The 57,671-nt window shown below is 40.5% G+C and carries 62 protein-coding genes and 1 riboswitch (2 of these 63 cut by a window edge); of the genes, 25 read left to right on the top strand and 37 right to left on the bottom strand.

Annotated features, from left to right (window positions below; genetic code table 11):
* Positions 1-625 carry the 5' portion of an arginase gene (gene rocF, locus OQX64_RS05400; RefSeq protein ID WP_265817948.1) on the bottom strand. The gene continues 332 nt to the left of window position 1, outside the view, so 625 of the gene's 957 nt are visible here — the first part of the coding sequence; its start codon is at positions 623-625; the stop codon falls past the left edge of the window.
* A 2-nt stretch (positions 626-627) separates the two neighbouring features.
* On the bottom strand, positions 628-1,896 hold the full coding sequence (rocD, locus tag OQX64_RS05395) for an ornithine--oxo-acid transaminase (RefSeq protein ID WP_322974925.1): 1,269 nt from the start codon (positions 1,894-1,896) through the stop codon (positions 628-630).
* Between the two features lie 97 nt (positions 1,897-1,993).
* Between rocD and OQX64_RS05390 the strand changes: the two genes are divergently transcribed.
* Positions 1,994-2,446 (top strand): Lrp/AsnC family transcriptional regulator, encoded by a 453-nt coding sequence (locus OQX64_RS05390; protein ID WP_088302980.1) that lies wholly within the window; start codon positions 1,994-1,996, stop codon positions 2,444-2,446.
* Positions 2,447-2,544: 98 nt separating this feature from the next.
* Here OQX64_RS05390 and tssD read toward each other — a convergent pair whose 3' ends face one another.
* Together tssD and OQX64_RS05380 are read right to left on the bottom strand one after the other, a co-directional pair.
* Positions 2,545-2,940 (bottom strand): type VI secretion system tube protein TssD, encoded by a 396-nt coding sequence (tssD, locus tag OQX64_RS05385; RefSeq protein WP_029281978.1) that lies wholly within the window; start codon positions 2,938-2,940, stop codon positions 2,545-2,547.
* Positions 2,941-3,281: 341 nt separating this feature from the next.
* The gene (locus OQX64_RS05380) at positions 3,282-3,551 is read right to left on the bottom strand and encodes a helix-turn-helix domain-containing protein (protein WP_265817947.1); all 270 of its coding nucleotides are present in this window, start codon (positions 3,549-3,551) and stop codon (positions 3,282-3,284) included.
* Between the two features lie 447 nt (positions 3,552-3,998).
* On the opposite strand from OQX64_RS05380, the gene OQX64_RS05375 reads away from it, so the two are divergent.
* Genes OQX64_RS05375 through OQX64_RS05365 form a run of 3 tightly spaced genes read left to right on the top strand, consistent with a single transcriptional unit; the run spans position 3,999 to position 5,519 of the window.
* Positions 3,999-4,640, top strand: a complete 642-nt coding sequence (locus OQX64_RS05375) for a DUF6266 family protein (RefSeq protein ID WP_265817946.1) — start codon at positions 3,999-4,001, stop codon at positions 4,638-4,640.
* 52 nt (positions 4,641-4,692) lie between these two features.
* Positions 4,693-5,067: a hypothetical protein gene (locus tag OQX64_RS05370; protein WP_265817945.1), complete on the top strand. Its 375-nt coding sequence runs from the start codon at positions 4,693-4,695 to the stop codon at positions 5,065-5,067.
* Entirely contained in the window at positions 4,986-5,519 is a 534-nt protein-coding gene (locus tag OQX64_RS05365) for a CHAP domain-containing protein (protein WP_265817944.1), read from the top strand. Before OQX64_RS05370 ends, OQX64_RS05365 begins: the two co-directional genes overlap by 82 nt.
* A 68-nt stretch (positions 5,520-5,587) precedes the next feature.
* Here OQX64_RS05365 and OQX64_RS05360 read toward each other — a convergent pair whose 3' ends face one another.
* Entirely contained in the window at positions 5,588-6,487 is a 900-nt protein-coding gene (locus OQX64_RS05360) for an SDR family oxidoreductase (RefSeq protein ID WP_265817943.1), read from the bottom strand.
* A 243-nt stretch (positions 6,488-6,730) separates the two neighbouring features.
* On the opposite strand from OQX64_RS05360, the gene OQX64_RS05355 reads away from it, so the two are divergent.
* The 4 genes from OQX64_RS05355 to OQX64_RS05340 all read left to right on the top strand — a co-directional run bounded on the left by OQX64_RS05355 (position 6,731) and on the right by OQX64_RS05340 (position 8,359).
* Entirely contained in the window at positions 6,731-6,922 is a 192-nt protein-coding gene (locus tag OQX64_RS05355; RefSeq protein ID WP_088301758.1) for a hypothetical protein, read from the top strand.
* Between the two features lie 174 nt (positions 6,923-7,096).
* The gene (locus tag OQX64_RS05350; RefSeq protein ID WP_265817942.1) at positions 7,097-7,549 is read left to right on the top strand and encodes a ferritin-like domain-containing protein; all 453 of its coding nucleotides are present in this window, start codon (positions 7,097-7,099) and stop codon (positions 7,547-7,549) included.
* Positions 7,550-7,598: 49 nt separating this feature from the next.
* Positions 7,599-7,865 carry a hypothetical protein gene (locus OQX64_RS05345; protein WP_265817941.1) on the top strand — a complete coding sequence of 89 codons (267 nt, stop codon included), beginning with the start codon at positions 7,599-7,601 and terminating at the stop codon, positions 7,863-7,865.
* The gene (locus OQX64_RS05340; RefSeq protein WP_265817940.1) at positions 7,865-8,359 is read left to right on the top strand and encodes a 2'-5' RNA ligase family protein; all 495 of its coding nucleotides are present in this window, start codon (positions 7,865-7,867) and stop codon (positions 8,357-8,359) included. The genes OQX64_RS05345 and OQX64_RS05340 overlap by 1 nt, the downstream gene beginning before the upstream one ends.
* A 90-nt stretch (positions 8,360-8,449) precedes the next feature.
* Here OQX64_RS05340 and OQX64_RS05335 read toward each other — a convergent pair whose 3' ends face one another.
* Genes OQX64_RS05335 through OQX64_RS05320 form a run of 4 tightly spaced genes read right to left on the bottom strand, consistent with a single transcriptional unit; the run spans position 8,450 to position 11,367 of the window.
* Positions 8,450-9,088 (bottom strand): nitroreductase family protein, encoded by a 639-nt coding sequence (locus OQX64_RS05335; protein ID WP_265817939.1) that lies wholly within the window; start codon positions 9,086-9,088, stop codon positions 8,450-8,452.
* A 32-nt stretch (positions 9,089-9,120) separates the two neighbouring features.
* Entirely contained in the window at positions 9,121-9,543 is a 423-nt protein-coding gene (locus OQX64_RS05330; protein ID WP_088301763.1) for an organic hydroperoxide resistance protein, read from the bottom strand.
* 24 nt (positions 9,544-9,567) lie between these two features.
* Entirely contained in the window at positions 9,568-10,890 is a 1,323-nt protein-coding gene (locus OQX64_RS05325) for an aldehyde dehydrogenase family protein (protein WP_265817938.1), read from the bottom strand.
* 57 nt (positions 10,891-10,947) lie between these two features.
* Positions 10,948-11,367: a MarR family winged helix-turn-helix transcriptional regulator gene (locus OQX64_RS05320; protein WP_265817937.1), complete on the bottom strand. Its 420-nt coding sequence runs from the start codon at positions 11,365-11,367 to the stop codon at positions 10,948-10,950.
* A 557-nt stretch (positions 11,368-11,924) separates the two neighbouring features.
* Between OQX64_RS05320 and OQX64_RS05315 the strand changes: the two genes are divergently transcribed.
* A complete protein-coding gene (locus tag OQX64_RS05315; protein ID WP_265817936.1) occupies positions 11,925-12,365 on the top strand; it encodes an Hsp20/alpha crystallin family protein in 441 nt (146 codons plus the stop codon).
* Positions 12,366-12,420: 55 nt separating this feature from the next.
* On the opposite strand, the gene OQX64_RS05310 is transcribed toward OQX64_RS05315, so the two are convergent.
* Genes OQX64_RS05310 through spt form a run of 10 tightly spaced genes read right to left on the bottom strand, consistent with a single transcriptional unit; the run spans position 12,421 to position 23,311 of the window.
* Positions 12,421-13,359 carry a phosphatase PAP2 family protein gene (locus OQX64_RS05310; protein ID WP_265817935.1) on the bottom strand — a complete coding sequence of 313 codons (939 nt, stop codon included), beginning with the start codon at positions 13,357-13,359 and terminating at the stop codon, positions 12,421-12,423.
* Between the two features lies 1 nt (position 13,360).
* Complete coding sequence (locus OQX64_RS05305; protein WP_322974924.1) at positions 13,361-13,984, bottom strand: sterol desaturase family protein; 624 nt, start codon at positions 13,982-13,984, stop codon at positions 13,361-13,363.
* A 1-nt stretch (position 13,985) separates the two neighbouring features.
* Positions 13,986-15,269: a DUF4833 domain-containing protein gene (locus OQX64_RS05300; RefSeq protein ID WP_265817934.1), complete on the bottom strand. Its 1,284-nt coding sequence runs from the start codon at positions 15,267-15,269 to the stop codon at positions 13,986-13,988.
* Between the two features lie 9 nt (positions 15,270-15,278).
* Entirely contained in the window at positions 15,279-17,834 is a 2,556-nt protein-coding gene (locus tag OQX64_RS05295; RefSeq protein WP_265817933.1) for a DUF5686 and carboxypeptidase-like regulatory domain-containing protein, read from the bottom strand.
* Positions 17,831-18,208 carry a GtrA family protein gene (locus OQX64_RS05290; protein WP_265817932.1) on the bottom strand — a complete coding sequence of 126 codons (378 nt, stop codon included), beginning with the start codon at positions 18,206-18,208 and terminating at the stop codon, positions 17,831-17,833. The genes OQX64_RS05295 and OQX64_RS05290 overlap by 4 nt, the downstream gene beginning before the upstream one ends.
* 3 nt (positions 18,209-18,211) lie before the next feature.
* On the bottom strand, positions 18,212-18,652 hold the full coding sequence (locus OQX64_RS05285; protein WP_265817931.1) for a phosphatidylglycerophosphatase A: 441 nt from the start codon (positions 18,650-18,652) through the stop codon (positions 18,212-18,214).
* A 14-nt stretch (positions 18,653-18,666) separates the two neighbouring features.
* Positions 18,667-19,992: an inositol-3-phosphate synthase gene (locus tag OQX64_RS05280; protein WP_088301772.1), complete on the bottom strand. Its 1,326-nt coding sequence runs from the start codon at positions 19,990-19,992 to the stop codon at positions 18,667-18,669.
* Between the two features lie 24 nt (positions 19,993-20,016).
* Complete coding sequence (locus OQX64_RS05275; protein ID WP_265817930.1) at positions 20,017-20,991, bottom strand: NAD-dependent epimerase/dehydratase family protein; 975 nt, start codon at positions 20,989-20,991, stop codon at positions 20,017-20,019.
* On the bottom strand, positions 20,988-22,109 hold the full coding sequence (locus OQX64_RS05270; RefSeq protein ID WP_265817929.1) for a hypothetical protein: 1,122 nt from the start codon (positions 22,107-22,109) through the stop codon (positions 20,988-20,990). The genes OQX64_RS05275 and OQX64_RS05270 overlap by 4 nt, the downstream gene beginning before the upstream one ends.
* Positions 22,106-23,311 (bottom strand): serine palmitoyltransferase, encoded by a 1,206-nt coding sequence (spt, locus tag OQX64_RS05265; RefSeq protein WP_088301775.1) that lies wholly within the window; start codon positions 23,309-23,311, stop codon positions 22,106-22,108. The genes OQX64_RS05270 and spt overlap by 4 nt, the downstream gene beginning before the upstream one ends.
* A 537-nt stretch (positions 23,312-23,848) precedes the next feature.
* On the opposite strand from spt, the gene OQX64_RS05260 reads away from it, so the two are divergent.
* Together OQX64_RS05260 and OQX64_RS05255 are read left to right on the top strand one after the other, a co-directional pair.
* Positions 23,849-24,757, top strand: coding sequence for an AraC family transcriptional regulator (locus OQX64_RS05260; protein WP_265817928.1), 909 nt, complete (start codon positions 23,849-23,851; stop codon positions 24,755-24,757).
* A 96-nt stretch (positions 24,758-24,853) separates the two neighbouring features.
* A complete protein-coding gene (locus tag OQX64_RS05255) occupies positions 24,854-25,606 on the top strand; it encodes a hypothetical protein (RefSeq protein ID WP_265817927.1) in 753 nt (250 codons plus the stop codon).
* A 236-nt stretch (positions 25,607-25,842) separates the two neighbouring features.
* Here OQX64_RS05255 and OQX64_RS05250 read toward each other — a convergent pair whose 3' ends face one another.
* The 7 genes from OQX64_RS05250 to OQX64_RS05220 form a co-directional block, all read right to left on the bottom strand.
* Positions 25,843-26,514 (bottom strand): DUF3823 domain-containing protein, encoded by a 672-nt coding sequence (locus tag OQX64_RS05250; RefSeq protein WP_265817926.1) that lies wholly within the window; start codon positions 26,512-26,514, stop codon positions 25,843-25,845.
* 9 nt (positions 26,515-26,523) lie between these two features.
* Complete coding sequence (locus tag OQX64_RS05245) at positions 26,524-28,377, bottom strand: RagB/SusD family nutrient uptake outer membrane protein (protein WP_265817925.1); 1,854 nt, start codon at positions 28,375-28,377, stop codon at positions 26,524-26,526.
* Between the two features lie 9 nt (positions 28,378-28,386).
* Complete coding sequence (locus tag OQX64_RS05240) at positions 28,387-31,464, bottom strand: SusC/RagA family TonB-linked outer membrane protein (protein WP_265817924.1); 3,078 nt, start codon at positions 31,462-31,464, stop codon at positions 28,387-28,389.
* Positions 31,465-32,053: 589 nt separating this feature from the next.
* On the bottom strand, positions 32,054-32,947 hold the full coding sequence (locus tag OQX64_RS05235; RefSeq protein WP_088301781.1) for a bestrophin family protein: 894 nt from the start codon (positions 32,945-32,947) through the stop codon (positions 32,054-32,056).
* A gap of 101 nt (positions 32,948-33,048) precedes the next feature.
* On the bottom strand, positions 33,049-34,497 hold the full coding sequence (locus tag OQX64_RS05230) for a PAS domain-containing sensor histidine kinase (protein WP_265817923.1): 1,449 nt from the start codon (positions 34,495-34,497) through the stop codon (positions 33,049-33,051).
* Between the two features lie 56 nt (positions 34,498-34,553).
* On the bottom strand, positions 34,554-34,919 hold the full coding sequence (locus OQX64_RS05225; protein ID WP_088301836.1) for a response regulator: 366 nt from the start codon (positions 34,917-34,919) through the stop codon (positions 34,554-34,556).
* Entirely contained in the window at positions 34,912-36,471 is a 1,560-nt protein-coding gene (locus tag OQX64_RS05220) for an ATP-binding protein (protein WP_088301783.1), read from the bottom strand. The genes OQX64_RS05225 and OQX64_RS05220 overlap by 8 nt, the downstream gene beginning before the upstream one ends.
* 279 nt (positions 36,472-36,750) lie before the next feature.
* Between OQX64_RS05220 and OQX64_RS05215 the strand changes: the two genes are divergently transcribed.
* On the top strand, positions 36,751-36,936 hold the full coding sequence (locus tag OQX64_RS05215) for a CsbD family protein (RefSeq protein ID WP_029286197.1): 186 nt from the start codon (positions 36,751-36,753) through the stop codon (positions 36,934-36,936).
* Positions 36,937-37,137: 201 nt separating this feature from the next.
* Here the strand turns inward: OQX64_RS05215 and OQX64_RS22420 are convergent, their stop codons facing one another.
* The 4 genes from OQX64_RS22420 to OQX64_RS05195 form a co-directional block, all read right to left on the bottom strand.
* Entirely contained in the window at positions 37,138-37,287 is a 150-nt protein-coding gene (locus OQX64_RS22420) for a DUF2256 domain-containing protein (protein ID WP_265818292.1), read from the bottom strand.
* A gap of 562 nt (positions 37,288-37,849) precedes the next feature.
* A complete protein-coding gene (locus tag OQX64_RS05205; RefSeq protein WP_265817922.1) occupies positions 37,850-38,344 on the bottom strand; it encodes a hypothetical protein in 495 nt (164 codons plus the stop codon).
* 34 nt (positions 38,345-38,378) lie between these two features.
* Positions 38,379-38,975, bottom strand: coding sequence for a hypothetical protein (locus OQX64_RS05200; protein ID WP_265817921.1), 597 nt, complete (start codon positions 38,973-38,975; stop codon positions 38,379-38,381).
* 68 nt (positions 38,976-39,043) lie between these two features.
* Positions 39,044-39,553 (bottom strand): GNAT family N-acetyltransferase, encoded by a 510-nt coding sequence (locus tag OQX64_RS05195; protein WP_265817920.1) that lies wholly within the window; start codon positions 39,551-39,553, stop codon positions 39,044-39,046.
* A 168-nt stretch (positions 39,554-39,721) separates the two neighbouring features.
* On the opposite strand from OQX64_RS05195, the gene OQX64_RS05190 reads away from it, so the two are divergent.
* A complete protein-coding gene (locus OQX64_RS05190) occupies positions 39,722-39,907 on the top strand; it encodes a hypothetical protein (protein WP_265817919.1) in 186 nt (61 codons plus the stop codon).
* 75 nt (positions 39,908-39,982) lie between these two features.
* Here OQX64_RS05190 and OQX64_RS05185 read toward each other — a convergent pair whose 3' ends face one another.
* Together OQX64_RS05185 and OQX64_RS05180 are read right to left on the bottom strand one after the other, a co-directional pair.
* On the bottom strand, positions 39,983-40,699 hold the full coding sequence (locus tag OQX64_RS05185) for a DUF3891 family protein (RefSeq protein WP_265817918.1): 717 nt from the start codon (positions 40,697-40,699) through the stop codon (positions 39,983-39,985).
* 9 nt (positions 40,700-40,708) lie between these two features.
* On the bottom strand, positions 40,709-42,244 hold the full coding sequence (locus OQX64_RS05180; RefSeq protein WP_265817917.1) for a DEAD/DEAH box helicase: 1,536 nt from the start codon (positions 42,242-42,244) through the stop codon (positions 40,709-40,711).
* Between the two features lie 164 nt (positions 42,245-42,408).
* On the opposite strand from OQX64_RS05180, the gene OQX64_RS05175 reads away from it, so the two are divergent.
* The 3 genes from OQX64_RS05175 (at position 42,409) to OQX64_RS05165 (ending at position 44,175) form a co-directional block, all read left to right on the top strand.
* On the top strand, positions 42,409-42,753 hold the full coding sequence (locus tag OQX64_RS05175; RefSeq protein ID WP_265817916.1) for a hypothetical protein: 345 nt from the start codon (positions 42,409-42,411) through the stop codon (positions 42,751-42,753).
* Positions 42,754-42,888: 135 nt separating this feature from the next.
* Positions 42,889-43,308, top strand: a complete 420-nt coding sequence (locus OQX64_RS05170; protein ID WP_088301793.1) for a DUF1810 domain-containing protein — start codon at positions 42,889-42,891, stop codon at positions 43,306-43,308.
* Positions 43,309-43,566: 258 nt separating this feature from the next.
* Complete coding sequence (locus OQX64_RS05165) at positions 43,567-44,175, top strand: Crp/Fnr family transcriptional regulator (protein WP_088301794.1); 609 nt, start codon at positions 43,567-43,569, stop codon at positions 44,173-44,175.
* A gap of 120 nt (positions 44,176-44,295) precedes the next feature.
* Here OQX64_RS05165 and OQX64_RS05160 read toward each other — a convergent pair whose 3' ends face one another.
* The 4 genes from OQX64_RS05160 to OQX64_RS05145 are packed head-to-tail and all read right to left on the bottom strand — an operon-like array spanning position 44,296 to position 49,006.
* On the bottom strand, positions 44,296-45,309 hold the full coding sequence (locus OQX64_RS05160) for a hypothetical protein (RefSeq protein WP_265817915.1): 1,014 nt from the start codon (positions 45,307-45,309) through the stop codon (positions 44,296-44,298).
* Positions 45,309-47,123 (bottom strand): GMC family oxidoreductase, encoded by a 1,815-nt coding sequence (locus tag OQX64_RS05155; protein ID WP_265817914.1) that lies wholly within the window; start codon positions 47,121-47,123, stop codon positions 45,309-45,311. Before OQX64_RS05155 ends, OQX64_RS05160 begins: the two co-directional genes overlap by 1 nt.
* Before the next feature lie 31 nt (positions 47,124-47,154).
* Positions 47,155-47,628, bottom strand: coding sequence for a hypothetical protein (locus OQX64_RS05150; protein WP_265817913.1), 474 nt, complete (start codon positions 47,626-47,628; stop codon positions 47,155-47,157).
* A 19-nt stretch (positions 47,629-47,647) separates the two neighbouring features.
* Complete coding sequence (locus OQX64_RS05145; RefSeq protein WP_265817912.1) at positions 47,648-49,006, bottom strand: hypothetical protein; 1,359 nt, start codon at positions 49,004-49,006, stop codon at positions 47,648-47,650.
* A gap of 224 nt (positions 49,007-49,230) precedes the next feature.
* On the opposite strand from OQX64_RS05145, the gene OQX64_RS05140 reads away from it, so the two are divergent.
* Complete coding sequence (locus tag OQX64_RS05140) at positions 49,231-49,710, top strand: DUF1203 domain-containing protein (protein WP_265817911.1); 480 nt, start codon at positions 49,231-49,233, stop codon at positions 49,708-49,710.
* An 88-nt stretch (positions 49,711-49,798) separates the two neighbouring features.
* Here the strand turns inward: OQX64_RS05140 and OQX64_RS05135 are convergent, their stop codons facing one another.
* A complete protein-coding gene (locus OQX64_RS05135) occupies positions 49,799-50,365 on the bottom strand; it encodes a sugar O-acetyltransferase (protein WP_216359238.1) in 567 nt (188 codons plus the stop codon).
* Positions 50,366-50,612: 247 nt separating this feature from the next.
* Positions 50,613-50,705: riboswitch (TPP riboswitch) on the top strand.
* Here OQX64_RS05135 and thiS point away from each other — a divergent pair.
* The 8 genes from thiS to thiD form a co-directional block, all read left to right on the top strand.
* Entirely contained in the window at positions 50,665-50,979 is a 315-nt protein-coding gene (thiS, locus tag OQX64_RS05130; RefSeq protein WP_265817910.1) for a sulfur carrier protein ThiS, read from the top strand. (Overlaps the previous riboswitch by 41 nt.)
* Before the next feature lie 16 nt (positions 50,980-50,995).
* Positions 50,996-52,879: a phosphomethylpyrimidine synthase ThiC gene (gene thiC, locus OQX64_RS05125; RefSeq protein WP_265817909.1), complete on the top strand. Its 1,884-nt coding sequence runs from the start codon at positions 50,996-50,998 to the stop codon at positions 52,877-52,879.
* On the top strand, positions 52,879-53,478 hold the full coding sequence (locus OQX64_RS05120) for a thiamine phosphate synthase (protein WP_265817908.1): 600 nt from the start codon (positions 52,879-52,881) through the stop codon (positions 53,476-53,478). Before thiC ends, OQX64_RS05120 begins: the two co-directional genes overlap by 1 nt.
* A gap of 6 nt (positions 53,479-53,484) precedes the next feature.
* Entirely contained in the window at positions 53,485-54,129 is a 645-nt protein-coding gene (locus OQX64_RS05115) for a thiamine phosphate synthase (RefSeq protein ID WP_265817907.1), read from the top strand.
* A 10-nt stretch (positions 54,130-54,139) separates the two neighbouring features.
* The gene (locus OQX64_RS05110) at positions 54,140-54,907 is read left to right on the top strand and encodes a thiazole synthase (RefSeq protein ID WP_265817906.1); all 768 of its coding nucleotides are present in this window, start codon (positions 54,140-54,142) and stop codon (positions 54,905-54,907) included.
* On the top strand, positions 54,900-56,012 hold the full coding sequence (thiH, locus tag OQX64_RS05105; RefSeq protein ID WP_265817905.1) for a 2-iminoacetate synthase ThiH: 1,113 nt from the start codon (positions 54,900-54,902) through the stop codon (positions 56,010-56,012). The genes OQX64_RS05110 and thiH overlap by 8 nt, the downstream gene beginning before the upstream one ends.
* A gap of 9 nt (positions 56,013-56,021) precedes the next feature.
* Positions 56,022-57,086, top strand: coding sequence for a HesA/MoeB/ThiF family protein (moeB, locus tag OQX64_RS05100; protein ID WP_265817904.1), 1,065 nt, complete (start codon positions 56,022-56,024; stop codon positions 57,084-57,086).
* A protein-coding gene (gene thiD, locus OQX64_RS05095) for a bifunctional hydroxymethylpyrimidine kinase/phosphomethylpyrimidine kinase (RefSeq protein ID WP_265817903.1) crosses the window boundary here: on the top strand, positions 57,070-57,671 show its 5' portion. 235 nt of this gene lie beyond the right edge of the window; only the first 602 of its 837 coding nucleotides appear in the window; it begins with the start codon at positions 57,070-57,072; the stop codon falls past the right edge of the window. The genes moeB and thiD overlap by 17 nt, the downstream gene beginning before the upstream one ends.

Raw genomic sequence — 57,671 nt, 5'->3', positions numbered from 1 at the left:
TTCTTATAGATTTTTGTTTTATCAGTGCCAGTTCTGCCTGCTCCATATCCCTTACACCAAAATAGACCAGGTTATCGGGAGCAATTTTTTTCTCCTTCATCCCAATTTCCTTCATTCGGTTCCATAATTCAATGGTTTCATCTTCGAGGTTGTTGACCTGATTTTCTTTATTATCTATTCCAAGTGCAGCTGCCAATGGCATCCCATGGATATTACCGGATGGGGAGGTAAATGGGGAATGAATATCTGCATGTGCATCAATCCAGACTACGCCTAAATCTTCTTCAGGCTTTGCCATCCGGATGCCACTGATGGTGCCTAATGCAGAGGAGTGATCGCCTGACAGCACAATTGGAAACTCGTTATCCATCAATGTTACTGAAACGGCCTGGGCTACTCTTTCACATTGTTCTAGCACTTGTGCAATCCTTTTCGCAAAAGCGTTTCTGTCTTTATTGTAAATCGACTCGTTATGGGTTTTGACGTCTAAAAATGCATATTGGCTAAAATATTCGCTGCCTTTATTTATTGCTGCAATCTCAATCGCATCAATCCCCAAATCTGAACCACGTGTTCCTGCACCAATATCTGATCTGTTTTTAATCAATTTTATAACTTTTCCCATCTTTATGATTTAAAGTTTTCTAATGCTTCAGCAATAATTTTAAGGCTAATTTGCACTTCCTCTTTTGAAATAATTAACGGTGGCGCCAATCGTATTTTGTTACCTTGAGTAGGTTTGGCCAGCAATCCGCCCTCCATTAGTTTTACACAAATTTCCCATCCCATCGTCGAATGTTCATCGCAATCTATTTCAATTGCATTTAAAAGTCCTTTGCCCCGAACCTGTTTAATCATGCTGTTGCGTTTCGCTATGTCCTGCAAACCATCCCGAAAGATAACGCCCATTGAAGCCGCATTAGCGGGCATGTTTTCATCTATGATGACCTGCAAGGCAACTTCGGCTACCGCTGCTGCTAAGGGGTTACCGCCAAAGGTTGAGCCATGTTCACCAGCTTTGATGGTCAACATAATTTCATCATCAGCAAGCACGGCAGACACCGGTAAAACTCCCCCCGAAAGTGCTTTGCCAAGGATGATCATATCAGGTCTGTTTTCCAAAGTCTGAACATCGTAAGATGCCATTAAGCGACCAGTCCTGCCCATACCGGTCTGGATTTCATCCGCAATATACAACACGCCGTGCTTTTTGCATATCCTGGAGACATTAGCAAGATAGCTATCATCTGGAATGATGACACCAGCTTCACCCTGTATAGGTTCAACCAGGAAACCGGCAATGTAAGGGTCTGACTGTAGCATCCTTTCCAGGGCATCAATATTATTGTAAGGAACCTGCACTATACCCTCTAAAAATGGACCAAAACCATCCTTCGCACTTCGGTCACTGGATCCTGAAATTATAGATATCGTTCTGCCATGAAAGTTATTGGAGGCAAATGCAATCTTTGCGTTCCCGGCTGGGATTTTCTTTTTTTGATAGGCCCACTTTCTGCACAGTTTAATCGCAGTTTCTACTGCTTCTGCGCCTGAGTTCATTAATAACACTTTATCAAACCCAAAAGTTGTCGATAATTGCTCTTCCAGATGGCCAAGTTTATTATTATAAAAAGCCCTGGAGGTCAGGGTTAACCTGCGGGCCTGGTCGATTAATGCGTCGATAATTTTTGGGTGACAATGCCCCTGGTTGACCGCAGAGTAGGCGGATAAAAAATCTAAATAACTGTTCCCTTCAACATCCCATACCTTTATTCCACTTCCTTTCTCTAAAACAACAGGTAGGGGGTGATAGTTATGCGCCCCGAATAATAATTCTTTATCGATATATGCTTTGCTGATTTCCGACATCATATATTTGGTTAGTTTATTGGTCAAAAATATTATAATTAATTATTTCAGTCAATAATAGCTTATTATTGTTTATTTTTGGTGTATTATAAATTATAATTGACTTCATTTATTCTTAAATACAGTGGTTTTAGATAAATTTGACACCGAGCTACTGAAACGCCTGGAGAAAGATGGCCGTATCGCATTCTCGACGGTAGCGTTGTCACTTGGGGTTTCCAATACGATGGTTCATCAACGATTTTCGAGATTGTTACAACGGGGTGTTTTGAGTGGGGTTAAGCCTGTATTAAATGAGAAGAAAATGGGCTTTGACTGGGGGAGTTTTACTGGCCTTACGCTGGATAAAGATTACGATTCAGCTAGGGTAATTGAAGCTTTGCGCGAGGTAGAGGAAGTAACTGAATGTTATTTTATTACCGGAAGATATACACTTTTCATAAAGATTGTGGCCCGGAATCATGAGCACATGCGCGAGGTTCTTTATAATAAAATTGATTCAATTCCCGGAATTATAAAAACAGATTCTATTATTGAGCTCGGATGTGCCTTCAAGCGAAATGTTAATATTACCTGATTATGCTGTTAGCGGTTGGCGTGTGGTGAAGAGCATGGTCTTGGGCATCCGGTATCTAATTAACCTTATCCCTTTAACCTTTTTACCCTCTACCTCTTTTACGCTTTAGGCCAATCGTTTAAATGCTCCGCGTTTCCGAGTTTCAGCTTTCTGGCTGAGATCTGGAATTTCAGCGTCATCGGGTGATCGCCCACAATGTTGATTCCTTCAGAATACTTGACAATGTAGCCATCTTCAAAATCCACTTCCTTCATTTTGGCATCTTCCTCTGTTTTCTTAATCAGAAGGGTTCCGGTAATGGGTTTGTACTGGTTGTTTACCATCGCTTCGATAATGGAGGTGTCTTCAGTTGACTCGATCTCAATATCAATGGTACCGCCGTAAACTCCGGAAGAGGGTCTTCCTTTAGCATCTACATCGCGGTTTAACGCATAGGCGCAATGAAGTACATCGTACTCCTTGCCCGAAAAATTCAATCTAGCTTTGAAAGCCATAAGTTTTAAATTTAAGGTTAAATAATAGGTTTAATTGTAGCATCAGCCACGCCTTATATCAACCAAAAATTAAGCCAATTGTATTGTATATCACTCATTTTTAATAGATAAGCCGTACGATCCATTGATAAAAATGCGCCTACACCCTCAAAAACGCATGTTTAAACCGCATAGCAATTGTACTCGAAATAAAATTATTTTTGTATTCCTATCATGACATCTCCAGATGTGTAGCATTTATGGACAATATGTAGCTTTCTTCTACAGAAAGACTTCATCGCTTATACATTATACCCAATAACGTGCACCGAGTATAACTTTTTATTTTAATCTGGTTTTATTCATTTTATGCCCTGGGTTGCAATCAGCTTATCGATGTTTTGTTTAGAATAATAAAATTTACCACCCACCATGGCATAGGCCAGCTTGCCACTTTGCCGCCAGCGATAGAGTGTTTTATCGGTGACCTTCAGCAGGCGGCACAGATCGTTATTGTCCAGCCATGCTGTTTCCAGGTTCAGCCTGCCATGCAAGTGCTCCAGCAGCAGCAAGATCTGGTCCTGCATGCACCTGATTTCACGAATCGTTTCCAGGATGTCTTTATCCTCCATACGCCTTTAGGTTCTATAATCAGCAGGAACCGATATAGTGCGGCAAAGACTATTCAATCCCTGCTCGTGCGAAAGGTTCGTATTGCTGTGGTGATACGAAAAGGGATGTTCTTATTAAATAGGGCGTGCTGACCGGATGGGCCAGCTTTTAGAAATGATGCGGGATACGCTCATTTTCCACAAGATAAGCATTATAGACGAGTTTTCTCCGATACTGCTTCGACTATCCTTCGGAAAAACGGCCTTTAAAGCACCATGAGTTGAACAAAGCTCGAACAACAGCCGAACAAAGCAGTATTTAACGGGACAAATCAAGACAATTCCAGACAAATCAGGACATGGCCCGCCCCATCTGAATATTTTTGAAATTTCCCTTGTACATTCACATCATAATCAAGCCGGCCGGCTGTAAATAACAGATTTTTAAACCTTTAAAAAAGAAAAAAAATGGGAATCATTAAAAAAGGAATCCTGGGCGGATTCAGTGGAAAAGTAGGTCAGGTTGTGGGCAGCAGCTGGCGTGGATTAGACGTTATGCGCAGTTTACCAAAGAAAAGCAACAGCGAACCAAGTAACGAGCAGCTGGAACAGCGGCAAAAGTTTGGCCTGGTTGTAAACTTTCTTTCCCCGCTAAAGGGTATGCTGGAAAAGACGTACGGACGTGTTTCAGGGAGTAAATCAAAATTCAACCTGGCCCTATCCTATCACATCCAGGAAGCCATTACCGGCGTAATGCCTAACCTGGAAATAGATTTCAGTAAAGTGGTGCTATCCAGGGGTGAATTATTAGGGCCAAAGGCAGCTACTGTCGCCGTGAATACGGTTGCGGAAATCAATTTCAACTGGCAGGCCAACTCTGGTACAGGTTTGAGCAGCGATGATGATCAGGTGATCATGGTGCTTTACAACCCATCGAAAAAGCTGCACGTAGTAGAACAAGGCAGTACCAAAAGGGTTGATTTATCGCTTACCCTGCAGGTGCCAACCCTTTTCTCGGGCGATGTGGTGCATGGCTGGATGGCCTTTTTATCCGCAAGCGGTAAGGATTCATCCACCAGCGTTTACCTGGGTAAGGTAACCGTGCTTTAAACAACAGATTAATAACAGGCAGGCACATCTGGTGCCTGCCATAATTTAAAAAATGATGAAAACAATCCCCTCAATTCCTGTAAACCATACAGGTACAAGCATAACGAATTTTTTATCGTTAGTACTTATTCCCGGCCTTGCTGCATGGCTGTATCATTATCTGAAAGCGCTTTTTAACCAGGAAGCCATAAGCATTGACGCGAACATCTGGCCTTTGCTGCTGCTCTCCTTTACCTGCTGGCTCTTTGTGGTCAGTGCCGCTTACTTGATGCTGGCCATACTGATCAGGAAGCTAACCGCACGAAAAATAACCTTCTATTTCCAAACCTTTAATCAATTAACAGTATGGCAACGATACGTGTTTTATGTGGCCTTATATGCTTTGCTGGTTTATTCGGCCATTGGCAGTTTGACCGCCATTTGCTAACCCGCCATACAGCAGCGGATAAGCTTATTGCCATTGCCCAATCTCAGATGGCTGTGCGGGAAACAAGCCCTCGGGGGCAGCAGGCCATCAGGCAATACCTCCAGGATGTGCAGCTGAAAAGTGAAGCCCCCTGGTGTGCTGCTTTTGTAAGCTGGGTGTACCATCAGGCAGGTTATGGCGCGCCGCGAACGGCCTGGTCTCCTGCCCTGTTTCCCAGATCAAGACAAATTCAGCAGCCTGAAAAAGGTGCAGTATTTGGTATCTATTTTAAAAACCTGGGCAGGATTGCCCATTGTGGTCTGGTAGAAAAGGTACAGCACGATTGGATCATTTCCATTGAAGGCAATACCAACAGGTCGGGTAGCCGCGAAGGTGATGGCGTATACCGGAAATGGCGGCACCGAAGGGCGATAAGTGCTTTTGCCCGGTGGTTGCCTGAACACGAAAAGTGACGGGCAAAAAAATAGGCCGTCACATGATAACTGATGAGACGGCCTATTTCCAGATAACTAAATTTCCACTACGGATGTCCGTTTCCGCCTGCTGCACCATAAATTTGTCCGGTGGCATAACTGGCATCGCTGTCTGCAAGTTGCACATAGATAGCGGCCAGCTCTGCCGGTTGACCCGGTCGGCCCAATGGCGTCACCTCACCGAAATTGACGATGGCATCCTGCGGCTGCCCGCCACTGGTTTGTAAGGGCGTCCACACGGGGCCGGGTGCGACACCATTCACACGAATACCTTTTGGCCCCAGTTGTTTGGCCAGTGACTTAACAAAGGCTACATTCGCGGCCTTGGTTTGGGCATAATCGAATAAATTTTCTGAAGGATCATAGGCTTGTACCGAACTGGTGGCAATAATCACTGCACCTTCTGCCAGCAGCGGCAATGCCGCTTTAGTGATCCAGAACGGGGCGTACACGTTTGTTTTCATGGTGGTATCAAAATGTTCGGTACTGATATCCAGGAGTGACTCAACAGCTTGCTGGTGCCCGGCATTGTTCACCAAAATATCTATTCCGCCTAATTTTTCCGCGGCTTCGGCCACCAGTGATTGACAGAAGGCTTCACTGGTGATATCGCCAGGAATCCCAAAACCCTTTCTGCCAGCTTTTGCTATCCATGTCAGCACTTCATCTGCATCAGATTGTTCCTGGGGTAAATAATTAATTACTACATCTGCTCCTTCTCTGGCATAGGCAATGGCTGCTGCCCGGCCTATGCCCGAATCACCACCGGTGATCAGCGCCTTGCGGCCGGCGAGCCTTCCTGAACCTTTATAACTTTCTTCACCATGATCCGGAACAGGATTCATTTTAGAAGCCAGACCGGGAACTTCCTGCGGCTGTTTTTCAAAGGGTGGTTGAGGGTATCTATTTAAGGGGTTTACCAATGGTTTTTGATCTTGCTTAAGCATATTTTGTTAAATTTTTGTGACCGTTTAAACATCCGGATCGATACCTGGCCAGGCCTATCCATCCGGAAAGTATGCTGCACTCCGGCGGCTTACTTATTATTTCAACAGTAAAAATTTAACATTTGTTCAGGATAAAATGGATTTTTTGCATGCGGCGCGATTCTTTTCGGTTACATAGCCAGAAAATAGCTGCCCAATGGCGATAATGCTAAACCTTATGGTCCAGAATGTTGTTTATCTGATATGGATAAGATTAGAAAAGACGATGGTCGTGATGATGCTAAAGTAGATCTTAACGATCCGAATGATATTTCATATGCGGCACAGCAAGCCGGCATCAGCGCTGAAAAGTATAAGGAATATGCTAAGGCAGCGGGTACGAGCGGCAGGCAAGCCATTGCCAAATATATTGAAGAACACGAAAAACAAGCTTAACGCAACAGGAAAGGTGCATGTTTTTTGCCGGCTCTTTATACCAGATCTGATCAGAAAGCAAAAATTGCATCCAATTTAAATATCCCTCCTCATATTTTATCATGCAGCTATTTATAAAATTCGCAAACTATTATGGAAGAGATCAGTTTCTCCTATAACTATAAATTATAAAAAATGGAAAATAATCAAGAAATCATCAGTGACCTTAAAGGCCTGGTATCGATTATAAATGATGGAAAAGAAGGATACGAATCTGCTGCTGAAACAACGGAAAGTGCAGATTTAAAGGCCATCTTTCTTCAGTTTGCTGCCGAACGTAAGGCTTATGAACTGGAACTTAAGGCGCACCTGGCCGCACACGGCGGATCTTCAGATAATGATGAGGGTGGTATTTTAGGTGCGATCCACAGAACCTGGATCGACATTAAGGAAGCCTTGAGCAGCAAAGAAGATGTGGCTGTTTTAGGCGCAGTTGAAACCGGTGAAAAAGCAGCCATTGAAAAATATGATGCTTTGATCGGGCATCCGGAAACACATGCCGATCATATCGGTTTATTAACCAGGCAACGAGACGGCATCCAGAAAGCATTATCCGAAATCTCCTTTTTAAAAACATCAAGAGCGTAAATATTTAGCCCTGCCCTACATGCAGGGCTTTTTATGGCATCCTGAAATTATGGAAAAATACAAGATAAAACACGAAGCCGACCAGCACACCTATGAATTTGTAGTGGCTCAGTATCCTTTCCGCGATGGGGAAACCTGTAAGTACACCGTGTTTTATGAAGGCAAAAAGGTCGCTTCATTTGAGCCCGATAGCTGTCATGTACTTCATATCTGTAAAAATGATTCAGGTTTTGATGAAACGCTGCTTGGTTTGCTGGCTGATGAAATGGAATACCGCCATCCGGATCTTATTCCTGATCAGAGAGAAAATGAATAATGGCAGGTGTATGCATTTTAACCCTGCAATTAGATGCTGAAAGTCAGGCATTTTTTAACCGGGAACGCAAAAAGCATTTTCCACCGGCGATTAATTACCTGGATGCACACCTTACACTTTTTCATCAATTGCCGGATGAACATAATACCATTGGAAAAATTACTGAATTGAAAGGTTCAGCTTTTGAGCTGGAGATCACTAAGCCAATGCATTTGGGCAACGGCGTTGCCTATGAAATTAACAGCGATGAAATTATGCGGCTGCATCAGTATCTTGCTGATCTGTTTAAGGCTGATTTGATTCCGCAGGACAGGCAAAAATTCAGGCCACACATCACCATTCAGAATAAGGTTCAACCTGCAGCGGCCAGGGCCTTACTTTCTGATATTCAGCATCACTTTGTCCCTTTTACTGCGGTGGCAACCGGTCTCGACCTCTGGAAGTACCTGGGCGGACCGTGGCAGCATGTTCAAAGCTTTCCTTTTACAGGTTAAATCTGAACCGGATCAGACCGGTTTATTAACGAATGTGCTGTTTAAATACCAATTGGAGGGAAAAATAAAAATTCCCTCCAATAAACATAACTAACGGTACTCGATGACAAATTCTGATTTCGGATTTCGTACTTTCTTCATTCCGGCTAACCAATCGCCTTCCTGGTCACGATAACCTAGGTATAACAGTGTGACACTGCGCAATCCTTTTTCCTTTAAGCCCAATACTTCATCTACCAATGCACTGTCGAAACCTTCAGCAGGTGTACTGTCTACCCGCAATTCAGCAGCCATCGCAATTGACATGGCAAAACCAATATAGGATTGATGTGCCGTATGGATGAAGTTTTTTTCAGCTGCTTCATCATTTAAATAAATGCCTTTGATCTTGTCTGTATAACTGGAAAACCTTCCGCGCGGCAATCCCCTTTCATCTGTGGTACGGTCATAGATGGCATCAATACGTTCTTCGGTATAATTATCCCATGCGGCAAATACTAAAACATGAGAACAATCCACCATCACTTCAGGGTTTAAAGCATTATGGCTTAGTTTTTCTTTCAGTTCCTGGTTGGATACCACCAAAACCCTGAACTGTTGCAGTCCTGAGGAAGTTGGTGCCAATCTGGCGGCTTCCACAATCTTATCTATATTTTCTTCGCTTACTTTTTTCGAAGGATCGTATTTTTTAGCGGCATATCTCCACTGTAATGATTCTAATAATCCCATTTTTATTGGTTTTAATTTAATAATGATTCTGATTAATGATTGGTAACTGAAATGCTTACTTCAATGTTTCCGCGTGTAGCATTAGAATACGGACAGATCTGATGTGCTTTATCTGCTAAAGCCTGCGCTTCTTCCATGCTCACCTGCGGGATGTTTACGGCTAGCTTAACTGCCAGGCCAAAACCACCGTTTTCGATCTGGCCAATGCTTACTTCTGCCTTCACGCTGGTTTCCCCCGTAGCTACTTTACCTTGTTTGATGATTAAATTCAATGCACTATCAAAACACGCCGCATAACCCCCGGCAAATAATTGTTCAGGATTGGTATAATTATCGTCTGCACCGCCCAGTGCTTTTGGCATGCGCACCTCAACGTCTAAAATACCATTATCGCTTTTAATGTGTCCGTTGCGGCCACCTGTTGCAGTTGCTTCTGCTGTATATAAAACTTTCATTTTGACTATAAAATTGTTGTGAATTTATTTTTTTATCTGTAAAACAGCCCTTAAGTGGCTGAAGGTTTCAAAGCTGAATTTGCCATGATATTTGCCGAAACCAGATGCACCTACGCCACCAAATGGAAGAAAGTGCGAACCTACATGAATGAGTGTACTGTTGATTTCTGCATCTCCGCTGGAGGTACGGTTCAGGACATCGTCTGCAAAGGCCTGATCTTCTGAAAAAACATATAGGGCGAGTGGCTTGGGCCTGCCGTTAATTTCATTTAATGCCTCATCAATGTTGGAATAGCTGAGAAAAGGCAGAATCGGACCAAATATTTCCTGCTGCATCACCGCATCTTCCCAATTGACATCATCCATCAGGGTGGCTTCAAAATATCGGCTTTCCAGCGCATAGCCACCACCATAAACCAATTTTTCAGGAGCGGCGGCGATATAACCGGCCAGATTTTCCACCTGTTTCCGGGAAACAATTTTCCCGATTTTTCCTAAGCTTTGGTCCTGATAAGTTTCTTTCAGATAGGATTTGATTTTAGAGATCAATGTTCCTTTCACCTCTTCATGTACATAAACATAATCTGGCGCAACGCAGGTTTGTCCGCAATTGGCCCACTTCCCTGTCGAAATCCGTTTAGCGGCCAGATCAAGGTCTGCATCCCGGTGAACAATGCAAGGCGATTTCCCGCCCAGTTCAAGGGTTAACGGAATCAGTTGTTTTGCCGCTGCAGCCATAATGATTTTTCCCACATTTGCACTTCCGGTAAAGAAAATGTAATCAAAAGGGAAAGTTAAAAGCAGTGTATTTTCTTCGATTCCACCCTGTACCACCGCTACATATTCCGGCTGAAAAGCTTCTGCAATCATCGAGGCTATAACTTTTGATACGGTCGGTGTATTTTCTGAGGGCTTAAGGATAACCGTGTTACCGGTCATCAATGCGCCAATTAGCGGACTAAACGTTAACTGCACCGGATAATTGAAGGGGCCAATAATATACGTTACGCCAAATGGCTGGCGGGTAAGTTTACTGACTACATTTTCACCGCCGGGACGGGGCTTTGAAGGTACTTCAACCGGCTGTGCCCATTCTTCAATATTTGCAATACAATAATCCAGTTCATCCAATACCAGTTGCACCTCTGCATATTCTGCTTCCTTCCTGTTTTTGCCCAGGTCTTCCATCAAGGCATCACAAATGGCATCGGTATGTTTTACAAAAACTGCCCTGAACTGTTTAAGCTGTTCTATCCTGAAGCTTACAGATTGTGTTTTGCGGGTGGCAAAAAAACTCTTCTGGTTTTGAAATATGCTGTTAATCTGTTGCTGATCTGTTAATGTCATTTCTATTATTTAATGATTATGAAGGTAAATAAATGCTTTGCCTGCTATCCCGAGCGCCTATCTTTTCATCGCTTTATTTACGATTTCCTTTAACTGAATAAGCTCATCTATTGAAAGGCCTAATGTCTCCACCAATTTACCCGGAATGCAGCTGGCCTTTTCTTTCATTTTTTCGCCTGCATCCGTCAGTGAGATGATCACCATGCGCTCATCAGTTTGGCTTCTTTTTCTCATCAGCATTCCTTTTAACTCCATTCTTTTAAGTAATGGGGTAAGCGTACCGCTGTCCAGATAAAGTTTTTCACCCAGCTGATTAACTGTTTGCTGTTTTTCCGCCCATAAGATTAACATCACCAGGTATTGTGGATAGGTTAAATCCATTTCCTCCAGAAAAGGCCTGTAGAGATTTGTCAGTTCCCTGGAAAAGGCATATAGCGGAAAGCAAATTTGATTTTCTAATTTTAAGAGGTCTTTCATTATTGATCGTTACGATGCAAATATATATTGTACACAATACAATTGTGTATTATTTATGTAAATTTGGTTTTTATGTTTTACATCGGGGCTTGCTTTGACCTCGCTGTTGGCATATGAATCGATTCCGGTAAAAGGTTCTATCCTATTCTATCTTAATCGTTACATGGCGATTTTGTATTTAAATATCAGTATATTGTGTCAGGCAGTTCAGCCTGAAAGATAAATGATGACAATCTTTCCCTTTCGGATGAAAGTAATAGTGAGTAAAAAAATCCTTTCTGAATAATTCACCAGAAAGGATTTTTTTAAGATGAGGTTCGTCGTGATCATAGCAGATGCCTGTAGGACTTATTGATAACTTTCAGAAGCTGAAAATTTTACAGTTACTTTCTGAAAAAATTGCAGCAAAAATGAAATTTTTTCAGTCATTCAGGCTTTAATTACTCAAAAAGTCCATTGGCACAGCACTTGATTAACCCCTGATGTGCTTGCAGGTATAGCAGCACTACCATTAATTGATTTATAGTCCATTTAAACATTAAAAGGAGGAAAAAACGATGACATTGGTTAAATTTAATCCAGAGAAAAAGAACAATGTATTAATGCCAGGCTTTAATGACATGTTCGAATCAGTTTTGGAAGACACATTTTTTTCAGGACGCCGCACCAACAACCTGCCATCTGTAAACATTGCAGATGCTCCTGATGCCTATCAGATTGAACTGGCCGCACCAGGACTTAAAAAGGAAGATTTTAAGGTAAGCGTGGAAAGAGACATGTTAACCATTTCTACTGAAAAAAGTGCAGAAACTGAACATCACGAAAAATCCTACACCAGAAAGGAATTCAATTATTCAGCATTCACCAGGGCATTTACCTTGCCTGATAGTGCCGATATTGAAAGGATTCAGGCCAATTATGCGGACGGGATTCTGAAACTCACCCTTCCGAAAAAAGAAGAAGCTAAAGCCGTTTCAAGGCAAATAGAAATTCAGTAATTAGAGATGCCGCGAAAGCGGCATTTTTGTTATTACAGATTACTGAACAGCCAGATTAGCTGATTTTGTTAATGAACTGCCTGGTATAGTCTTTAAAACGGGTGTATTTTACTAAATAATTGAAACTGAAGATGGCTACAACGGCACAAATCATCCCCCCAAAAACATCCAATACATAATGATGGCTGTTGTAAACTGCTGCAAACCAGATGCCCATAACCAAAATGAAAAAGAAAATGTTGATGGCACCCATCTTGTTTTTCAGGGCATAATAAAGTACTATCAAAGGATAAGATGAATGTAGGGAGGGCATGGCCGCAAAAACATTTGAACCTTTGCTGTATATCCCCTGAAACAGGTGGATATTAAAAAAATGATCAAAACGGGAAAGACCGGCAGTGTTTCCGGCAGTATGGTAAATAAACTGAAAGCCATGTTCCTGTACATACCATGGCGGTGCAGCCGGGAAAGCGTAATAAACCACGAAACCCAATAGATTTACCCATAAAAAGGTAAGGGAGAAATACACAAACTGCTTCCGGTTTTTAAAAAACAAATAGGTGGCAAAGGCCAGCGGGACCGGAACCCACATCAGATAAAAAAGGCCGGTAAGCACATCCAGAAAGGAACTGGTATTTAGTTTCCAGTACTCATTCGGCGTGAGCTCTTGTCCATGAAAATGAATGCCAAAAAGTTTTTTTTCCAGGTGGTATAAATCTGCGATATGAACCGTATTGAAAATATAATTCGGAAAGGCTTTCATGTAATCGAAAATAATCCAATAGACCACGAAGATGGAAAAGCCAAGAATAAACTTCCTTGTTCCTGCCGAGATGTAAAACAGTGAATTAAAAATCAATATCAGGATGAGCTGATCTGCTTTAAAACCCACCAGCACAACCGATAGTAACAGGTAAGCCAGAGAAAGCAGTGTGGTGGTATAAATTGTTTTAACCGTGAAAAACGAATTTGTACGGGCGATATCATCCTGCATCTTATTTTTTGTCGAAATTAGATTGGAAAATATTATCCCAGAATGTCCAGCTTACACCATAACCTTTGGTTGCATCTGAATAATGGTGAAGCATGTGATGCTGTTTAAGCCTTTTCCAAAAGCCACTTTTAAAGTTGGCGTGGTGTAAAGCATAATGCACCATGTCATAGAACAGGTAACCCAATATGAAACCCGAAAAAAACGGATACACCCTCGTATCCGGTAATACCCAATCGAAAAGAAAATAGAATCCAAGTGCCATGGGTATACTTGCCGAAGGTGGCATCACCAGTCTGTTGGCATCGTTGGGGTAATCATGGTGCACACCATGGAAAATAAAGTGAATTTTTTTACCCCATTCGGCTTCAGGTTCAAAGTGAAATACGAAACGGTGCAAAACATATTCAGTAATGGTCCAGATGGCCAAACCAGCTAAAAACCAACCGGCGAAAATGATTACCGGCATATTTACTTCCCGGAAGGATTTGTAAAACAGGTAAGCAATTACCGGAACATATACGATTAGCGGCACATAATACTTTACCTTCGAAAGGCTTTCCATAAAATCGCTTTTAAACATCCGGATGGATGCCGGCGAATTTGAAACAAAATTCTTTTTCATCATGCTAAATTTTAATCCGCTCTGTTAATGCTTTTGAAGGATCATTTGCATCCAAACCTTTAATTTCCACATATTTTACATTAGGCAACCAGAAAGATCCGCCTTCTATTCTGAGGAAAATTCTTTCGATTTGAACTTTCTTATTATTTACGGTTACAAAAACATGGTATTTTTTATCGGCGGCTGATTTATTCAGGTACATCGGCAGGTTTTTATGTGAGACAAAGCGAAGTTCAAACTGCCCTTTCCCGAGGCTCTTGGTCTGTATGCCGTATGCAAATTTCCGCTGGATATATCCCAGTTCCTTTTTTTCACCCTGGTCTCCATAGCGCATCCAGAACACATTTACCGGATTTTGATCCACCACTTCTCCGTTTTTATCTACATTTAACTGGCAGATAATGGTGTTGGTATTGGGGTCGCGTTGCAGGTAAAACAACTGATTGCTGATATTCTTCGGTACAGGAAAGCTAAGAGGCGAAGGATTTTGTGCTGTTGCAGGTAAAACACCCGCACCAATTAGAACGAGTGATAAGGTAAGGCCAATAATCATTGCAGCTTTGTGGCTGCTTTTCTTTTCAGCCAGTTCCTGTGCTTCCAATCCTTTTTTGGCTTCCTGCAACCGCTTAATTGCCGTGATATTGGTTAGAAGGGCCATCATGGTAATGGGAATGGTGAAAACGGACATGGTTTCGAAAACATGAAAAGATATGCCCGGAACATAGATCTTATAAGCTCCACCAATAAAATGGCCGGTGATACCGCAGGCGATGGCAAAAACACCAATGGTAACCACCCGCTCCGGCCGCTGCATTAAACCACCTTGGCATGCTATCCCTAATCCTTCTGCCCTGGCCCTGGTATAACTCACCATCATAGAGCCAATTAAGGCAATAAAGGCAAAAAGAGAGCTCAGAAAATAGTGATGTGATACCAGGTAATAACAGATGCCGAGGAACATAATCATTTCACTGTAACGGTCCAATACTGAATCATATAATGCACCGAATTTTGAACTCATGTTTCCCAGTCGGGCTACCTGGCCATCAAGCATATCAAACAAGCCCGCAAAAAGCACCAGGGCGCCGCCCCAGCCCACATACGACATGTCGCCGCGATTGGATTTTTCGGCACCCATCACAAAAATAACCGCAACCCCGATATTTAAAATTAAACCGATAGTGGTTACCGCATTGGGCGTTAATCCTATTTTAATTAATCCCCTCACAAAAGGATTAATGACTTTATAAATGCCCAGTTGTAAACTGTCTCTTAAGTTTGCTTTCATAATCAATTTTTAGAAATCGAATTTTACCCTTGCCCTGATGCCCCATTCTGATACCTCCGGATGATTAAGGTAATTGAATCGCTTAACCAGATCAACCCTTAGTAATTTAAAGATATTCCCTACCCCTACGCTGCCTTCCATATAAGGGTCATGGCCAAGGGCATAGGTACGTTTAGAGCCATCTTCATAATCAGGCAAACGATATAATCCCGGAGTTAAAGCCGGATTATTTTCATCACGTAAACCACCATACAAAGCTTTAAATGAAAACACCTCCCTTAATTTTAATTTTTTAAGTAAAGGGATCTTATTAAAGAAAAAGCCATTGAAATTGTGATCGATATTTATGCTTACGTAATGATCGCTGACAAACTCCAGGAAGTTCATCAGGTTATATGAATTGAGCTGGTAAGCATAGGTTTGATTGGCCCGGTGAATATCCAATAGTGGAAAAGGAACTTTTCCGGCAATGTAGCCGCCTTCAAAAGTAACATCACTATAGCCTAGCTGAGAAAGGTAAAATCTTTTATCAATACTGCCCATCATGTTATGGTAATTATATTCGCCGCCCAGCACACCTTTTAAACCTGCAGTATACCTTAAATTGAAAACCGGATAACGGTCTGCGATGGGGATTCGGTAGATCTTTCCCTGGTAAAATTTCTCATTGGGTGCATAACGCAGTTGTACCGATACTTCACTGGTGGTTAAGCGATTAACGAGTTGGTTTGCGTCATTTTGATAAAACAATCCGCCGGCAGGTGTCTGACTCCATTTCTTCAGTCCTAAAGTGTAAGAAAAATGATTTTCAAACTCTTTCACATAATCTACCCGGTAAAAATCGTTGTAGAGCAACATGTCATTTACACCCCGTTTAAAGGATAGCAAAAAGTTATCTTCCTGTACAAACTGAAGTTCCTGGCCGGGAATTTTGGTGTCTCTCTGAAAACTCGCCCTGATGTAATGTTGTGGAAACTCATAAATGGATTTATTATTGATGGAATAGGTACCGGAAAGAAAGAATTTCCATTTTTCATCCTTAAACCCATAAGCCGCATAATTTTCGAAATAGTATCGTTTACTTAATTCAGGAGTGGTTCTTCCGCCTAAACGCAAGCGAAGCCCTTCAACATTATTAAAACTGTAAAAAGTATTCACCGGTCCGATTTCATAAGGCCCCAAGTTCTGGTATCCTGCAAAAAGCAGCGTGACAATCTTCATGGTACGCTTAAACGATGGCAGGTTTTGAAGCGTGTCAATATTCTTATAAATTTTTAACTGGCTGGCAGATATGGTATCCAGCCTGTTTTGCTGCCAGTATAAATCATTCTTTTTCGCCGCATCAGCCAGAACGACTTTATTTTTTCCCTGAAAGATCGTATCTGGTAAGGTGGTGTCAAACTGATAATTTTTATAGGTAACCGTGCGCTCACCGGTAAAACCTATGCCCTTGCCTTTTCCCAGTCCAAAATCAGACAGCAAATTACTTTTAGAGAGGTTATATTTTCCTAAGGCATTTGGTTCGAAGTTTAAGTCGATTTTCATTGCCCTGACAAAATTCAGGTTGATATTTTTATTTACCCCTAACGTTGCACCTGTAACGGCATAATGACCATCATTGGTTACGTAAAGCTTGCCCTCAAACAGCATGTCGCCTGTATTTCTTGGTGTAAAGGATAGCTCAATCATTTGCGGCTTCTGGTTCTTTAATGTATCGGTAATAAAGAACTTGTAAAAATTGGGGGAACCATTTGCAATCGGACTCAAAAAATCGTTGCTCATCACAGAGATATTATTCTGATAGATATCAATGTCCTGATACATCCGGTCAAAGTAGGTTTTCATCCCTTTATTGTCAATGTAGCGGTTATCAAACTCCACCTGTTTCTGTGCTTTCACCACTGTTTTTGATTTCTGCGGATCTTTACTCAGGTATTGGTCAGATAAACTTTCCTGGATGTAGATCGGTAACAGGTTTTTACCGCCTATTAAAGTGGAATCCTGTTCCTGAAATAAGAACTGGTAATTGCGGAACATTTTCTTGTTCTTAAACTTCTCTGAAACATTACTGACCGAGAACAGCATTTTCTCATATTGCTGGTAAGCTACAGTTTGATAACTTTTAATTCTGTTTTCATCCTTATGTGCAATTACCTGGCGGATCAATTCAACCGCTGGATTATCTTTATTGCGATACCTTACTTTTTTCCCGCCCACAACCATTACCTCATCCAGCGAATTGGCACTGGGCGATAAAACCACATTAATGGTCTGGTTGAGGGAAGGTGTTATATTTTTAGTTAATATACTGTAACCTACATAATTAAAACTCAAGGCAGATTGTGGCAGATTGGAACTGATGGTGAAATTTCCATTGAGATCGGTTTGTGTGCCAATTTTGGTATCTTTAAAAAAAACTGATACATAAGGTAAAGTTTCTTTGGTACCGGCATCACGAACAGTGCCCGAAACCGTAGTAGATTGCGCAAGAACATTTCCTATACCCAATATATTTAATATTGAAAATAAGCAGATAAAGAATGGAATACTAAACTGACGTTTCATTTAACAGAAAAAATAAACTGTTTTTGCATGATATAATTGTAGCTGATACCAACCGTAACTGATACGAGCAATTTAGAGAGCATGTAATTGAGGTGATAAAAATGTGTAAGCAGATAAACGCCTGAGGTAAGCAATGCTAAATTCCCTGTCCATACGATGATATATTTTACTACCTGCCACCTTAATGCTTTGGCATGTGCCTGAAATACCCAGTTTCTATTGATGTAGAAATTGATCACACCACCAGTAATGGTTCCGGTAATACTTCCGGCCAGGTACCATAAACCAAAAAGCTTTACTGCAGCCAGGGTAACTAAAAAATCTGATGCAGAGGCCATTAGCGATGAAGCCTGGGCTTTAAAAAACCGGAGCATCACTTATAGTATTTTAAAAATGATCACCAGCTGCAGGATCACATTGGCATAAACACCGGCAAGTACATCATCAGCCATTACGCCCAAACCACCAGGCAGTTCTTCCATCCTTTTAATATACAAGGGCTTTAGGATATCAAAAAAGCGAAAGAGGACTAATCCTAAAAGCATATATTCCCATCTTACCGGCACACAGAGTAAAGTAATACACATTCCCGCCACTTCATCTATCACCACGCGCTGATGGTCTTTGCCCCAAACATCTTCTACCACATCCGCACTTCGAATACCCTGAAGTGTGATCAGTATCGTAATCAGGATGGCATTGAGCCCGGGGTATTGGTAACCAGCCTGGAAAAAGTACCAGCAAAGGCAAGTGGCTATGGCCGCATAGGTGCCGGCGCCCTTCCCAATGTAGCCGATTCCCAGGCTGGTTGATATCATTTTATGAATAAACACTATACCGTTTCTATAACTTCTTCTTCATAATCCTGTCCCAGGTGCGTAATTAAGTCTTCACCCATGATGTAGCGCAAAGTATTCTGCAGTTTCATTAACTGTTTGAAAATGTCATTTTCCGCCGGTACACCTGGAATGGTTTGAGGTGATTTCAGGTAGAATGATAGCCATTCTTGAACGCCAGACATATTTGCCCTCTTCGCCAGATCGATAAATAAAGCCAAATCCAGTACAATTGGTGCAGCCAGGATAGAATCACGACATAAAAAGTTAATCTTGATCTGCATTTTGTAACCTAACCAGCCGAAAATGTCAATATTGTCCCAACTCTCTTTGTTATCGCCATGGGGCGGATAGTAATTGATTCTGATTTTGTGGTACATATCACCATATAAATCCGGATTAACCTCTGGTTTGAAAATATCTTCCAGTACGCCCAGTTTAGAAACTTCTTTGGTTTTAAAGTTATCCGGATCATCCAGTACCAAACCATCGCGGTTACCTAAAATGTTATCAGAGAACCAACCGTTTACACCTAATGAACGTGCGGCTAACCCTGGTGCCAGAATGGTTTTCATTAAAGTCTGACCGGTTTTAAAATCCTTACCCGCAATCGGTGTATGGGTTTCTTTAGCCAGTTCAATTAATGCCGGGATATCTACGGTTAAGTTAGGTGCTCCATTTGCGAAAGGGATACCCAATTTCAGTGCTGCATAAGCATAAATCATACTAGGCGCAATTAACGGATCATTGTCGATCAAACCTTGCTCAAATGCTGCAAGCGATTCATGAACAGCAGATGGTTCAAAATAAATTTCAGTAGATCCGCACCATACCAGAACAATCCGGTCACAGTTGTTGGTGGCCTTAAAGTTTTTGATGTCTTGCATCACTTCCTGGGCCAGTTCATATCGGGTTGCAGCGTCTTTAACATAAGTACCTGTTAAATTTTTCACATAGTTATGATCGAATGCGGCACGCATAGGCTTGATGGCCTGTAATTCTTCACGAACATCACGCAACAGGTTTGCATCTAAAACCCTTGCATTTAGTGCCGCTTCATAAACATTATCCTCATATACGTCCCAGCCACCGAAAACCAGGTTTTCGAGATTGGCCAAAGGCACAAAATCTTTAATTTTTGGTTCTTTTTTTTCCGTTCTTTTACCAATTCTGATGGTTCCCATTTGGGTTAAAGAACCAATTGGTTTAGACAAGCCTTTCTTAATGGCCGCTACCCCCGCAATCATGGTGGTTGCAACTGCACCGAGCCCTGGCATTAATATGCCAAGCTTGCCATCAGCTGATTTTACATCTTCTTTCATTCTATTTTTATTTAAGCTTTTAATTTATAACCATTTATTTTCCTTGTACCAGGCAATGGTTTCATTCAGCCCGCTTTCGAGCTGGTAATGGGGTACGAAGCCAAGGTCTTTTTGTATCTGATCTATATTGCAGTTCCAGTTCAGGGCGGTGATTTCATTAATTTTATCCATGTTGAGTGCAGGCACCTGGTCAAAAAAGCCCAGGGTCTTTTCCAGCGTCCAGGCAAGCCCTTTAATAACCGGCATAGGCACTTTAAGTACAAATGGCCTTTTATTTAAAGCCTTGCGTACATAAGCGGCAAGCGAAAATTTGCTGTAGACCTGCCCGTCAGAGATGTGGTATGTTTTATCGGTTAACTCAGAAAACAGTGATTTAATCATCACCTTTGCTAAATCAGTGACGTAAATAAAACTCAGTTGCTGCTCCTGTGCACCTGCATGCAGTTCAAAACCTGAATTAATTCCTTTGATGAGGATGAAAATATCTTTTTCACGTGGGCCATATACCGCAGTAGGCCTGAAAACAATTAAGGGCAACCCCAGGATCTGATTCAGGTACGTTTCGGCAAGTGCTTTACTCCTGCCGTAATTGGTTACCGGATTGGCGCGGTTTTGCTGATCATTTGTGATGGGGCCGCGGGCAGCCAGGCTACTTAAAAACACAAATTTTTCAATTTTATGTGTAGATAAGGAGGAAGCTACAGCCAGGTTCCTGGTATATGTGGCGTTGATATGAAAATAGTGTTCCCGGTTTTTTGCTTTGGTTGTGGCGGCTGCATGAATGATATAATCATATTTATATTCATCGATGTTCTGTCTTAACTGGTATATTGATTCAAAATCCAGTTCTACGTAGTTGATATCAAATTTTTTAAGATGTGACACTACACTTGATTTCCGAACGTTAATGTAAACTTCCAGATGATCTGCCAGGGCCGCTTCGATTAAGTGATAACCTACAAAGCCTGTTGCACCCGTAATCAATACCCGCTTTTTCATATTGCTTTTTCCAGAATCCTGTATTTGCGATACAGCTTTCCGCCAATCGCTTCAATAGGCTTATTAATCAATTCATTATGATCAAGTGTCCAGCTGGCCTCCGCATATTTCATGTTTTTTGCTGTAAAACTTTTAATAATGTGCCCATACAAACAGGCCTCAATGCCCATTTTGCGATAGCCATCCACTACACCCAATAATAAAATCCTGATGCCATCAATCTTCTTTTTCCCGCTGAGGAGTTTAATTAAACCCGTTGGAAACAAGCGTCCACGTTTAATTTTTCTCAGGATCTGGTTGATGTCAGGAATGGCTAATGCAAACCCTACAATCTGACCATTTTGCTCGGCCATTACACAGAAATCGGGATCAAGAATTAATTTCAGGTCGTTAGCGGTATAATCAAATTCCTTATCGGTCATGGGTACAAAACCTAAATTCTTATCCCAGGCTTTATTGTATACTTCACGCAAGGCCTCACGCTCGCTGTTGAAGTTTTTCATATTGATTTTACGGATGGTAATGTCATTACGTTTCAGGCGCTCCTCAATCTTATCGATTAAACCAACTGAACGGTCATTGTAATTTCCTGTGGTATAGCGGTATGCCCGTAAATCCACATGTTTGATAAAGCCAACCTCCGCCAAGAGCGTCAGGTAATAAGCGGCATTATAAGGCATCATGGCCACCGGCGGCCCATCAAAACCTTCTATCAGTAAGCCACAAGTTTCATTGGTAGAGAAATTCGTTGGTCCTAAAACTTTGGTTAACCCCTTTTCCGTTAACCATTTTTCAGCGGCACTGAATAATAAAGCCGCTACTTCCTGATCATTAATGCAATCAAAAAACCCAAAAAAACCATCCTTGCCACCATAAACTTTATTGTGACTGGTATTATTGATGGCGGCTATCCTACCCACTATTCTGTCATCTTTATAAGCCAGGAACAGCTGAATTTGAGAATGCTCGTAAAAAGGATGTTTACCTGGTGTAAGCAGATCACGTTGTGCGATAAACAGTTCCGGAACATAATTTACATCATTCACATACAGATCATGTGGGAAATCTATAAATGATGCCAGTTGCTTTTTAGTGGAAACTTCGATGACCTTTTTCATAATTTTACACCATCTAATTCAATGTTTACGGCCTTAAAGGCAGCTTCGATTTTTTCAACTGCGGTTTCGATCTGTTCAAAACTGTGTGTTGCCATCAGTGAAAACCTGATAAGAGAAGAATCAGAAGGTACTGCAGGAGAAACCACCGGGTTTACGAATACACCGTTTTCCTGCAGGATATTGGTGATCATAAAAGTTTTGGTATTGTCCCTGATATAAATCGGAAGGATTGGACTATTGCTGTGGCCGATATCAAAGCCAGATTCCATCAGTAATTTTTTTGCATAATTGGTATTGTCCCATAGCTTATCAATGCGTTCCGGTTCAGATTCTATGATATCCAGTGCAGCGATCACACTGGCTACTGCAGCTGGTGGCATGCTGGCGCTGAACATCAGCGAGCGGGCACGGTGCTTAATGTATTCAATGGTTTGTGCATCACCTGCGATAAAACCGCCCAACGAGGCCAGTGATTTACTGAAAGTACCCATAATCAGATCAACACCATCACTCAGATTAAAGTGGGAGGCTGTACCCGACCCGTTAAAACCGATCACGCCTAAACTATGGGCATCATCCATCATCACATTGGCACCAAACTCATCAGCAATTTTCACGAGTTCGGGCAGGTTAACCAGATCGCCCTCCATACTGAAAATACCATCAGAAACGATTAGTTTGGCCGCATCTTCCGGCAGTCTGCTGAGTTTCCTCCGCAAATCATCCATATCATTATGGGCATATTTGATCGTTCTTGAAAAAGAGAGTCTGCTGCCGTCAATAATAGAAGCATGGTCATATTCATCCAGGATAAGGTAATCATTCCGCTCCAGCAGGCAGGAAATCACGCCTAAATTCACCTGAAAACCAGTGCTGAACAATACGGCGGCTTCTTTAGATACGTATTCGGCCAGTTTGTTCTCCAGCTGGATATGAATATCAAGCGAACCGTTAAGAAATCTCGAACCAGCGCATCCGGTTCCATATTTATCAATGGCACGTTTGGCCGCTTCTTTAATTTTAGGATGATTGGTTAAACCTAAATACGAGTTTGAACCAAACATCAATACCTTTTTCCCGTTGATAATGACCTCTGTATCCTGTGCGGATTCTATAGACCTAAAATATGGATATAACCCTTGTTCTTTAATCAGGGTAGCATCTTTAAATGCGTCGATCCTATCTCTTAATTTTTTGCGCATGCTATGTGGTAATGATTGCTTTGTTCACGTATTCTGGAAAACCTTATTCTAATAGATTGTACGAACTGACTGCTGAATTTAATGTTCAACAGAAGACATCATTTCGAAACAATTTGATAACGCAATTTTAATCCAGATTAACACCTGAAAAAAGGTTGAAATGTGGGAATTATTGGTCAAAATGTGGGATGTGCAAAATGTGACATTCAGATGAATTGACTTTTCGACTTACTGACTTTTAATGCAAAAAAGTAAAACAGTTAAAAATGAGTTTATTGCCGATCACAAACAATCAATTCTCTGTTTATCAGTGAATTGATTAAAAATATTATTAATCAAAAGATTGAATTCTAATCAGCGGATAGTCATTTTTTAAATAAATAAATCAAAAAATGAGGTAGAATATTACATTTGCTGAGGTCAAAAAAATCAGATATTCCGGGCAACTTTTAAGAAAATAGTTCAGGCTAAATTATCAAGATAAGATATGTGCTTTTTGAATAACAGGTTAAGGCTATATTAACAATCAACCCCTTCATGCAAAGAACTTCAAATCATAATATCCCTCAAAAAATAGGGTTAATTTACAAGCCGGATGATGGTGAGGGATTGGAAGTTTCCAGAATTGATCAGCTTTCTAAAGGCATTTGTAATAACCAACCTTTCAGAGCCTTGTCTTTTGCGTTTATACTGGTCGTAAAAGGACGTATTCATATTAAAACCAACTTTATAAATGAAACATTAAAAGAGAAGGATGTATTTTTTGTTTTTCCTGACACTGTATATGAAGTGACGGATCATACAGACTTCTCCTTTATCAAGATCACATTTAATAAAGATTACCTGTCTAAATCAGGCATTTTCCTCACTGCAGCGCAGCATTATACCATATTTCAAAGTAAGGCTATTCATAAATTTTCCTTAAAGCGCGAAGAATACCAAGACCTGTATCATGATGTAATCGCGCTGGAAAAGAAGTTAAAAATTGCTGCTGATATGCCCTATAGAAATGACATTATCAGAAATAGTTTTATTGAAATTCTTTACGATTTATTGCTAAACTTTAATAACCGGGAGCATTTTGAGCTGCCAAAAAGAGATAGTAAGTCTGAAATGACAACTAAGTTTCTCAATCTGCTTTCCCTACATTTTAAAAAAGAGAGGCTGGTAATCTTTTATGCGGGTAAATTATTCATCACCCCAAGACATTTGTCGCAGGTGGTCAAATCTGTAACCGGAAAAACTGCGGGAGAACTGATTGATGAGATCGTAATTGGTGAAGCGAAAATCTTGCTGAACAATTATTCACACAACATATCCAGTGTTGCAGAGGCATTGAATTTTGCTAATGCTTCCTTTTTTGGAAAGTATTTTAAGAAAAATACCGGAATATCACCCTCGGTTTACCGAATGGAAAACCGTCTTCCACATCAAAATATATTTTAAAAGCTAAAGCATTTTCATACAAAAAGGCCAGTTTCCACTACATATTGACCTTGATGGCGGATCAGTTTTTAAAGAATTTTGATTCAAATTTTTATCATGATCAGTCAGCCCGATATTCACGTCCCGTATAATTCTAAAAATCAATTCAAATCTGAAACATTAAGTTCTTCTGGTTTGATCACGATGTTCATAAAGTTCATCATTTATGGAATCGCCATAGTTGGTGTCGCACAGTTTCTGATGTGGCAGGTGACGAGGGAACAACAGGGAATGAAATTTTCTGAAGCGTCTGCTGTGGAAGCATTACAAAGTATATTGCTCCTCTTTTCCGGCATCATCCTAACCTATGGTATTGTGATTTATAAAAACTGGAGGCCGTTGCTCTTATTAATAGCTGAATTCCTCTTTATTTCGCTGGTGCGCGAACAGGATGCTTACCTGGATCTGCATTATTTTGATGGCGCATGGCAAACCATTGTTATCCTGTCTCTGCCTTTTCCGATTTATTTTGCCATCATCAGGCGTAAAAAACTAATAGATAACCTGAAAGTATACACCTCATTATTTGCTTTCGGCATCATGATATCAGGCGTTTTGACTACCTATATCTTTTCAAGATTGTATGGTAGAAGAATATTCTGGATGGCAGCCATGGAAAACGGCTACATGCGGGATGTAAAAAACATATCTGAAGAATCATTGGAAACATATGGTTATTTACTGATTTTTATAGCCAGCATCGAACTCATCTTTCTGATTAAACGACTGGATGTACGGTCAAAAAATGCGATTAAAGTGGCTTCCAACGCTGATGCCAGCACATTTAAAATTGTTCAGCCTGGATCTTAGTTATCCCCTGGATTAAGGACTATTGATTTCAATTATTTTTTCCTGGCTGTAACCTACCTCATAAAAGATTCTCCGGTATTGATGACAAAATTTATGTCATTTAAAATGTGACCCTAAGTCTGTCGAAGGACTTGTAAAAAATACTCTTAAGGGTATTCCGACAGACTCAGGATCACCAATTTAAGCTGAATTAATCCTGTTGCAGCTTCTTTTTGCTAGCAGGTTATATGTTAGCTTTATTTAAACTCAATTCGTTGCGGAGCAGAAAATAAAGCTTCACCTACCCCATTTGTTTTCACCGCCAGTCTTGCATACATAAAGTTTCTGGATGCAAGTGCCGCCGGGATGTTCACTGTAATTGTACCTGACTGTCCGATGACTATATCTGCGGCCAGTTTTTCTGCGCTGGCATCCTGCCGCGTATTATCAACAATCATGGTGGTACCCAGGTACAGGTTAACACGTTCCAGTACGCTTGTGGATGTAACTTGCTGCACTGTAAATGTTGCGCTAACGGTATTGCCTGATTTGCTAAAAGACACATTACCAAAAGTAAAATGAGGCACAACCGGAACATCAACCTGGGTATTTCCACTTACTTTAACCGCAATTGAATCAGGATTATCCAGCCACGGCCCATTTCCGCGCAGGCGTACCAGCTTATAATCACCATCAAACAATGTCGCAGAAAACGTTCCATCCTGCGCTACAAAAACCGGAATTTTAGTAAAAAGTGAATAGCCATGCTGCCAGAGCTCAAGCTGAACACCATCAGAACGAACGCCAACCGTTTGATTCTGGTAAAGGATACGACCTGTTAGTCTGGATGTTGGCGCATCATAGTTATCCTTTTTGCAGGAGAAAAATGCCATCAGGCAGAATAATACGATATAACTTATCTTTTTCATGGTAGTTGATTAATGAAATGGATTACGAATAATTTTAGGGTTATTATTAAGTACAGCTTGTTCAATGGATGAATAGTAATTTCCAATCTGATAAAAGCGTGGTGCTTTAAAGCGTGGTGCAACCTGCTTAATAAAAATGTATTTATCATGACGGGCAGCATCACCCGGACGTACTACCCGGTAAGGGTACAAAGCATAAAGCATGGCATCAGGACTATTTGTACTGCCATTCCATACCTGATCTGCAATTCGCCAGCGGGCAAGATCCCAAACACGGTGGTCTTCAAAGGCCAATTCTACCCTGCGCTCATTGCGAATGCGATCGATGGTTAGCGTGCTTAAACTGTTAGCGCCAAATCCAGCTCTTTCACGCAAGGTATTCATAAAGCTTAAAGCGCTTGCCGTTTGGCCAAGTTCAAAAGCAGCTTCAGCGGCATTCAGGTATACCTCTCCTAACCTGAACCTGATCCAGGCAATATCAGTACCCCTCGTACGGGTACTGGCTAATGGCGTATTGTCTATAAATTTACGCAGGTAAAAACCTGTATTCGATAAGTCAAGCGCAGAACGTTGAGGTCCATCCAGGCCGGTAAGGAGTTTCCCATCCGTATACCTGGCACCTAAATCTCCTTCAATAATCTGATAGGTAGTTCCATTCCACAATGCCACTCCGGCCTGGATGTTCACCGGCGTATTGCGGAAACTTGTTCCGGGATAAATGATGGTTCCGTATAAACGGGCATCTTTATTCGCGAAAATATCCTGGGTATTGGTATAATAAACATAATCGCTATTATCTGCGTTCCGGGTTTTCAGGTTTCCGGCAGTACCATCCAGGTACTCGTACTTCTCTACCAGATTTAAAGTTGGTGCAATTGCAGATGAAGCCAGGTTATCTTCCCTTAATGAGCGGGCAATGTTATCATAACTGAAACCATGTTTAAATCCTTTAGACTGTAAAAAATCCTGGATTAAAATCAGTTCCGGATTACCGGTTTTCTTGGTAAGTGCTTCATAAAAATTCTCACCTAAATTTGCTGCATTCGATTTGTACAAGGAATACGGCCCTGCTATTACCTGCTTTGCAGCATCGAGTGCTTTATTATAAAAATCAGCAGCGCGTTGTGCCGGAATACCCACTTCACCGCCAGGCAGCGTAATCGGACTGGCCATCATATTATTGTATTTGGCCAGGGAACCTGCATATAACATCGCTCTGCATTTCAAGGCCAATACGGCATATTTATTTGCGCGAGAGGTGCTGCCATTATTTTCAATATGATTTACAATGGCATCAAGTTCAGTACCGATAAAATCATATACATCTACTTCTTTACTTCGTGGCAACTGCAAATTGGTGGCATCTCCACTATAATCATAAACCAGAGGGGTAGTGACCAAGGGTACACCGCCCATTCTTTTTACCATCTCAAAATAATCATACGCACGAAGGAAGCGAAATTCGGCATTAAACTGGGCTTTCTGCTGGGCTGTTAATTTGGTGCTTTTTTGTACGCCTTCAATGCCGAGGTTTACATCCCTGATAAAGCCATAATCCCAAAGTCTCCATCTGTCTACCGGATATGAAATGATATTATTCCGGTATTCATCCCCGGCATTTCCGCTTCCAGACCATACTGCATCATCATATGCCGTGTGTTCGGTCCAGCGATTGGTTAAGGAAGCATCGGTTGGAATGCGATTATACAAATTGGCTAACACGCCTTCAATCAATTTTGGGTCACCATAAACCTGATCTTCAACCACTATACTCTGTGGTTCACGTTCCAGGAAATCTTTCTTGCAGGCGTTAAATGTGATGGTACAAATGATGAAGCCGATATAAATGTTAATATTTTTCATTGCAAAATTTTAAAGTGTTAGGTTAAAACCGAAATTAAACAAGCGTTGCTGAGGATATATGACTCCGTTAGTTGAAGAAATCTCCGGGTCAATTTCAAATTCCTTCAAATTGTCTAAAGAGAAGATGTTGGTTCCGTTCGCATAAACAAATACATTTTTAAACCCAATGCTTTCTATCCATTTTTTGGGTAGCGAATAGCCTACTAATAAGTTTTTTAAACGGAGATACCGAACATTGGTGATCCAGAAATCATTGCGGTAGGCAAAGTTTGATAAGCCTGGGTTATCTTTTCTTAAGGCGGGATAAGTACCTGAAATCCATTCACTGTTAGGATTAAATGGATCGGCACGGTGCCAGCGGTCATTCAACAGATAGGCTGGTGAATTTCCATTGTTCTGAAACGGAATCTGCAATTCATATTCGCGCTGAAAAGTCTGCATGCTGGCACCTGCAAAATCAAACTGCAGGGTAATCCCTTTCCAGGTTACACTTCCGTTAATACCTACATTTAAATAGGGCAAACCACCTTGTGCATAGCCAATCGGGCGCTGATCCATATAATTGATAATACCATCGCCGTTGGTATCTTCAAATTTAAGGTCACCAGGCAATAAAGTGCGGTTTCCCTGTCCGTCGTTATTGATCGCATAATTATCAATCTCATCCTGCGACTGGAAACGACCAAGTACATGATAACCAAAATTAACGTCAGCCCATCGGTCAACACCACTGTTCCGGTATTCGTCCCAGGAATTTCCGAACCGTGGTTTATAATAATCGAGGGTGCGCAAGCGTGAAAGTGTGGCATTTGCACCGATAGAATATTCTACTTCCCTGATTTTACTGCGGTACGTCAGGATACCTTCCATCCCACGGTTAGCGTCTGAATTCAGGTTATCGTTTGGCAAAGCATAACCCACCTCGCTAGGCAGTAAAATATCATATCGCGGAGCCGGAAGTCCAGTTCGCTTACGTTCAAAAAAATCAAAGGAACCTGTTAATTTATTATTGAATAAAGCAAAATCGATCCCGATATTTTTAGATATACTGGTGATCCAGGATAAATTTGTAATGGGCAATCCCCTTGGTGAAACACCGGTTACCAGTGAACCGTTAAACACGGCTCCACCATTGGCATAATCATAACCCTGCAAATAGCTGAATGGTGCAATAAGCGGATCATCAGTATTGCCGTAAGGTTGACGGTCTGTACCGGTCTGACCATAAGAAACCCGAAGTTTAAGGTTATCTACAAATTTGATCCGGTTGAAAAATTTTTCCTTTGAAATGATCCAGCCTGCAGATACACCGGGGAAAAATCCAAATCTGCTGTCTTTTCTGAATAGAAATGATCCATCATACCGGCCCAGCGCCTCCAATAAATACTTTTGTTTATAGTTATAATTGATACGGGCGATATAACCTGCCCTGGCCGAAACGCCATAAGTATTTCCTAAAGCAGTCTGATCAGCAAAATACATCAAAGGCACCGTATTATTAGGTGGATTACTGATCAGTTCTATGTAATCATCGGTAGAATCGTAGCGCTCATAGGCGGCCACCACATCAAATGAATGTTCACCGAACGATTTTGCGTAGTTTAACTGAAACTGACCGAAATTTTCTTCGATTTCTCTACGCTCTTTCCTCCTGAATGGATTTTGATTACCACCATTAATATTATAGGTATTTGTAGCCGGATCATAAGTGTAGGCATTATAAGTATACTCAAAGTTCTCTCCAACATTCGTAGTATAGTTGTAAGAATATGTGGCTTTGGCTATCAAACCAAACGGAAAACTATACTGCGCATAAAAGTTGGATTTCAAAGCCCTCCAGTCGCTATCAGCATAGCCAGAAACATCTTCTGCATAAGTTGCCGGGTTCACATTGATATTGTGTGTGGCATTAATGTAATTCGGGTTATCATTTGCATAAGGCCGCTCCGTAGGCCAATTGGTATACAGACTGAGTAATGGATTAAAATAATCATCATAACCCGGTACACCGGTTTGGTGTCGGCGTTCCAGTCTCGCAGCCAATTGCGTTCCTATCTTCAATCCCTTGGCTAAACCGGCGTCTAAATTGGCCTGGACATTGGTACGGTTAAAACTAAAATCTTTGATAACAGCCTCCTGATTAAGGTGCGTGGCAGATATAAAAAAGTTAGTATTGTTTGATCCGCCTGATGCATTGGCAGAAAGGTATCGCTGTGGAACATTCGGCCGGATAATAAAGTCATAATAGTCAAAACTTTGAAAGCCGGGTTCAGTTCCTGCCTGCCATTTATTAAGCAATTCGCGCGTCCAGATAGACGTCCTGTTCAGGTTTTGATCAGACTCTGCCAGGGCCCGTACGTAATCGCCTGCATTGGCTGGCTTTGGCATTCGGGTGAAATTCTGAAGTCCGTAATATGAAGATACGCTAATGGTAGTGGGTTGATTTGATCTTCCTTTTTTAGTGGTAACCAATACCACGCCGTTCGCAGCACGAAGGCCGTAAATAGCTGCTGATGCATCTTTTAGGATTGAAATACTTTCAATATCATTTTGACCGAGATTATTAAACTGTCCGGCATCTGACGGTACGCCGTCAATTACATAAAGCGGCGAACCCAGGTTCCTGATCTGTAAATTAGTGGTACCACCAGGTCTGGCATCGGTTTGACGGGTATTTACCCCTTGAATTTTACCAACCAATGCACCAGAGGTAGTTATCGCAGGTGTGCGCATCAGGGCATCAGATTTAATATCACTTACTGCACCGGTAATTGTTGCTCTTTTTTGAGCACCGTAGCCCACTACAACCACCTGATCCAATGTATTATCCTGGGCGGCTAAAGAAACATTAATAGTAGTACGCTGGTTCACCACAATTTGTTGTGTAACATAACTTAAATAAGAAAAAACAAGTGTTGATTGAGCATTTGGTACCGTAATTTTATAATTACCTGTTGCATCTGTTTTGACAACAGTAGTTGTACCTTTCAAAAGCACATTCACATCAGGCATTCCCGAGCCCTTTTCATCTAAAACTTTTCCTTTTACAGCAATCTGTGCGAACGCAACAAATGAAATAAACGTCATTACAACGGTTAAAATCAATTTAAAAAACGTCCTTTCGTAAATAAAGACTTTCATAAAGTAGTTGTTTGATTTATATAAATTAATGATTAGAATTTCTATTCTGAAGGGATTTTAATGGCAATTTCAGACTGAAATTCAAGATATTGCATCCTCAACAAAGTTTAAGTTGAATTAGGCAATCCTTTTCTGTTCCGGCTGATGCTGGCTTAATGGTAATTAAGCATTACGATATGGAGGGATTTATCCGGTATGGCTGGAAAGAAAAAAGAATTATTTTTTCCGGATTGTATTCGGATTGGAATTGGCCATCATTTGAAGCCGGTGATTGCATAACAATCTGTAAGAATGCTAATTTCATATCAATATATTTGGTTAACCTAAATTGAAATTGCGCAACAGGTAGTTAACCTGATGGTGATGCAATTATTCAGACAGACCAAATATACTAATTTATTTTACAAACGTAGTCATAACGTTTGTAAAATAACTGTACTCGATTTTCTTCATGGAAACAGGCTGATTTTATGGTAATGAATCCTTAGTATATTATAGGATATGCAGGCCATATCCCAGTCATCGGCAACTTCCACTACATGGCGTAATAACCATGTGGTGCTAAGGGCTCAGGAACATGATCTTCTTCCAGCAATTGCTTGATATTGATCTCTATGGTAGTGGCAATTGTGGTAACAGCGGTATCTGTGGGTTTATTGTTAAATGGTTCCTGAAGATGGGTTGCAGACTTTTCCAGCAGGAAAAACGCCGATGATATCACCAATAATAAAGGAATTTCGAAAAAACTGTCTATATTATTTAAGGCTATAGAAAGCGTAACCACGAAGATATAGATGAAAAAATGTAGAAATAAGCGATATGTTTTTGGGAAAACGGTTGTTTTTATCCGCTCAGCCATTCCCATCGAATTAGAAAAATTAACCAATGTATTGTTAATCTGTATATGACTAAACAATTCAAGATTACCGCTTTCTCTCAAAGCTGCTATTTGTAGTGTGTTTAACTGCAATAAAGCAAGCGGTTTATTATTATGCTGCTTAATGGAATCAATGTCTTTCTGGCTGATATAGCGATCCAGATTTTCAAGCGCATCGTTGCCTCTTAAACTTTGCCCTAAACTAAAACACCAGGCAATATGCCTGTATGCCAGTTCTTTTATTTCGTTACTTTTTGATTTGGATATAAATGACTGGAGCTGCAATACAAAGCTGCGGCTATCGTTCACAATGCTGCCCCATACTTTTCTGGCTTCCCACCACCTGTCGTATGACTGGTTAATTTTGAAAGAAAGGATTACTGAAATCGCCGTACCTATAAATGTTGGTATAGCAATGGGCATCTGGGGAATCAGGTATTTAAATTCAGCAGTGAGATAGTTCACCAGCAGGCCAATAATCAGGACATAAAGCACTTCGAGTTTTATTTTTCTTAAAATATAGGCAGCAGGAATCGTTTTATTCAGAAGCATATTTTTCTATCAATATTATTTTAAAATTTAAAACTAAGCTAAACAACGTATAAAGCCATATGAATGTTTTCAGGACTTTCTGTTATACGCATGATCCCTTTTTATGGTATAATGGTTTTGGGGAGAACAAACCAAAACTCACTTCCAGCACCGTTATTGTTTGAAACACCTATTTCACCACCGTGCTTTTTAATAATTTGCGCTGAAATATAAAGTCCTAAACCCAGACCTGAATATTGGCTTCCTTTTGCGTCTACCCGATAATACCGGTCAAAAAGATGTGCTGCTTTTTCATGATCAATCCCCGGTCCGGAATCAATAACTGAAATTCTTACCGCATCTTCTTGATCTATAGCCCTGATCCGGATAATTTTCTCGTTGGGTGCATATTTGATCGCGTTGTTAACGAAATTAATAATTACCTGCTGAATCCTGTCGGAGTCTCCGTAAATAGCTGTTTCAAGATCTCCTTCAACCATAATCTGATAAATGCCTTCACGATTGATGTGCGCACAACATTCGTTAACCGCCTCCACAATATTAAAAGTCTGCTTATTTAAGTGTAGCTGACCTTCGTTCATTTTGCTGGCATTTAGCAGATCTTCAATCAGAATCGTTACTTTCCTGAGGCTTTTATTGGCTTGCTCAATCAGGGCCGATAATTTTGAATCACCGTCAGGCTTGTTGCGATCAAGTAATTGCAGTGTTCCACTCAGAATGGTAATGGGTGTGCGAAGTTCATGACTGGCAATGCTGATAAAATCATCTTTATACTGATCTGCCTGTTTTTCCCTGCTGATATCCTGAACGGTTCCTAAAAGTCTTTTAGTATGATTTTCATCAGGCTCTATCCGTCCCTGCAACCGAATCCACTTCATCCGTGATGATGCCGTATTCACCTGGCCAACAAAATCAATGGCATTTTCATCAGGCATTTGTTTAAATAAATTGCTCAACTCAAGTGCTGATTCTTCCATAAAGCAGTTGATCAGCATGACCATATCCAGAATAGGTACACTTGGGTGAATGCCAAAAATTTCATTAAAACCTTCAGAATGCACCAGCTGACCATCTTCCATATTTAATTCAAAAACAGCCATCCGGGAATACTGCAGGGACATATTCAGGCGCTTTTCACTTTGCTGATAACTTTTCATGAAAGTATAATCATCCAGAATAGAATAGGCATATTTTTTATTTCCCTGATGGTATTGGATGGTGGTGACATGCACCCAAACCAGATCGCCGTTCTTTTTTTTCAGGCAGGCGTCCAGTTTAAAAAAGGGCTTACCGTGCGACCACATTTCATGCTGCAGGTTTTCCCATGACTGGATATAAGGCTTACACGCAAATTCAAGAATTTTTTTACCACAAATCTCTTCCCTGGTGTAGCCCATCAGTTCGGTCAGGGCATCATTTACTTCTACAATCACCAGATTTTCATCAATGATTTTTGTAGCCGCTGAAGTTAGCAAAAAGATATTCCTGAACCTTTCCTCATTCTCCAAATATTTAGCCTGGTCATTTTCTTCTGGCGTAGCCCCTTCCATTTCTTTTCCTATTTATACTTCTGAATAGATTTTTCAGGTAGATATTTACCTCATTATTAATTAATCAGACGGTTTACCATCGTCATCAATTCTTCAAAATCAAAGGGTTTGGAAATATAACCTGTCGCACCAGCATTGGCAGCAATCTGCTTTCCTTCTCTGCTGGCTGATATAATAATAACCGGAATCTCTTCAGTTTTCGGATTTTTGCGCAGCATCTTAAGTACCTGATCACCAGACAAAACCGGCATCCATAAATCCAGCACGACCAGATCCGGCGATTGTTTTTCAATAATTCCTTTTATATTTAAGCTATTTTGTTCGGCAATTATCGTGTATGGTGAATCTTCAAATACCATTTCCAGCATATCCAGGATTCCTTCATCATCGTCACAAATTAAAATTGTTTTATTCTCACTCATTTCCATGCTCATTTGTTGTATTAATTGGTAAAGTAAAACTAAAGGTAGATCCCTTACCCTTCTCACTTTCAACCCAAAGTGTACCATTATGGTTTTTGATAATCTGCTCGCAGATATAAAGTCCGATACCCATACCCGGAAAACGTTGCTGAATATCACCAGCCCTGAAAAAGCGCTCAAAAATTCTCTTCTGGTCTTCCGGACTGATGCCCATCCCCTTATCGGTTACGGATACTTTAACAAATTCACTCACTTTTGAAATGTGGACATGCACTTTTTCGGCATCAGGTGCATACTTGATGGCATTTGATAAAAGATTATTCAGTACTTGTACAATATGGGATTCGTCTGCAGAAACCGTAATGCCGGAAGTTCCTGTAATTTGAATTTCGTGATTACTGGATGCTGACTGTATCGCTTCTACCGCTTCTTTCACCATCTTATCAAATTGGAAAGGCTGCTTATGCAATTCGATATTCCCCGTCTGGATCCTGGAAACGTCCAGCAATTCCGCAATAAGATTATTCAGGCGATCCAGGTATTGTGAGGTTTTGGCCAGCATATTCCGGAACCTTTCTCCGGCACCTTCCGGCATTAACCTTTCCATGGCCTGAACATATCCTTTAATGGTTGTTAACGGGGTTTTCAGTTCATGACTTGCAATTGACAGGAAATCATCTTTACGTCGTTCAATTTCTCTTTTCTCTGTGATGTCCTCTATCGCCAATAAAATCTGATCCTTAAATTGCCCTTCCAGTTCAATCCGGTAAGCATTGAGCAACATCAGCTTGCGGCCAATGTGTGGAAAATCATGCTCAACTTCAAAATCCTCTACTGGATTATTAGTCGGAAGGATATCAATAAGCAATTCCTTCAATTTAGGAATATCCCATTGGTGATTACCCAGTTTATATAAATTGGTACCTACAGTTTCTTCTTTGGTAACTTTGAAGGTTTTAATAAAGTAATCGTTGGCGCTTACCACATTAAATTCAGGATCTAAAACCAGCAGGCTTTCGCGAACCGTTTGGATAATGCTGGAGAGGAAAAGTTCACTTTCACGCAGGCTGCGCGTACGTTCGGCGATCTGTTTTTCCATCGATTCCTGTTGCTGCCTTAAATCCTGTTCAGCCTTTTTCCGTAAGGAAACATCGTTCTGAACACCAATATAATGGGTGACATTTCCATCATGATCCACCACCGGCGAGATAAAAAGCTCATTCCAAAAAAGATCTCCGTTTTTTCTGTAATTGCGAATTTCTACTGTACAGCTTTTACCTTTGGAAACGGCTTCACGAATTAATGCCCTTTCTTGTTGTGAACGATCTTCCCGTTGTAAAAACCTGCAGTTATGTCCAATAATTTCAGCGCGTGTGTAACCGCTTATTTTTTCGAAGGCAAGGTTGCAATAGATAATCGGGTTGTCTGGTTCTAAATTATTGGTAATGATAATCCCGGATATGGAGGCATCCATTGCCCGTATCAGCAACTCAAAATCCTGTCGAATGTCGTTATTGGAGAAGGAATATTCTCCATTTTTATATATGTTCATGATTCTCTTCGTCTATGCTATCAATTAAGGATAGATGGTTTGTATTATGGATACCAACTTATCCCCATTGCCACATTAATTGTATGTATTTTCAAATCTGAAAATCGCAGACAATTAGATACATTAACTAAAAAATTAATATTTAGTTTTTTAAATAGCGCAAAAAAACAGCTTGAAAAGTAAAATCAGGAAATAGAGAAAACAGGAATATGAATTGAAATGCTATCGAAAACATTAGCCGAATTAGCTTGTTTAAGAGATAAAATAAACTCAATTGATATGGACAAGTTAGAATTAAAAGGAGCCTGGAATGAGCTCAAAGGAAAAGTCAAACAGGCATATGGTGATCTTACAGATGATGATTTGAAACATGAGGAGGGTAAAGATGAAGAACTTTATGGAAGATTACAACAAAAAACAGGTAAAACCCGTGATGAGGTGGTAACCTGGTTAAAATCACTATAACATATATAGAAAGCGCTGCAAATGATGCAGCGCTTTTTTATTGGTCAATGCGCTGCTTGCCAAAAGGGATATATTGTCACAGGTCCTTCCACAGGATCCGAATGACATCGCTGATTTCTGAAACTACTTCTTTTTATCTTCTTTTTCTTTTTATCTTCTTTCTTATTTCGGACCATGCTTCGCCGTAACCAAAATTCGGTTTTACTTTAAATAGCGTTTCGCCTGCCCGCATTTTTTACTGCAATAAATCACTGTATTCCAGTTTCTTGCCCATTTTTTCCGCCAGGCAAAAGGCCGCTGGCAAACCGGACAAACTTTTTCTGGTAGATTTTCTTTTTTAACACCTTTCAATTTCAAAATTAGGTATAGTTAATGGATGAGATACAGATCAATTCTTGTATTTAAGCCTTATGTGACCATAAAAAATTAATGGTTAAGGTATATTTGTATAAATCAGTAATTTAACCGCTTATCATTAAAACGAACAAACCCTGCATCTTTGCAAGGTTTGTTCTATCATAGCGCTATCCATCCAGATAGCTGTTTTATTTGATGAATGGCTCTAATCCATTCATCACGTTATTCATATAAATCGTCCCGTTGATTTAATTCTAACAGCATCATAATGTACAATTTTGATGCCCAACATCTGATTTATTCCAGAAAGGGTATATTTACCTTTGAGATTCGTAAATCAATTCTGCTTAACTATGTATCATTAGAAATACTTATTGAATGGATAAAAAAAAGCTTTTCATTATTGAATCTGCTAAATTAATATTCATTGACCAGCATACATATTGCTGTATTCAGCCCCTATGATAATTCAATAGCACATTAAAATCGACATTGTGAGTAACCTTTTAAAAGAAAATATTTAATTGGAAGGGTTAGTTTTCACTCCGTGATGCAGCTAATGCATACATCCCCGCCAGATATAGGTACATTTTGCATAGGCATCAGGGTATTTTTTCCTTATAACTGACAGTTTATTTTTCATATCCATTGACTTTACATCTGTAATGGCTGCAACAACAATATAAAAGCCTTTTGCAAATCCTTTGTATGCATTGGAATACTCCACAGAGATATAATCATCGTTAATGGCAGCACCATCGCCACGTGCAGGATAACATGGATAACCATTTTCGTCGCCACCAGCATCTTCCATACAATCACCTTTACTCATAGATAAGCCTATTTTATGATTGGGCATTAAACCTCTTAAATCTAATTTCTTATGTAAAGCAGCAGAAGCCTTTTTAGCGGTTGACAGGGCCAGTTTGTAATCCCTCGTACTATTTAGAATTATAATATCTTTCGGCACTTCCACATTGAATTCATCCTGGGCAAAAGTGATATGTGTGGCTAATACCAATACAGCGCAGCCCATTATTTTTCCGAGCATACTTTAGCTGGTTGAATTTTTATTAAAGGTTAGGTTAATCCTCATGTTTATAAATATCGAACTTTTGAAAAGGAATTTTACCGAAATTCTTAACTGTTCTAACTTCTGTTTTTACTTCTTCCGGAGCCGTGGCATGGAAACGGTCGCCCCCATCCTTAAATAGAAACCAATTTTTCTCAGCAGGTGAATACTTGAAAGTGACAATTCTGGTCCAGCGTTGACCGCTCCCGCCATAATGTTCCACAGAAAAATAGCCATTTTTAATACTGATTCCTGTAAATGGATCGCCCATCATCCCACCACAATCTACACAATACACACTGTTATCACTTCTGGCTGCGAGTGTATAAGATTTATCGGCCTGCCCCAGTAAAATCAGCAGCGGTCTTTTCTCAGGATGGTCATTAACATCAGAAGTTTTCTCTTCACCTTTCTTTTTTAGCACCAAAATGACGTCAGCATAGGCATCGCGGTTTAAATCGCCTTTTTCGAAAGCCAGCACCTCATAACCTTTCGGGATATTTTTTCTTAAAATGACAGGTACCTGTACCTCATCCTGCTGCTGAATGTGGTGGATTGAATTTGTCGTTAATAACTGAAAGAATGTAGCAAAGAATAATGTAATCTTCATAAATAAATTAAATTGACTGATGATCAATAACAAATGTTTTCAGATGGCAATTTAAGGAAACATTTCAGCTATACAGTTGATTTAAAATTAAAATAAAGCCACTTCTTCCAGCTTTTCCAGGTATTGTGATTTGCCATATGTTCAGGTAATTTTAAACTCCATACCGGATAGGGTTTTCCTGCGCCATCAACCGGAAACTTTTCATGAATTTCAAAACCTAAGCTTAAATAGAACATAACAGCCCGTTTATTCTGAGCATTAACATCCACCATCCAGGCCTGCCAGTGCTGAATGGCAAAATGCATCAATTTTTTTCCTATTCCCTGCCCGAAAACATCAGGACGGATAAACAACAATTGAACTTTACGATCAGCCAATGCAATAAAGCCCTGCATCTGGTTGGCATTTTCCACACAAAAAACTTCCATACCCCATAAACTATTTGATATTAGCAGCCGGTAATCCTCAATATCGGTTTCCGTTATAAAATCATGACTTGCCCTTACAGAATTTTCCCAGAGTTTTAGCACTTCAGCATGTTCCGAAGTTTTAACCACACGGATCTCATTTCCAATCATCTCATTTATGCTTGCATATTGAATTAAAATAATTTATACAGCGTTTAGCTCTAATCATTAGATTTTTTATTTTGTATACCGAACAAAGACGTAGCCCTGATGTTTAAATAATGAACAAAAATATGATGTATTATACTTAATAATGAGTAATAATCAATTTTAATAACGATGAACAGACTAGAAATATATGCCAGCAGTGAGGAAATTAATGATTTAATTACCCTCTTAGGGAATGATTCAAAATTTGAAAATATAAGAAAGCAAATTATTGATGGCAGAGATCAAAGCAATCACCGCCAGGATGATGAAATACCTGCTGAAGGGGATCATGAATATATCGAACGATCAGAATAACCAGCTATTTTCAGATTCAATCAAGAACCTTTAAAGCGGATTGACTATTTATTATAACTGTCAGAAACCAATATGTTATTTTGCTTTTGAGAGCATCAGGTTTCTGGTATCTACTTTTGCAGTTTTTAATGCCTTACGGAAAGCTTCATCATTCCTGAACTTCAGTTCAGCGATATTTCTGATTTCATAGTTAATCTGGAACTGATCCACATCGAAAGGCCAGGGTTCTACTATGAGTGCTTCTTTTAGCTGATAGAAAGTATACACTGTGCCATCCGGACCATTACTAATTTCAATTTTCCGATTTTCAGGCGGAATTTGCGCCTGGCAAATTAATAAAGAGAAGGCATCGCAAAACTCCAGCAACTCATATGCCTGGTTTATTTCATCCTTTGTCGTTCCAGCTTCTTTAATCCATTTCGCTTCATTTTTCTTCAGCTCATTCAAAAAATCTTTGGCATGAACATCATGACCATGGGTAAAGGCTATATGACGGGAAATCAGTAAGGCGATAAACCTGCTTTTGGTGAGTGACATATCTATCAATCTCGCTGAAGCTTCCTCATCAAAGCTGGCCATTTTAAAATTAATGGGTGCCCCATTTGCATCAATAAGCGGGTTTTGCTCAAATTCATTAAACACATCATCATGTTCTGTAGTCGCAATCAACGTATCTACCCACCGCGCAGGCTGACTGGCGAGTTTCCACCTGGCACAAATCTGTCCGGCAAGAAGGCCGTGGGCCCGTTGGGTAATTACCTGCCAGCCTTTACTATCATAGCAAACAATCATCTGAAAAACTTAAACTGCAGTTCGCAACAACTGGCGTTTGCCCATCAGTTTCGACACCATTTTATTTAACCGGCTACGGTAATCCTCGCCCAGCCATTTCATATAATCTTTGGTTACTTTTCCTAAACACTTGCCGTATTGTTTTACCCTGAAATCTATTTCCTTATCCAGCTCACTGCATAACAGATGTGCTTCCGCTATCGTATTACTATTATCTACACACATCAGGGCATGCTGACGAATGGAATCGCGGATCACAATTTTTGCTTTCTGGTCTGATTCCATTGCCGTTTGATAGGCGGCCAATACATCAAAGGCTACCTCTAGCGAATTGGGAAATTTAGCACGCAGATCAGGCGAAATCTGATGAATGACGCTGGCCGATTTATGCAGGCTTTCATGGTAAATATCCGGATTTTCAAACACATGCTTCCAGTCTATCGGTGCATTCCATTCTCCGAAACGTTCGTTATTGTTACCCAGGTCGATAATGTTAAATGTTTTTTTGCCGTTCAGCCTTCTGGCACCCCTGCCAATCATCTGGTGATAAAGTGTGATGGAGGTAGTAGCCCTGTACAAAATCACAGATTGAATACTTGGCTCGTCAAAACCAGTAGTCAAAATGGAAACTGAAGTTAAAATGGCACTTTTTGTTTTCTTATACCATTTTAATATTTCTACACGCTCTGCAGGAGAAGTTTTATTATCCAGGTGCCGGATAGGATAACCAGCTTTGGTAAAGGTTTCCAACACCCTTTTAGAAGTGAATATCCCATTATTAAAAATCAATGTTTTTTTCTTTAACGAATGAGATTCATAGGCATGGAGCAACAGATCAAGCATCACTTGTGAACCATAAAGTTCATCAGAAGTGCTCACCGTAAAATCACCTGAAATACCGGTTCGGAGTGTATTCAATTCTACATCGTATCCATAAATTTTAGGTTTGGCCAGAAAACCCTGATCAATCAGTGATGAAATGGGCTCCCCTATTATTAATTCATTATAAAACTTATTCATTGGCAGGTCAGCGTTTGCAGAAAAAGGTGTTGCCGTTACCCCGATAACAGCAGCATTTTCAAACCTGCCCAGCAGTTTATGAAAGGAATTGTGATGTGCTTCATCTACAATGACCAATCCTACGTCGCCCGTATTGATTAATCCATCATCTATCCGGTGTTTTAACGTTTCAACCATCGCTACATAACATTCGAATGTATCTTTTCTCGATATCTTTTTTACACTGCTGTTTACCACCTTATTCATCACACCGCTGGCTTTTAAAGCAGCAGTAGTTTGCCGGCAAAGTTCAGTTCTATGGGTCAGTACAATAACTTTCTTGCCATAGTTCTGGATAAAGCGTTTCGCAATTTCTGAGAAAATAACTGTTTTTCCACCACCGGTTGAAAGCTGATACAATAACCGCGCTTTGCTGTTATTTTTTTCACTGAGTTTACTGAAAAGATGATCAATATCTTGTTGCTGATAATAATAAAGCTTCCTTTTAGTTACCGGGAGCATGGTGGTATTTTCGGTCAGATTCATACCATGATAACCTTGTACACATTAATAAAGTTTCAAAAATAAATGCATCAGAAAAGAATTGCTTTCATCAGTAAAATGAAATACCTGAACGTCCTTTACCATCATATTTTTAAAACTAAGTATGCTGTTTTATGTTAATCCTTTTAAATTAAGAAATACGAATCATGACAGAAGATAAAAGACAACAGGCCATCAAATTATTAAAGCAAGGGTTAGAAACGGTAGAAGAACGTGAGTATACCGAAATCGCCGAGATACCCATGACCGATGAAAACACATTCGAAATAAAATATAGTTTTGTACATGATGGCATTGAAGGTATTTGTACGATTGTTGGCCAGAGCCAGACTGTTGAATCCAATACGGGAGAAGAAGAATTGAAGATCACTTTACTTAGCCAGTTTGATGAGGATTCTCTTCACTATAACTCTATGACTGCTAAGGAACAGGTAGATAATGATTTAGTTAATGTGGAAGAATATCTTCACAGGCACATCAATGAAGGATAATTTTAAAAATCCGGATTGCAAAGATTTAAATAGAATGGGCGATGAATTGTCCATTTTTTTTGCTTTATAAATCAGTAATTATGTTTAATTGTTTCTGAAAACCAAAAGCAGCTAGGGAAGGTTACTATATCTGATATGGAAGAAGCTCACTTAGACCGATTTCTCGAAGCCCAGAAAAGCAACTATGCCCTGGCACTAAATGAAATTTCGAACGGAAGAAAAACCACACATTGGATGTGGTATATCTTTCCTCAGCTTTCAGGTTTAGGGAGAAGCGAGATGGCTCGGTATTACGGTATAAAAGATATAAAGGAAGCTGAAGCCTATTTGAAACATCCCATTTTAGGTCAGCGTTTAATAGAAATTTCTAAAGCCCTTTTAAAGCATACCAATAAGCGTGCCTACGCCATCCTGGGTTCACCTGATGACTTGAAATTGCAATCATCAATGACTTTATTTTCAAGAATTGAAGAAGCACATCCGGTTTTTATAGAAATATTACAGTATTTTTATCGGAATCACCCTGATTTGGCTACCATTAAATTATTGAAATAAATGAGAAAGCCATTTAAAAAATGAAACAGAGAATTAGTTTTCATCTTTTATAACTTACGATCAGTTATTAACGATCCTAACAGATCTGAAAAAATGTGCTAAAATGGTAATTGTATAAAATAAATAAGTCATTACACTGTATTGTTTTTAATTCTGCTGCGTAATATTACCTTTGCCTTCAGCCAGAAAGTTGGTGCTAAAAATATCAGGCATTAAAACGGCATCATTTCTGCAATAGTCAATGTTGTAACGTCATATATGAACGCAAATCCTGTAGAAGAAGTAGAACAACTTATCAAATATTTAGAGCAACATGGTAAGGTGCCCAAAAGCATGGCCGCTCAGATAACTTCAGGAACGAAGATAATGGCTTTTAAGAAACGAAAGCATTTAATTAGTCCGCTGGATTTGTACCCGAATATGTATTACATCTTATCCGGAGCTGTACGTGGTTTTGCCCGTGACAATGGTAAAGATGTGACTATGTGGATTGTAACAGAAGGTCAGATTGTTGGTCTTACCCATTTCCCAAAACAGATTATCAATAACAAGTCACAGTTTGTAGAGACCCTGGAAGATTGTAAAGTCATCGTCATTACCAATGCGCTGGTTAAAACCTTGCTATCTGAATTTCCGGAAATGACTACCATTTGCAGAAAATTATTATGGTTACACTACCATGAAGCAGAGGAAAGAAATTATTTAATCCGGCTGAACAGTGCCATTAAGCGGCTAAATCGCATGATTGATACCTGTCCGGATTTATACTATAGAATTCCTTCCAAATATTTGGCTTCTTATCTGGGAATGCGAATTGAAACGCTAAGCCGCTTACGAAGTCAGATGTTGCATAGTCATACTACTTAACACACAAAAATGAGTAAATGGCAATTATTTATTATACAAATCTAATCTTAACTGTATACAATAACAAACAGATTAATCAGAACAGAAGCCCTGATTAATCAATAATAAGTTTTATTTTAATTAATGTGAAAACAACGGTGCACTGAAAGATAACTTACCCAATTTGTCGGTCATCATTTCTGTAAACCAGATATTACCTGCTGCATCAGTTCTGATTCGGTGCATCATCGTCATTTTACCTGGAATTTTAAAGGTATTAAAAGAAATCCCGGAGAGATCCGCATCAGGTAATGTCCTGATGGATTTATCAAAACGAATCAGGTAATCGTTTCCGTCTGGAAAAGGATTGTTCTGATCAACATAAACCTGCACCCATAGATTTCCCTCCAGATCAAAAGTTAATGAAGCAAGAATATCGTTCTTTTGTAATACCGGAACAGGATATTCTATAATGTTTCCATCCATATCAATTTTTCCTATTTTTTGTCCTGCTTCTTCTGTAAACCACATGTAAGGTGCTAAAGGATCAGGAATAATGGCTATTGGCCTGCTGTTTGAAGTTGGAATTTTAAATTCACGAACAAGTCCGGCGGCGGATATATTTAAGATACTATTCCCAAATAATTCTGTTCCCCATATTCCTCCATCAGGTCCGGCAGATAAGAAAATTGGCAATGCAGCAAGTGTATCCAATTGAAAATGGGTAACCTGTTTGTTAACATCGATCTTACCAATTGTACTGGTCCGTTTGCCTGTAAACCAAATGGTAGATCCATCTGCATCAAGCCCAATACCGTGGGGAGCGGTATTAATGGGTGTTGCGCCTGAAGCATGCAACTTAACATCCACTTCTTGAACGATTTGACCATTTTCATCCAATTGCACCACAAAGCCAGTAAATTCAAGCGAAACCCATAACTTTCCTTTTTTATCAATGAGCAGACCATGCGGTCCGCTCCCTTCCGGCATCATATAATACTGAAGCAGTTCACCCTGATGATTAAACTTGGCTATCCGGTGCATGTTTTGTCCACTCACAAAAATAAATTCTTCACTAATCACCAATTCATGTGTAGACCCCATCATTCCACCAGGCCAGTTTAAGCTATACTCAACAATAGACAAGTTATCCATTAAGCTAAACTTTTAAGTAAAGCATCTGCAGATTTAAAAGCCAGCGCCATCATGGTTAAAGTTGGATTCGCTGTGGCCGTTGTTGGAAAAGAACCACAGCCTACTAAATAAAGGTTATCATGATCCCAACATTTCAGGTCAGCGTCAGTAACGGAAGTTGCCGGATCGTCCCCCATGCGATGTGTACCCATGACGTGTCCTGCACCTTCTGAATAGTAATTTTCACCATCATACTGAAAAAATCCCCCCGTCCCTAAAGGCGTAGAATTGTCTTCAGTAGCGTCAAGAGCCTCGAAAATAATACCAGTTGCCTCTGCCGCAGCTTTGAAACCTGCACGGGTATATTCATCCAGGTTATAGTGTATCTCCGGACGTGGCAATCCTAAATTATCTGAACAGGTTGGAGAAGGAATGATATAATTTTCTTCAGAAGGCATCTGCTCCACCAAAAAACCAAGTCGAAACTGTTTGGTAAAATCAGTAATGATCTGTTGCCGCAGCGCAGTTCCCATCAGACCCATCTTACCTACATAATTCTGTACCTGGGTATATGGCGCCCCGGTTGGCCAGTTCCAGCCTTCATTCCCGATCTCAATCCGGTAGGCCGCCCGCTCAGAACGAAATGAACCATCACGTGTAGTTTCAATACCTGAGGTAGACAATGGTCCTCTAAAAGGATAAACAGGCTTTGGCATACTGCCCCAGCTTAGCTTTACCGGATGATCCATTAAATTTTTACCCACCTGACCACTAGAATTAGCGATACCTGTACTAATTTGTTTGTTAGACATGAGCAATAACTTTGCAGCCTCAATGGCATGCGCTGCAATCACATATTTTGTTCCGGTTACGGTACCTTTTCCGGTTGCCGGACCTGTTCGGGTTTCATATTGAATATAATCAATGCCGGTAACTTCCTTGGTTGTGGCATCAATCTGAATATTGCTGGCTACGGTTTGATACATAATATCCACATTGCCTGTTTCCAACGCTTTACTCAAAGTGATTGTTGCATCGTATTTGGCTTGTATCGGGCATATTGGCGTACAATTGGTATTGCCCTGGCAAAGACGGCGACCATTGTTATAGATGGTGCCATCCTTCATGATATTGGATTCGCCATTTCTACCGGCTGGTGTACCCGTAACGGTTAATGCATTTCCATCTATAACCACATCTTTTAATTCTGTTGTCAGTATCTGATCAAGAATAGATGGTGGGATTCGTTTCATGGGATACACATAATCTTCACTAAAAGTTATGCCATGTACCGTCTGCTCCTCCACATCTGCCGAAACACCAATTTCCAATTCTGCCTGGTCATAATAATCCGAAAGATCGTCATAGGTGATGGGCCAGTCTACCCCTACTCCATATTCGGTGTACATTTTAAAATCGTTCGGTACCAGGCGCAGGCAGGTACCGAGCCAATGCCAGGAAGTTCCGCCAGCCAAACGTTCATAGGTACTTCCAAAAGGCATTGGACCTTTCTGAATAAAATATCCATCCGTATCTATTGATTCTGCTACATGAGCACAATCAACAGATGGTGCTGGTGGATGAGTAATTTGTTTGATATCTAGTACGGATGGCCTCGGTGAGTTATAATTTTGTACATAAGGTGCTTCGGGTGTTTTAGCCATGGCCAGGAAAAAGGTTTCCATAAAATCTTCCCGGTTATTGCTCTGCAAAGGTATTCCCCCTTCCAGGATCAGTACTTTTTTTCCGGCTTCGCCCAATCGGTATGCCATGGCACTTCCTGCCCAGCCACCGCCTACAATGATGACATCATATTGTTTAGCTGTATTGCTCATTTCAAATTTCGTTTAAAGTAAATAGATGGATTTATTGAATTGGAGGATGGAGTGGCGGAATTACGGGTGGCGTATTCCAATAGCCAAAAACACCCTCACTGTAACCCATTGGATGTGCGCCCATGGTGTCCCATACTAAACTATTCTGATAGGCCTGTGCAGAAACAACGAAATCCTTATTTGGTGAAGTTCCGGATGGAACAGTTAAATCATACCATATCCCCAAAAACCACATGTAAATGATGTTTTTGGCAACAGGTGCAAGTTCTGTATTTCCCATGATCTGCTCTTTTACCTGCATTTCATAAGTAGGTTGCGGCATAGCTGAAATCGTATTCCAGGTATCGGTAAGCAACTGTAAAGTAGCTACAGGCACCAATCCGGGGGTGTATAAAGTTGCAAGGTATTCAGCAGCCTGATGTTGTGTATCTAATTTTGGCAATATGGTTTCTTGTCCATAGCCTGTCAGCACCTGAGAAAGTGCCGCAAATTGTTCTAAATTCATGAGCGTTATAATTTGAGCGTTATTTCTTTTTGTTTCCGGCAGCCTGTTTATAGGCAGAGGCCGTTCTGAGCAAATAAGTAAAATCTGATGTACGGCCAGACCACGAAGTAGCGCCGTTATGGCAACCGATACAACTTGAAGTTACACCCGGAACATATGATATTTTCCCTTCTCTTACTACACCCTGGATATAAGATTCAAGTGTTGAATTGGCCATATATACCGGAAAAGGATCTCCTGTAGCAGATTGCTTGGCATGAACAGGCCATTGGGTACCCACCAGCTCATAATACTGCCAAACGGTTTTCGGATTAACAGCAATGAGTTTTTTGTGAAAAGCATCGTTTAATGCCTGAGTACCTTCGAATATGGGCGTTAATCGTACAATCTGGCTTGGGGTTTGCCCCGGGATACTTGGATTCCAGGGATGTGCTGGCGCATTGTTCATATTGTTATTGCCTGCTGCTGCCTTGTAGAAGTTATAATGTACATCTTTCACTGCATTAAAAGTTGGTGCATTATCTACCTGCTCAAAGGTAGACCAAATCCATTGTGGGTTATTCTGGCTTTTGGTACCAATGTGAAGTCCTACCAAACCGACCAATGCTGTATAAGTGGTATCCTTTACACCTTGTTTTGGAATCGCATTGACATGGATAGTAGCCCTTGTTTTATGGAAACGGGTGGTATCATCTCCTTTACCCATAATTTTCCATGAGGCTTTAACCATAATCGCACCATGTGCTTTCTTTTCATTATTACCGGATGGAAAGGCAATGGTATCAGTAAACTTTTGCTGTCCCTGATAGTTGTACAACACGTTATTATCGATGTAATCAAACATCTTCTCATTCATCACGATTTCAAAGCGGGTATATTGTCCGTTCTGATCGATCAGCGGACCAGTTAAGAAGGGCTGAGTGACATCTGTAAGCAATACCGTTGGCGTTTTGCCCACTTGTACCAGTACTTTATTTTTCTGCTGCAAGGCAGCATTCCAAGGTGCGGGCTTGCTGCCATCGGGAAGAAAAACCTCTGCATTTTCTTTCCAGGTTTCCCACACCGTGGCATTGTCTCCATTTGCTCCAATTATCTCAGTGCTATCCGGCGACCAGTTCAGTGCAATAAATGATTCCCAGGAGAAAAGGTCAAAATCTGCTCTGATCTGAGTTTGCAGAACCGTGTCTGTTGGTGCGATCGTGACATCGTAAGGCAAATTAGGACTTAATGTTGTTTGACCGGAATCAGTTACTGAAGTGTTCGTACTGTCTTTACCGGAGGAGGAAGGCCGACCTTTGCAACCCAATGAACCTATACTGATATAGGTCAATCCAATCCCTACTGCAAGCAGCAGAGAAAGTAATCTTACTTTTTTCATGTTTTGAGAGTGTTAATTGAAGGTGAATTTACAGAAATTAAATTATTATTTACAAATAATAGTGAAGTTTTTTGAGTTGATCAGATCAGGAAAATCAATATTAAAATTGGACCAAATACGCCTAAAATTAATGGAAATGATAAAGATATGATTTTAATAAGTCAGCAAGTTTCGGATTGTTTGGCTACTCAAAACTTGATTTATTTGCATTTAAAATGATAAATATGATGAAATTTAAAATTGTTCCCCTCTCTGTGGCCTATGCAAATAAAATTAAACAAACCTTAAATGATAATTTTGGTCACGAAGTGATTGAGCAGGTCGCTACTGGTTTCGGGCCTTGCCGCGTTTCCTTAAAACCTTTCGCTGTTGGCACAGATATCCGGTTATTATTTACCCATAGCCCATTTACCATTGATAATGTGTTTAATCAACCCGGACCTGTATTTATACACAAAACAAATGTTGAGCCCTATGATAATATTCATCAATTTCCACCAGAAATTAAGGCCGATAAAGAAAATTTTCCATTATCGTTAATTGGCTATTCAAAAGATCAACAAATGATTTTTACAAAATTAGTGGGTGATGCAGATGTTGATCATTTAATTGGTGAAATCTTCGATCAACATCCGGAAATCGACTACCTACATGCGAGAAATGCAGCCGCATGTTGTTACATCTGCAAAATTGAACGTGTTTAATTTCAATTCGAATATCATGATAATCAGACGCTACTCAGTAATGACATTGAATGAATGGAAACTAAATTCATCCTCATTAACCGCTCACTTAATGATCAAAACTCAACTCCTTCACCACTTTGCAAGGTGAACCAACTGCCAAAGAATTTGGTGGGATACTCTTAGTTACCACACTTCCTGCACCAATGGAACAACCATCACCAATGGTTACACCAGGAAGCAATATGCAATCTCCTCCTATCCAAACATCATTGCCTATGGTAACCGGTTTTGCAAAACCAATGTGTTGATTTCGGTCTGCCGGATTAATGGGGTGGCTTGCCGTATAAATCTGAACATTTGGGGCAATGAAAACATTATTCCCGATGGTTACAGGGCAACAGTCCAATAGCACAAAATTGAAATTGATGAACACATTGCTCCCAATTTTGGTATGGCATCCGTAATCAATTCTGACTGCTTTTTCAATATGAACATTATCTCCAACATGTGCAAATATTTTTCGCTGCAGGTTTTCTTTCGTTTTGGTATCTCTCGGACTGGTATTGTTAAATAAATCTACAAGCTCCCTTACTTGATATCTGATTTCAACCAATTCAGGATCATTGATGTTGTAATGCTCACCTGCAAGCATCTTTTCTCTTTCAGATTTCATATGTATTTTTCTTTAAAGGCTGAGATTCTTTCACAATATCATCACCGCAAGCTACGATATTAATAAAAATTTCTTAAAAATCAATATCCTATACAAATACTTTTATTGGTCTGAAAAGTTACACCCAGGAAGGTGAAAAAGCTATTTTAAGTACGAATACCAATGTAGTTTAGGGTTAATTTAAATGGCCTGTTTATTTTTCTTTAGGGAATAATTTGGCTATTCTAGAAACTTTTCTATAAGTTTACCGCAACTTTAGGGGTGTCCTTTGCGGACTGAGATAATACCCTTTGAACCTGATGCAGTTAGTACTGCCGAAGGGAAAAGTGATGACAACTCATGCATATGATGTTGTTTTTTCTTTCCTCCATACGGGGCCATTCCTAAAAGTTGATTTTTTTAGATATAGAATGGAAATCACCGTAAATCAACAACATTATCAGGTTGCCGAAGCTTGCAGCATGCAGGATTTAATAACCATTGTCTTAAATAAACCGGCTACTGGCATTGCTGTGGCGGTGAATCAGACCATTATTCCTAAAACCAACTGGGAAAACCATCTTCTCTGTCCCGGCGATCATGTCATCATTATCAAAGCTACACCAGGTGGCTAAACATAAACCTCAAAAAATGAAACACGAAAAAATTCCAAAAGATCAGGTTTTAACAACCACACCCTTTGCAGCCTCAAAAAAAGTTTTTGTACAGGGCGAATTGCACGACATCCAGGTGGCGATGAGGGAAATCAGTTTAAGCGAGACCAAACTGCATGGCCGTTTCGGAGAAACTGAGCCCAATGCACCGGTAACCATTTACGATACCAGTGGCCCTTATACTGATGTAAATGCAACCATTGATGTAAAAAAAGGTTTGCCAAGATTACGTGAGAAGTGGATCACCAACCGTGGAGATGTAGCACAATTGGATCATATCTCTTCTCAATACGGACAACAAAGGCTAAATGACCAAAGCCTTGATCACCTCAAGTTTAACCATACTTCCAAACCTTTCCGGGCAAAGGCAGGCCGGAATGTTACGCAAATGCATTACGCCAAACAGGGAATCATTACGCCTGAAATGGAGTATATTGCCATTCGTGAAAATCAGCGGATTGATCTTTTAAAAGAACAACTTAAGGCGCAGCATGATGTGATGAATCATCAGCATCAGGGCCATAGTTTTGGTGCCAATACACCAAAAGGTTTAATTACACCAGAATTTGTGCGCCAGGAAGTGGCTGCCGGACGGGCAGTAATTCCCAGTAACATCAATCACCCGGAAATAGAACCCATGATTATCGGCAGGAATTTCCTGGTGAAGATTAACGCCAATATTGGTAATTCAGCGGTGACCTCCAGCATTGAAGAAGAAGTAGAAAAAGCAGTTTGGGCCTGCAGATGGGGTGCAGATACCATTATGGATCTTTCTACTGGAAAAAATATCCACGAAACCCGCGAATGGATTATCCGCAACTCCCCTGTTCCGATCGGAACTGTACCGATCTATCAGGCCCTTGAAAAAGTGAACGGGAAGGCAGAAGACTTAACCTGGGAATTGTTCAAAGATACCTTGATTGAACAGGCCGAACAAGGTGTGGATTACTTTACCATACATGCCGGTGTTTTATTACGTTACGTACCCCTAACCGCCAAAAGAATTACAGGTATCGTATCTCGTGGTGGATCCATCATGGCAAAATGGTGCCTGGCGCATCATAAGGAAAATTTCTTGTATACCCATTTCGAAGAGATTTGTGAAATCATGAAAGCCTATGATGTTTCGTTTTCTTTAGGCGATGGTTTACGGCCGGGCTGTATTGCCGATGCAAATGATGCGGCACAATTCGGCGAATTGGAAACCTTAGGTGAACTGACTAAAATTGCCTGGAAGCATGATGTGCAAACCATTATCGAAGGTCCTGGACACGTACCCATGCACCTGATTAAAGAGAACATGGAAAAACAACTTCAGCATTGTGCTGAAGCACCATTTTATACATTGGGCCCTTTAACCACTGATATTGCACCTGGCTATGACCACATTACTTCTGCCATTGGTGCTGCCATGATTGGTTGGTTCGGTACGGCCATGTTATGTTATGTAACGCCAAAAGAACACCTCGGTTTACCGAATAAAAAAGATGTGAAAGATGGGGTAATTACTTATAAAATTGCAGCCCATGCTGCTGATTTGGCCAAAGGTCATCCTGGTGCCCAATACCGGGATAATGCACTGAGCAAAGCCCGTTTTGAATTCAGATGGGAAGACCAGTTCAACCTGTCGCTCGATCCGGATACGGCGAAAGAATTTCATGATGAAACCCTGCCGGCTGATGGCGCTAAGATAGCACACTTCTGCTCCATGTGCGGACCTAATTTCTGTTCGATGAAAATCACCCAGGATGTTAGAGAATATGCCAAGGAAAATGGCATGGAAGAAGCAGATGCTTTAACCAAAGGCATGGCCGAAAAATCAAAAGAATTTACACAAAAAGGCAGTGAAATTTATTTGTAATGGATTTGATGGTGATCTCTGCCCCTGATGTTATCGCTAATGAAGCCGTGACCATTAACCAGCTTTTTAAAACCGGATTAACCCGTTTTCATTTGAGAAAGCCGAAGTGGAATATCAGCCAATGCATCCAACTGCTTCAAGATATTGATCAGGAATACTATCCTAATATCGCTATTCATCAACACCATATGCTTAGAGATCATTTCAATATCAAACGTTTTCATTATCCCGAAAAGCTTCGGGCCTGTGCAGCTGCTGAGAATTGGAATGATCTACAGCAAAATGATCATATCAGAAGTACATCAGTGCATCAACTTGCTGAAATACCTTTAATGAAAACATTTGAATATGTCTTTTTCAGTCCGGTTTTTAATAGTCTTTCTAAGACAGGTTATCAGGGTCAGCTGCAAGATGATTTTATGTTAGCCAAAGCTAACATTCCGCCTAAAGTGATTGCACTTGGCGGAATAAACGAAAGCAACCTGACCACAATAAGAAAAATGAATTTTGACGGTGCCGCCGCACTTGGAGCCATTTGGAATAAGCCAGAAAAGGCAGTCATCAATTTTAAAAAATTAAATAAAATCTTAAATAATTAAACAGAAATGATTGACCGATTGCACTACATTTCACAGCAGCCTGAAAAAGGCACACACCTCACGGCAATAAGAACCGCACTTGAAGCGGGTATAAAGTGGGTTCAATTAAGGGTAAAGAACCAACCGAAGGCAGAGATCTTACCTTATGCTTTAGATGCTGTTGCGTTATGCGATGATTATGGTGCTAAACTGATTGTAAATGATCATCCTGAAATTGCCCTAGAGTCAGGTGCATGCGGTTTGCACCTGGGTTTAGAGGATATGCAGATAAAGACAGCCAGAAAAATAGTGGGTGAAAACATGATCATCGGCGGTACCGCAAACACTTTTGAACACGTTATCCAGCGTGTTGCTGAACAGGCAGATTATATTGGTCTGGGGCCTTTCCGTTTCACGGCAACCAAACAAAAACTTAGTCCGATATTGGGTTTGGAAGGTTATACCGAAATCATTAAACAGATCAAACACGCCAACATTCAAATACCGGTTATTGCCATTGGTGGTATTCAACTGGATGATATCAATGCCATTATCCAAACAGGCCTGTATGGTGTAGCCGTTTCAGGAGCCATTACCCATGCCATTGATCCTGCAACTATGGTACTGGAAATGTATGCACAAATCAACAATGCATTTTTAAAAGAAGCTTAATAATAAAACAATGCTAAAAATTGCAGATAAAACCTTCAGTTCACGATTGTTTACCGGCACCGGAAAATTCAGTTCTGCTGCGTTAATGGAAGAAGCCTTAGTCGCATCTGGCTCAGAACTGGTTACCGTAGCCCTCAAACGGGTGGATGTCAAAAACAACGAAAATGACGATTTATTAATTCGTTTAAAGTATCCCCATATCAATTTATTACCCAATACTTCTGGTGTCCGAAATGCTAAAGAAGCTGTTTTTGCCGCTCAACTGGCACGTGAAGCACTGGAAACGAACTGGATCAAACTGGAAATTCATCCCGATCCTAAATACCTGATGCCCGACCCTATTGAGACCTTAAAAGCAACTGAAGAGCTGGCTAAGTTAGGATTTATCGTGTTGCCCTATATTCATGCCGACCCGGTTTTGTGTAAGCGCCTTGAGGATGCCGGTACTGCTGCAGTAATGCCGCTGGGATCGCCCATAGGAAGTAACAAAGGTTTAAAAACCATCGACTTTTTAGAAATTATCATCAGCCAAAGCAATGTCCCGGTGATTGTTGATGCCGGCATTGGTTCACCATCTGACGCTGCCCGGGCAATGGAAATCGGCGCCGATGCAGTATTGGTTAATACAGCCATTGCCGTCTCTGCTAACCCTACATCAATGGCTGCTGCATTTAAAATGGCTGTAGCGGCCGGACGTATGGCCTTCGAAGCCAAATTAGCCTTACCTGTTTCACATGCTGTTGCCAGCAGTCCTCTAACCGCTTTTTTAGATGAATAGTTTTACTGATCTTTTCGATACGTATAATTGGAATGAAACCAAAGCCAGTATTTATGCCAAAACTCCGGCCGATGTTGAACAAGCTTTATCCTCGTCCAAAAGAACGCTGGAAGATTTTAAAGCATTGGTTTCACCCGCTGCTGCACCATACCTGGAGCAAATGGCACAGATAAGTCAGCAATTAACCCAGAAACGTTTTGGTAAAGTATTGCAAATGTATGTGCCGCTATATTTATCGAATGAATGCAACAATATCTGTACGTATTGTGGTTTCAGTTATGACAATAAGGTTAAACGTAAAACACTTTCCATGATGGAAGTGATGCAGGAAGTGGCAGCCATTAAAGAAATGGGTTATGAACATGTGCTGCTGGTTACCGGTGAAGATAACGTGAATGTTCATGTAGATTATTTTAAAAAAGTACTGCAACTCATTCGCCCGCATTTTGCGCACATTTCTATGGAAATACAACCCATGGATGAGGAAGACTATGCGCAACTTATCCACTTTGGTTTAAATACGATTTTGGTTTACCAGGAAACCTATCACCAGGAAGATTATAAAAAGCACCATCCTAAAGGGAAAAAATCAAATTTTAAATACCGAGTGGAAACACCAGACCGCCTGGGTAAAGCAAACATTCATAAAATGGGACTTGGTGTATTGATCGGTCTTGAAGATTGGCGTACAGATTGTTTTTTTACAGCACTCCACCTCAACTATCTCGAAAAAAAATACTGGCAAAGTAAGTACAGCCTTTCTTTTCCAAGACTCCGCCCTTACAGCGGCGGACTGGAGCCTAAGGTAGAAATGAACGACCGGGAACTGGTACAACTGATCTGTGCTTACCGTTTGTTTAATGAAGAAGTAGAACTGTCTATCTCTACCCGTGAATCGCCAGCGTTCAGGAACAACATTATTAAACTTGGCATTACGTCCATCAGTGCCGGCTCAAAAACCAATCCTGGCGGCTATACCGTTGCACCGGAATCACTGGAGCAGTTTGAAATCAGTGATGAACGAAGTCCAGCCGAAATTTCCCGCCTCATTACTGCACAAGGGTACGAAGCCGTATGGAAAGATTGGGATAATTGCTTAGCTTAATTGACAAATATGCTTACGAAAGAGGAACTGAAACAATATCAGCGGCAGGTGATTTTACCTGAATTAGGTATAGATGGACAGGAAAAATTAAAGGCCGCGCAAGTATTGATGATTGGTGCGGGTGGTTTGGGATGCCCGGTTTTACAATATCTGGTAGCTGCCGGGGTGGGCAATATTGGCATTGTAGACCATGATGTGGTTGAATTAACCAATTTGCACCGTCAAATTTTATATGCTGCTGCAGATGTAGGTAAACCCAAAGCACTAACCGCCAGGGAAAAATTAACGCAGCTTAATCCCTTGGTAAAAATTACTGCCTACCAGGAAAGGTTAACAGCGGTTAATGTGCAAAAGCTAATCAGTTCCTATGATCTGATTATTGATGGTTCAGATAATTTCCCTACACGATACCTGGTGAACGATACCTGCGTATCTGCAAATAAACCCTTGGTTTTTGGTTCTATTTATAAGTTTGAAGGACAGGTTTCTGTATTCAATCATCAGCAGGGACCAAATTACCGGGATCTTTTTGAAGAGCCTGCAGCTGAAGGGGAAGTACCAAACTGTAATGAAGTGGGCGTAATCGGTATGCTGCCCGGTATCATCGGTACCCTAATGGCCAATGAGGCAATTAAAGTGATTTGTGGCTTTGGTGAAACATTGTCTGGCAGGTTGCTCACCATGAACGCACTCGATTGCAGCGTGAATATCTTTAACATTGCTACGCAAAAGCAAAACAGCTCCATGCCGCTAACGGCTGAAAATAATCCGGATGATGGAGAGAAACATGAAATTTCGATAAACCGCCTTAAAAACTGGCAAGCTGCAACACCAGCAGAAGTTTTTTTGGTTGATGTGCGTGAAGATTACGAATTCGAAGAATTTAACATTGGGGGCATAAATATTTCCTTATACCATCTTCACGAACATCTTTCAACATTTCCGGCTGATCAGAAACTGGTATTCATCTGCCAGACAGGGCAGCGGAGCAAGATGGCGGTAAACATGGTTAAGCCATTCTTTAAAGGAGAAATTTTTACTGTAAAAAATGGGATTGATGGATATGCGCTATAAGTATGTTTCTATACTTACCATTGCCGGATCAGATAGTGGTGGCGGTGCTGGAATACAGGCAGATATCAAAACATTCAGTGCGCTTGGGTGCTATGGTACTTCTGCGATTACCACGGTTACCGTTCAGAATACTGTAGGTGTCTCGGCAGTCCATTCCATTCCGGCAGAAATTGTTCAGGGACAAGTCATCGCTGTACTGGAAGATATTCAGCCTTCAGCAATTAAAATCGGGATTATTCCTGAAGCAGCTCAGGTACATGCCATTTCAGAAATTTTAAGCATTTACCCAAAAATTCCGGTCATCCTGGATCCGGTCATGGTATCTACCAGTGGATTTCAGCTGATCGAAAATGACGCCATTAAAGTCCTCCAAAGGGAATTATTTCCTTTAAGTCATTTGGTTACACCAAATATCGATGAAGCTGAAATCTTAGCAGCCATAAAAATCCACACCATTGATGATATGATACAGGCTGCCAGAAGTATCCTTCAAACGGGATGTAAAGCCGTTTTAATTAAAGGAGGCCATATGAAAGGACCAGACCTTTATGATGTTTATCTTGATCAGAATGGAACAGAAAAAAC

This window comes from Pedobacter sp. GR22-10, assembly GCF_026239715.1.
Classification (GTDB): domain Bacteria; phylum Bacteroidota; class Bacteroidia; order Sphingobacteriales; family Sphingobacteriaceae; genus Pedobacter.
This window is presented reverse-complemented; position numbering and strand designations above follow the sequence as displayed.

Coding starts and splice junctions, on each gene's coding strand:
- OQX64_RS05300 (WP_265817934.1), bottom strand. CDS start 15,269: ATGAAAGCAAACTTAAGAGACAGTTTACAACTGGGCATTTATAAAGTC.
- OQX64_RS05235 (WP_088301781.1), bottom strand. CDS start 32,947: ATGCTTCTGAATAAAACGATTCCTGCTGCCTATATTTTAAGAAAAATA.
- OQX64_RS05380 (WP_265817947.1), bottom strand. CDS start 3,551: ATGGAGGATAAAGACATCCTGGAAACGATTCGTGAAATCAGGTGCATG.
- OQX64_RS05170 (WP_088301793.1), top strand. CDS start 42,889: ATGGAAGAAGCTCACTTAGACCGATTTCTCGAAGCCCAGAAAAGCAAC.
- tssD (WP_029281978.1), bottom strand. CDS start 2,940: ATGGCTTTCAAAGCTAGATTGAATTTTTCGGGCAAGGAGTACGATGTA.
- OQX64_RS05200 (WP_265817921.1), bottom strand. CDS start 38,975: ATGAAGATTACATTATTCTTTGCTACATTCTTTCAGTTATTAACGACA.
- thiH (WP_265817905.1), top strand. CDS start 54,900: ATGAATAGTTTTACTGATCTTTTCGATACGTATAATTGGAATGAAACC.
- OQX64_RS05365 (WP_265817944.1), top strand. CDS start 4,986: ATGGCAACGATACGTGTTTTATGTGGCCTTATATGCTTTGCTGGTTTA.
- OQX64_RS05240 (WP_265817924.1), bottom strand. CDS start 31,464: ATGACGTTTATTTCATTTGTTGCGTTCGCACAGATTGCTGTAAAAGGA.
- OQX64_RS05250 (WP_265817926.1), bottom strand. CDS start 26,514: ATGAAAAAGATAAGTTATATCGTATTATTCTGCCTGATGGCATTTTTC.
- OQX64_RS05160 (WP_265817915.1), bottom strand. CDS start 45,309: ATGGATAACTTGTCTATTGTTGAGTATAGCTTAAACTGGCCTGGTGGA.
- thiS (WP_265817910.1), top strand. CDS start 50,665: ATGCAGTTAGTACTGCCGAAGGGAAAAGTGATGACAACTCATGCATAT.
- OQX64_RS05280 (WP_088301772.1), bottom strand. CDS start 19,992: ATGAAAGAAGATGTAAAATCAGCTGATGGCAAGCTTGGCATATTAATG.
- OQX64_RS05255 (WP_265817927.1), top strand. CDS start 24,854: ATGATCAGTCAGCCCGATATTCACGTCCCGTATAATTCTAAAAATCAA.
- OQX64_RS05150 (WP_265817913.1), bottom strand. CDS start 47,628: ATGAATTTAGAACAATTTGCGGCACTTTCTCAGGTGCTGACAGGCTAT.
- OQX64_RS05245 (WP_265817925.1), bottom strand. CDS start 28,377: ATGAAAAATATTAACATTTATATCGGCTTCATCATTTGTACCATCACA.
- OQX64_RS05205 (WP_265817922.1), bottom strand. CDS start 38,344: ATGCTCGGAAAAATAATGGGCTGCGCTGTATTGGTATTAGCCACACAT.
- OQX64_RS05355 (WP_088301758.1), top strand. CDS start 6,731: ATGGATAAGATTAGAAAAGACGATGGTCGTGATGATGCTAAAGTAGAT.
- OQX64_RS05155 (WP_265817914.1), bottom strand. CDS start 47,123: ATGAGCAATACAGCTAAACAATATGATGTCATCATTGTAGGCGGTGGC.
- OQX64_RS05165 (WP_088301794.1), top strand. CDS start 43,567: ATGAACGCAAATCCTGTAGAAGAAGTAGAACAACTTATCAAATATTTA.
- OQX64_RS05145 (WP_265817912.1), bottom strand. CDS start 49,006: ATGAAAAAAGTAAGATTACTTTCTCTGCTGCTTGCAGTAGGGATTGGA.
- OQX64_RS05330 (WP_088301763.1), bottom strand. CDS start 9,543: ATGAAAGTTTTATATACAGCAGAAGCAACTGCAACAGGTGGCCGCAAC.
- OQX64_RS05180 (WP_265817917.1), bottom strand. CDS start 42,244: ATGAATCTGACCGAAAATACCACCATGCTCCCGGTAACTAAAAGGAAG.
- OQX64_RS05285 (WP_265817931.1), bottom strand. CDS start 18,652: ATGATATCAACCAGCCTGGGAATCGGCTACATTGGGAAGGGCGCCGGC.
- OQX64_RS05110 (WP_265817906.1), top strand. CDS start 54,140: ATGCTAAAAATTGCAGATAAAACCTTCAGTTCACGATTGTTTACCGGC.
- OQX64_RS05305 (WP_322974924.1), bottom strand. CDS start 13,984: ATGATGAAAAAGAATTTTGTTTCAAATTCGCCGGCATCCATCCGGATG.
- OQX64_RS05115 (WP_265817907.1), top strand. CDS start 53,485: ATGATTGACCGATTGCACTACATTTCACAGCAGCCTGAAAAAGGCACA.
- thiC (WP_265817909.1), top strand. CDS start 50,996: ATGAAACACGAAAAAATTCCAAAAGATCAGGTTTTAACAACCACACCC.
- OQX64_RS05225 (WP_088301836.1), bottom strand. CDS start 34,919: ATGAGTGAGAATAAAACAATTTTAATTTGTGACGATGATGAAGGAATC.
- OQX64_RS05360 (WP_265817943.1), bottom strand. CDS start 6,487: ATGCTTAAGCAAGATCAAAAACCATTGGTAAACCCCTTAAATAGATAC.
- OQX64_RS05120 (WP_265817908.1), top strand. CDS start 52,879: ATGGATTTGATGGTGATCTCTGCCCCTGATGTTATCGCTAATGAAGCC.
- OQX64_RS05320 (WP_265817937.1), bottom strand. CDS start 11,367: ATGAAAGACCTCTTAAAATTAGAAAATCAAATTTGCTTTCCGCTATAT.
- OQX64_RS05315 (WP_265817936.1), top strand. CDS start 11,925: ATGACATTGGTTAAATTTAATCCAGAGAAAAAGAACAATGTATTAATG.
- OQX64_RS05175 (WP_265817916.1), top strand. CDS start 42,409: ATGACAGAAGATAAAAGACAACAGGCCATCAAATTATTAAAGCAAGGG.
- moeB (WP_265817904.1), top strand. CDS start 56,022: ATGCTTACGAAAGAGGAACTGAAACAATATCAGCGGCAGGTGATTTTA.
- OQX64_RS05215 (WP_029286197.1), top strand. CDS start 36,751: ATGGACAAGTTAGAATTAAAAGGAGCCTGGAATGAGCTCAAAGGAAAA.
- OQX64_RS05260 (WP_265817928.1), top strand. CDS start 23,849: ATGCAAAGAACTTCAAATCATAATATCCCTCAAAAAATAGGGTTAATT.
- OQX64_RS05195 (WP_265817920.1), bottom strand. CDS start 39,553: ATGATTGGAAATGAGATCCGTGTGGTTAAAACTTCGGAACATGCTGAA.
- OQX64_RS05370 (WP_265817945.1), top strand. CDS start 4,693: ATGATGAAAACAATCCCCTCAATTCCTGTAAACCATACAGGTACAAGC.
- OQX64_RS05190 (WP_265817919.1), top strand. CDS start 39,722: ATGAACAGACTAGAAATATATGCCAGCAGTGAGGAAATTAATGATTTA.
- OQX64_RS05185 (WP_265817918.1), bottom strand. CDS start 40,699: ATGATTGTTTGCTATGATAGTAAAGGCTGGCAGGTAATTACCCAACGG.
- OQX64_RS05230 (WP_265817923.1), bottom strand. CDS start 34,497: ATGGAAGGGGCTACGCCAGAAGAAAATGACCAGGCTAAATATTTGGAG.
- OQX64_RS05220 (WP_088301783.1), bottom strand. CDS start 36,471: ATGAACATATATAAAAATGGAGAATATTCCTTCTCCAATAACGACATT.
- OQX64_RS05340 (WP_265817940.1), top strand. CDS start 7,865: ATGGCAGGTGTATGCATTTTAACCCTGCAATTAGATGCTGAAAGTCAG.
- OQX64_RS05295 (WP_265817933.1), bottom strand. CDS start 17,834: ATGAAACGTCAGTTTAGTATTCCATTCTTTATCTGCTTATTTTCAATA.
- OQX64_RS05140 (WP_265817911.1), top strand. CDS start 49,231: ATGATGAAATTTAAAATTGTTCCCCTCTCTGTGGCCTATGCAAATAAA.
- OQX64_RS05325 (WP_265817938.1), bottom strand. CDS start 10,890: ATGACATTAACAGATCAGCAACAGATTAACAGCATATTTCAAAACCAG.
- OQX64_RS05310 (WP_265817935.1), bottom strand. CDS start 13,359: ATGCAGGATGATATCGCCCGTACAAATTCGTTTTTCACGGTTAAAACA.
- OQX64_RS05350 (WP_265817942.1), top strand. CDS start 7,097: ATGGAAAATAATCAAGAAATCATCAGTGACCTTAAAGGCCTGGTATCG.
- OQX64_RS05335 (WP_265817939.1), bottom strand. CDS start 9,088: ATGGGATTATTAGAATCATTACAGTGGAGATATGCCGCTAAAAAATAC.
- OQX64_RS05135 (WP_216359238.1), bottom strand. CDS start 50,365: ATGAAATCTGAAAGAGAAAAGATGCTTGCAGGTGAGCATTACAACATC.
- OQX64_RS05345 (WP_265817941.1), top strand. CDS start 7,599: ATGGAAAAATACAAGATAAAACACGAAGCCGACCAGCACACCTATGAA.
- OQX64_RS05290 (WP_265817932.1), bottom strand. CDS start 18,208: ATGCTCCGGTTTTTTAAAGCCCAGGCTTCATCGCTAATGGCCTCTGCA.
- OQX64_RS05270 (WP_265817929.1), bottom strand. CDS start 22,109: ATGAAAAAGGTCATCGAAGTTTCCACTAAAAAGCAACTGGCATCATTT.
- OQX64_RS05275 (WP_265817930.1), bottom strand. CDS start 20,991: ATGAAAAAGCGGGTATTGATTACGGGTGCAACAGGCTTTGTAGGTTAT.
- spt (WP_088301775.1), bottom strand. CDS start 23,311: ATGCGCAAAAAATTAAGAGATAGGATCGACGCATTTAAAGATGCTACC.
- OQX64_RS05375 (WP_265817946.1), top strand. CDS start 3,999: ATGGGAATCATTAAAAAAGGAATCCTGGGCGGATTCAGTGGAAAAGTA.